General features: G+C 60.9%; 43 protein-coding genes and 1 tRNA gene. 20 read left to right on the plus strand and 24 right to left on the minus strand.

Going from position 1 to position 57,671, the window contains the following annotated elements; all coding sequences use genetic code 11:
* Window positions 1-357: 357 nt before the first annotated feature.
* The 5 genes from mnmE to rpmH all read right to left on the minus strand — a co-directional run bounded on the left by mnmE (window position 358) and on the right by rpmH (window position 4,322).
* Entirely contained in the window at window positions 358-1,728 is a 1,371-nt protein-coding gene (gene mnmE / locus DET50_RS09535; RefSeq protein WP_113862633.1) for a tRNA uridine-5-carboxymethylaminomethyl(34) synthesis GTPase MnmE, read from the minus strand.
* Window positions 1,729-1,797: 69 nt separating this feature from the next.
* Window positions 1,798-3,513, minus strand: coding sequence for a membrane protein insertase YidC (gene yidC / locus DET50_RS09540; protein WP_113862634.1), 1,716 nt, complete (start codon window positions 3,511-3,513; stop codon window positions 1,798-1,800).
* Window positions 3,514-3,517: 4 nt separating this feature from the next.
* A complete protein-coding gene (yidD, locus tag DET50_RS09545; protein ID WP_113862635.1) occupies window positions 3,518-3,766 on the minus strand; it encodes a membrane protein insertion efficiency factor YidD in 249 nt (82 codons plus the stop codon).
* Window positions 3,766-4,173: a ribonuclease P protein component gene (gene rnpA, locus DET50_RS09550; protein WP_113862636.1), complete on the minus strand. Its 408-nt coding sequence runs from the start codon at window positions 4,171-4,173 to the stop codon at window positions 3,766-3,768. Before rnpA ends, yidD begins: the two co-directional genes overlap by 1 nt.
* Before the next feature lie 14 nt (window positions 4,174-4,187).
* A complete protein-coding gene (gene rpmH, locus DET50_RS09555) occupies window positions 4,188-4,322 on the minus strand; it encodes a 50S ribosomal protein L34 (RefSeq protein ID WP_008940054.1) in 135 nt (44 codons plus the stop codon).
* Window positions 4,323-4,969: 647 nt separating this feature from the next.
* Between rpmH and dnaA the strand changes: the two genes are divergently transcribed.
* The 5 genes from dnaA to gyrB all read left to right on the plus strand — a co-directional run bounded on the left by dnaA (window position 4,970) and on the right by gyrB (window position 12,615).
* Window positions 4,970-6,424 (plus strand): chromosomal replication initiator protein DnaA, encoded by a 1,455-nt coding sequence (gene dnaA / locus DET50_RS09560; protein WP_113862637.1) that lies wholly within the window; start codon window positions 4,970-4,972, stop codon window positions 6,422-6,424.
* A gap of 55 nt (window positions 6,425-6,479) precedes the next feature.
* Window positions 6,480-7,583 (plus strand): DNA polymerase III subunit beta, encoded by a 1,104-nt coding sequence (dnaN, locus tag DET50_RS09565; protein ID WP_113862638.1) that lies wholly within the window; start codon window positions 6,480-6,482, stop codon window positions 7,581-7,583.
* A gap of 28 nt (window positions 7,584-7,611) precedes the next feature.
* Complete coding sequence (locus DET50_RS09570) at window positions 7,612-8,883, plus strand: ABC1 kinase family protein (RefSeq protein WP_113862639.1); 1,272 nt, start codon at window positions 7,612-7,614, stop codon at window positions 8,881-8,883.
* 108 nt (window positions 8,884-8,991) lie between these two features.
* Window positions 8,992-10,119 carry a DNA replication/repair protein RecF gene (recF, locus tag DET50_RS09575; protein ID WP_113862640.1) on the plus strand — a complete coding sequence of 376 codons (1,128 nt, stop codon included), beginning with the start codon at window positions 8,992-8,994 and terminating at the stop codon, window positions 10,117-10,119.
* Window positions 10,120-10,200: 81 nt separating this feature from the next.
* Window positions 10,201-12,615: a DNA topoisomerase (ATP-hydrolyzing) subunit B gene (gyrB, locus tag DET50_RS09580; protein WP_113862641.1), complete on the plus strand. Its 2,415-nt coding sequence runs from the start codon at window positions 10,201-10,203 to the stop codon at window positions 12,613-12,615.
* Window positions 12,616-12,708: 93 nt separating this feature from the next.
* Here the strand turns inward: gyrB and DET50_RS09585 are convergent, their stop codons facing one another.
* From DET50_RS09585 to DET50_RS09595, 3 genes are all read right to left on the minus strand, one after another.
* A complete protein-coding gene (locus tag DET50_RS09585) occupies window positions 12,709-13,479 on the minus strand; it encodes a VC0807 family protein (protein WP_113862642.1) in 771 nt (256 codons plus the stop codon).
* A 135-nt stretch (window positions 13,480-13,614) separates the two neighbouring features.
* A complete protein-coding gene (gene gabT, locus DET50_RS09590) occupies window positions 13,615-14,892 on the minus strand; it encodes a 4-aminobutyrate--2-oxoglutarate transaminase (RefSeq protein WP_113862643.1) in 1,278 nt (425 codons plus the stop codon).
* Between the two features lie 83 nt (window positions 14,893-14,975).
* Window positions 14,976-16,709 (minus strand): ABC transporter transmembrane domain-containing protein, encoded by a 1,734-nt coding sequence (locus DET50_RS09595; protein WP_113862745.1) that lies wholly within the window; start codon window positions 16,707-16,709, stop codon window positions 14,976-14,978.
* A gap of 123 nt (window positions 16,710-16,832) precedes the next feature.
* On the opposite strand from DET50_RS09595, the gene DET50_RS09600 reads away from it, so the two are divergent.
* Window positions 16,833-18,623, plus strand: a complete 1,791-nt coding sequence (locus DET50_RS09600; RefSeq protein WP_113862644.1) for an ABCB family ABC transporter ATP-binding protein/permease — start codon at window positions 16,833-16,835, stop codon at window positions 18,621-18,623.
* Here the strand turns inward: DET50_RS09600 and DET50_RS09605 are convergent.
* From DET50_RS09605 to recC, 4 genes are read right to left on the minus strand one after another with little or no spacing between them, the layout of a single operon-like run.
* A complete protein-coding gene (locus DET50_RS09605) occupies window positions 18,617-19,999 on the minus strand; it encodes a sensor domain-containing diguanylate cyclase (RefSeq protein WP_113862645.1) in 1,383 nt (460 codons plus the stop codon). The two genes, DET50_RS09600 and DET50_RS09605, sit on opposite strands and share 7 nt — an antisense overlap.
* Window positions 20,000-20,031: 32 nt before the next feature.
* Window positions 20,032-22,206: an exodeoxyribonuclease V subunit alpha gene (gene recD, locus DET50_RS09610; protein WP_113862646.1), complete on the minus strand. Its 2,175-nt coding sequence runs from the start codon at window positions 22,204-22,206 to the stop codon at window positions 20,032-20,034.
* A complete protein-coding gene (recB, locus tag DET50_RS09615; RefSeq protein ID WP_113862647.1) occupies window positions 22,203-25,934 on the minus strand; it encodes an exodeoxyribonuclease V subunit beta in 3,732 nt (1,243 codons plus the stop codon). The genes recD and recB overlap by 4 nt, the downstream gene beginning before the upstream one ends.
* Window positions 25,931-29,524: an exodeoxyribonuclease V subunit gamma gene (gene recC, locus DET50_RS09620; protein ID WP_113862648.1), complete on the minus strand. Its 3,594-nt coding sequence runs from the start codon at window positions 29,522-29,524 to the stop codon at window positions 25,931-25,933. The genes recB and recC overlap by 4 nt, the downstream gene beginning before the upstream one ends.
* Window positions 29,525-29,738: 214 nt before the next feature.
* On the opposite strand from recC, the gene DET50_RS09625 reads away from it, so the two are divergent.
* The 4 genes from DET50_RS09625 (at window position 29,739) to DET50_RS09640 (ending at window position 34,765) form a co-directional block, all read left to right on the plus strand.
* Window positions 29,739-30,176: a DUF4864 domain-containing protein gene (locus tag DET50_RS09625; RefSeq protein ID WP_113862649.1), complete on the plus strand. Its 438-nt coding sequence runs from the start codon at window positions 29,739-29,741 to the stop codon at window positions 30,174-30,176.
* Between the two features lie 77 nt (window positions 30,177-30,253).
* Window positions 30,254-31,969, plus strand: coding sequence for a VRR-NUC domain-containing protein (locus DET50_RS09630; protein ID WP_113862650.1), 1,716 nt, complete (start codon window positions 30,254-30,256; stop codon window positions 31,967-31,969).
* Window positions 31,966-34,212, plus strand: a complete 2,247-nt coding sequence (locus tag DET50_RS09635; RefSeq protein ID WP_113862651.1) for an ATP-dependent DNA helicase — start codon at window positions 31,966-31,968, stop codon at window positions 34,210-34,212. Before DET50_RS09630 ends, DET50_RS09635 begins: the two co-directional genes overlap by 4 nt.
* A 160-nt stretch (window positions 34,213-34,372) precedes the next feature.
* Window positions 34,373-34,765 carry a globin gene (locus DET50_RS09640; protein WP_113862652.1) on the plus strand — a complete coding sequence of 131 codons (393 nt, stop codon included), beginning with the start codon at window positions 34,373-34,375 and terminating at the stop codon, window positions 34,763-34,765.
* Between the two features lie 10 nt (window positions 34,766-34,775).
* On the opposite strand, the gene DET50_RS09645 is transcribed toward DET50_RS09640, so the two are convergent.
* Window positions 34,776-36,035, minus strand: a complete 1,260-nt coding sequence (locus tag DET50_RS09645) for an NAD(P)/FAD-dependent oxidoreductase (protein ID WP_113862653.1) — start codon at window positions 36,033-36,035, stop codon at window positions 34,776-34,778.
* A 279-nt stretch (window positions 36,036-36,314) separates the two neighbouring features.
* Here DET50_RS09645 and DET50_RS09650 point away from each other — a divergent pair, with 279 nt between their 5' ends.
* The 3 genes from DET50_RS09650 to DET50_RS09660 all read left to right on the plus strand — a co-directional run bounded on the left by DET50_RS09650 (window position 36,315) and on the right by DET50_RS09660 (window position 38,855).
* Window positions 36,315-37,223 carry an MBL fold metallo-hydrolase gene (locus DET50_RS09650; RefSeq protein WP_113862654.1) on the plus strand — a complete coding sequence of 303 codons (909 nt, stop codon included), beginning with the start codon at window positions 36,315-36,317 and terminating at the stop codon, window positions 37,221-37,223.
* A gap of 157 nt (window positions 37,224-37,380) precedes the next feature.
* A complete protein-coding gene (locus DET50_RS09655; RefSeq protein ID WP_113862655.1) occupies window positions 37,381-37,824 on the plus strand; it encodes a DsrE family protein in 444 nt (147 codons plus the stop codon).
* A gap of 68 nt (window positions 37,825-37,892) precedes the next feature.
* Window positions 37,893-38,855 carry an SLAC1 anion channel family protein gene (locus DET50_RS09660; RefSeq protein ID WP_113862656.1) on the plus strand — a complete coding sequence of 321 codons (963 nt, stop codon included), beginning with the start codon at window positions 37,893-37,895 and terminating at the stop codon, window positions 38,853-38,855.
* Between the two features lie 21 nt (window positions 38,856-38,876).
* On the opposite strand, the gene DET50_RS09665 is transcribed toward DET50_RS09660, so the two are convergent.
* The 3 genes from DET50_RS09665 to DET50_RS09675 form a co-directional block, all read right to left on the minus strand.
* The gene (locus DET50_RS09665) at window positions 38,877-39,473 is read right to left on the minus strand and encodes a cytochrome b/b6 domain-containing protein (protein ID WP_113862657.1); all 597 of its coding nucleotides are present in this window, start codon (window positions 39,471-39,473) and stop codon (window positions 38,877-38,879) included.
* Window positions 39,470-41,077 carry a tetrathionate reductase family octaheme c-type cytochrome gene (locus DET50_RS09670; protein ID WP_113862658.1) on the minus strand — a complete coding sequence of 536 codons (1,608 nt, stop codon included), beginning with the start codon at window positions 41,075-41,077 and terminating at the stop codon, window positions 39,470-39,472. Before DET50_RS09670 ends, DET50_RS09665 begins: the two co-directional genes overlap by 4 nt.
* Window positions 41,078-41,190: 113 nt before the next feature.
* Window positions 41,191-41,736, minus strand: a complete 546-nt coding sequence (locus DET50_RS09675) for a rhodanese-like domain-containing protein (protein WP_113862659.1) — start codon at window positions 41,734-41,736, stop codon at window positions 41,191-41,193.
* Between the two features lie 358 nt (window positions 41,737-42,094).
* Between DET50_RS09675 and DET50_RS09680 the strand changes: the two genes are divergently transcribed.
* Together DET50_RS09680 and DET50_RS09685 are read left to right on the plus strand one after the other, a co-directional pair.
* A complete protein-coding gene (locus tag DET50_RS09680; RefSeq protein ID WP_258546100.1) occupies window positions 42,095-43,657 on the plus strand; it encodes a phospholipase D family protein in 1,563 nt (520 codons plus the stop codon).
* A gap of 113 nt (window positions 43,658-43,770) precedes the next feature.
* Entirely contained in the window at window positions 43,771-44,283 is a 513-nt protein-coding gene (locus DET50_RS09685) for a lipocalin family protein (protein WP_113862660.1), read from the plus strand.
* A gap of 160 nt (window positions 44,284-44,443) precedes the next feature.
* Here DET50_RS09685 and DET50_RS09690 read toward each other — a convergent pair.
* The 7 genes from DET50_RS09690 to def all read right to left on the minus strand — a co-directional run bounded on the left by DET50_RS09690 (window position 44,444) and on the right by def (window position 52,095).
* Window positions 44,444-44,520 (minus strand) — tRNA-Pro (locus DET50_RS09690).
* A gap of 102 nt (window positions 44,521-44,622) precedes the next feature.
* Window positions 44,623-46,704 carry a glycine--tRNA ligase subunit beta gene (gene glyS / locus DET50_RS09695; protein WP_113862661.1) on the minus strand — a complete coding sequence of 694 codons (2,082 nt, stop codon included), beginning with the start codon at window positions 46,702-46,704 and terminating at the stop codon, window positions 44,623-44,625.
* A 2-nt stretch (window positions 46,705-46,706) separates the two neighbouring features.
* Entirely contained in the window at window positions 46,707-47,735 is a 1,029-nt protein-coding gene (gene glyQ, locus DET50_RS09700; protein ID WP_091998468.1) for a glycine--tRNA ligase subunit alpha, read from the minus strand.
* Window positions 47,736-47,862: 127 nt separating this feature from the next.
* Window positions 47,863-49,266 carry a Trk system potassium transporter TrkA gene (gene trkA / locus DET50_RS09705; RefSeq protein WP_113862662.1) on the minus strand — a complete coding sequence of 468 codons (1,404 nt, stop codon included), beginning with the start codon at window positions 49,264-49,266 and terminating at the stop codon, window positions 47,863-47,865.
* Entirely contained in the window at window positions 49,263-50,564 is a 1,302-nt protein-coding gene (rsmB, locus tag DET50_RS09710) for a 16S rRNA (cytosine(967)-C(5))-methyltransferase RsmB (RefSeq protein ID WP_113862663.1), read from the minus strand. Before rsmB ends, trkA begins: the two co-directional genes overlap by 4 nt.
* A gap of 1 nt (window position 50,565) precedes the next feature.
* Window positions 50,566-51,501 (minus strand): methionyl-tRNA formyltransferase, encoded by a 936-nt coding sequence (fmt, locus tag DET50_RS09715; RefSeq protein WP_113862747.1) that lies wholly within the window; start codon window positions 51,499-51,501, stop codon window positions 50,566-50,568.
* 90 nt (window positions 51,502-51,591) lie between these two features.
* On the minus strand, window positions 51,592-52,095 hold the full coding sequence (def, locus tag DET50_RS09720) for a peptide deformylase (protein WP_113862664.1): 504 nt from the start codon (window positions 52,093-52,095) through the stop codon (window positions 51,592-51,594).
* 309 nt (window positions 52,096-52,404) lie between these two features.
* Here def and DET50_RS09725 point away from each other — a divergent pair, with 309 nt between their 5' ends.
* The 5 genes from DET50_RS09725 (at window position 52,405) to aroE (ending at window position 57,047) form a co-directional block, all read left to right on the plus strand.
* Entirely contained in the window at window positions 52,405-53,421 is a 1,017-nt protein-coding gene (locus DET50_RS09725; RefSeq protein WP_113862665.1) for a LysM peptidoglycan-binding domain-containing protein, read from the plus strand.
* Window positions 53,422-53,500: 79 nt separating this feature from the next.
* A complete protein-coding gene (dprA, locus tag DET50_RS09730) occupies window positions 53,501-54,679 on the plus strand; it encodes a DNA-processing protein DprA (protein WP_258546101.1) in 1,179 nt (392 codons plus the stop codon).
* Window positions 54,680-54,722: 43 nt separating this feature from the next.
* Window positions 54,723-55,295, plus strand: coding sequence for an L-threonylcarbamoyladenylate synthase type 1 TsaC (tsaC, locus tag DET50_RS09735; protein ID WP_113862666.1), 573 nt, complete (start codon window positions 54,723-54,725; stop codon window positions 55,293-55,295).
* An 8-nt stretch (window positions 55,296-55,303) separates the two neighbouring features.
* Window positions 55,304-56,233: an oxygen-dependent coproporphyrinogen oxidase gene (gene hemF, locus DET50_RS09740; RefSeq protein ID WP_113862667.1), complete on the plus strand. Its 930-nt coding sequence runs from the start codon at window positions 55,304-55,306 to the stop codon at window positions 56,231-56,233.
* Window positions 56,223-57,047: a shikimate dehydrogenase gene (gene aroE, locus DET50_RS09745; protein ID WP_113862668.1), complete on the plus strand. Its 825-nt coding sequence runs from the start codon at window positions 56,223-56,225 to the stop codon at window positions 57,045-57,047. The genes hemF and aroE overlap by 11 nt, the downstream gene beginning before the upstream one ends.
* Window positions 57,048-57,132: 85 nt before the next feature.
* Here the strand turns inward: aroE and DET50_RS09750 are convergent, their stop codons facing one another.
* Window positions 57,133-57,585: an Hsp20/alpha crystallin family protein gene (locus tag DET50_RS09750; RefSeq protein WP_113862669.1), complete on the minus strand. Its 453-nt coding sequence runs from the start codon at window positions 57,583-57,585 to the stop codon at window positions 57,133-57,135.
* Window positions 57,586-57,671 lie beyond the last annotated feature (86 nt).

The following is a 57,671-nucleotide window of genomic DNA, read 5'->3' on the forward strand; positions in this document are numbered from 1 at the left end:
GAACTCAACTACGGAGTCGATCTATCAACCATCTGAGGGTGGTATCAGATTGATGGGGTGAAGGTGCCCCATCAACCATTAAATCCGTATACCCTCCTTTCCTAAATCGCATGGTGCAGAGTGATTCCCTCAGTGGTGTAGTTGGATACATCCCCACTGGCTGAGAGCCAACTATCCGAATCTGCGTATCTACAGCATAGTAGAGGACGTCTGTTAAGGTATTGAGTCAAAGCAATTCTTTGATCAGCGAGTCTCCGCCTGTGAAAGCCAGAGAGAGGAACTGCCGGAAAGGTCATGTCTGGCTATGCGCGTGAGCGATACATCGAAGATTGCTGTGGATAACCCTTTTTTACCACTTCACTTCCCGATGCAGAAGCTGCTGAATATCTTGCCCAGAAGTTCATCCGGGGTCAGGTGCCCGGTGATTTCCCCCAGGGCATCCTGGGCCGCGCGCAGGTCTTCGGCCAGCAGTTCGCCGGCGCCGTAACCTTCCAGCTGGGTCTGGCCCTGCAGCAGCGAATCCCTGGCCCGCTCCAGGGCATCCAGGTGCCGGCGGCGGGCCAGGAAGCCACCCTCGGTGGTGGTAACGAAGCCCATGCACTGCTTCAGATGATCCCGCAATACCTCAAGCCCTTCGGCGGACTTGGCAGCCAGCCGAATGACCGGCGCCGCCTGGTGGGGTTCGGCGGTAATGCCCACCGTTTCCCCGGACAGGTCCACCTTGTTACGGATCACCGTCACCGGCGCATTAGCGGGCAACCGATCGATGAAGTCCGGCCAGATTTCGTGGGGTTCGGTCTTGTCGGTGGTGGTGGCATCCACCATCAGCAGGATCCGGTCGGCCTGGCGGATCTCATCCCAGGCCCGGGCAATGCCGATCTGTTCCACCTCGTCGGGGCTGTCCCGCAAACCGGCGGTATCGATGATATGCAGGGGCATGCCGTCGATGTGGATATGTTCCCGGAGCACGTCCCGGGTGGTGCCTTCGATGGCGGTCACAATGGCGGCTTCCCGGCCCGCCAGGGCGTTGAGCAGGCTGGACTTGCCGGCATTGGGGCGGCCGCCAATGACCACTTTCATGCCGTCGCGCAGAATGGTGCCCTGCTGAGCCTCGGCCAGGATGGTGTGGACCCTTTCGATCAGGGCATTCAGGTCGGTGGCTACCTTGCCGTCGGCCAGGAAGTCGATTTCCTCCTCGGGAAAGTCGATGGCGGCCTCGACATAGATCCGTAAGTGAGTAACCGCTTCCACCAGATCGTCGATCCGGCGGGAGAAGACGCCCTGCATGGAGCGCACTGCACAGCGAGCCGCCTGCTCCGAGCTGCTCTCGATCAGGTCGGCAATGGCCTCAGCCTGGGCCAGATCGAGCTTGTCGTTCAGGAATGCCCGTTCGGAGAATTCACCCGGTCGTGCCAGGCGGGCACCGAGGCCGCAGACTTCCCGGAGCAACAGATCCAGGATGACGGTACCACCGTGGCCCTGGAGCTCGAATACATCCTCACCGGTGAAGGAGTGGGGGTTGGGAAAAAACAACCCGATGCCCTCGTCGATGAGCTGGCCGGAGTTATCCACAAAGGGACCGTAATGGGCGTACCGGGGTTTGGGTTCGAATCCCAGCATACGGTGGGCGATGTCCCGGGCTTTTGGACCGGAGACCCGGACAATGCCGACGCCGGCCTGGCCCGGCGCGGTGGCTATGGCGGCAATGGTGTCTGTGCTCTGCTGCATGGAAATTCCCCGGCTGAAATAACAGAGGCTCCATGAAGGAGCCTCTGTCGGGTCAGGTCAGCACTCTGGTCAGTGCTTCTTGCCTGCCACTTCCGCTTCGATCTTGCGGGTAATGTACCACTGCTGGGCAATGGACAGAATGTTGTTCACCAGCCAGTACAGTACCAGGCCTGCCGGGAACCAGAGGAAGAACACCGTGAACACCAAAGGCATGAGCTTCATGATCTTCGCCTGCATGGGGTCCGGCGGAGTCGGATTCAGGTGCATCTGCAGGAACATGCTGGCGCCCATCAGGATCGGCAGGATGAAGTACGGATCCATCTGCGACAGGTCATTGATCCACAGGAAGAACGGAGCGTGACGCAGCTGCACGCTTTCGAACAGAACCCAGTACAGGGAAATGAACACCGGCATCTGCACCAGGATCGGCAGACAGCCACCGAGCGGGTTGATCTTCTCCCGCTTGTACAGGGCCATCATTTCCTGGGACATACGCTGGCGATCGTCGCCGTAGAGTTCCTTGAGCCGGGTCAGCTGCGGGGCCACCGCGCGCATCTTGGCCATCGACTTGTAACTGGTGGCGGACAGGTGGAAGAACACCGCCTTCACCAGCACTGTCAGGAGAATGATGGACACACCCCAATTGCCGACGAGGGCATGGAACCACTTCAGGATGTAGAACAGTGGCAAGGAGATGAAGAACAACCAGCCAAAGTCGACCGTGCGGTCCAGGTTCGGTGCAATGGTTTCAAGCCGGTCGAGAATTTTTGGTCCGACATAGGCCTTGGCGCCGACTTCTGCTGTTTCTCCCGGAGCCACGGTGGTGGCCGGATAGACAAAGCCCATCACGTGCAGCGGACCACGCTGGGTGGTCTGGAACTGGGCCGGTACATCCCGTTCGGGAATCCAGGCGCTCAGGAAGTAATGCTGCAGGAACGCCAGCCAGCCGTTGGTAACCTGCTGGTTGACACGGTTTTCCTTGAGGTCGTCAAAGTCGAACTTTTCGTAGGGGTCTTCCGGTGAACTCATCACCATGCCCAGGTAGGCACGGATACCCATACTGGCCTGGCTGGTGGGATCAGGTGCCTGGTCACGGACGATCTTGCCGGTGAAGTTGGCCTGCCAGGGCTGTCCGGAATTGTTCTCCACCAGGTAACGAATACCGATTTCATAGCTGTCACGCTCGAACTGGTAGCGCTTGATGATCTTGACCCCGGTATCGGTGGTGTAGGTCAGATCGACGGTCAACTGGTCCTGACCTTCCTGGAGCTGATAGTGATCAGCCGTGGTCTGGTACACGGGAGCGGTGCCGTTTTTCTGGCTGTCCGGGCCGTCACGACCAATCAGCCCGCTTTCCAGCACGTAGGTGCGGGTTTCGGTGTTGGTGAGCAGTGTGAGCGGTTCCTCACTGTTCAGCGTCTTGTCGTAATTGAGGAGTGAGCTGTGGACAAGGTTACCGCTGACCCGATCGATGGTCAGATCGTAAACATCAGTCCGGATGGTGACGAACTGGTTATCAACGCTGGTGGCTTCTGCGCTTGCCGAGATTGTCGTCTGGCCGGATTCGGGTGTGGAAAACTCTTCACTGCCGTCCGAGGTCGCGGTGCCCTGTTCCGGAAGCACCATGCCGTCATCACCATTGCTACCGTTGCCATTGGATGTACTGGCAACCTGAGCAGTTTCAGTCGGTTGCGGTTGCTGGTGATAATCCTCGTTCCAGGCCAGCACCATCAGATAACTGACAATCGCCAGGCCGGCAAACAAAACAATGCGTTGAATATCCATAGGATTACTGTCTGGTCTGGGTGGTTTGAGGGGAATGGTCAGTACCTGGAACAGGATCGTAGCCGCCTTCACTCCAGGGGTGACATCTGCCTAAACGCCGGATTGCCAGCACCGAACCTTTGGCAGCACCGTGCAGGGTAATGGCTTCAACCGCGTATTGCGAGCACGTGGGATAGTGGCGGCAGTGACTCGCCATCAGAGGACTGATTGCGTATTGATAGAAGCGAATGGGCAGAAGCAAGAGCTTGCGCATTACCCCGTTCCTCTACCGGCAGGCCTGGATTCAGCTGCACGGGATGGCGATGACTGATGGTATTTTTTCTTGAGCCGGCGCCAGAGGTCGTTCAGGGAGTCCCGGATGGTCTGGTTATCCAGGTTGGCCAGGCCCTGACGCCCAAGGATCACAATATCTACGCCGGGCAGGTCATTCCGGAGCCTGAACGTCTCCCTGACCTGGCGTTTTACCCGGTTTCTCTGGACGGCCAGCTTGAGGTTCTTTTTGGAAAAAACCAGACCGACCCTGGCATGACCGAGATCATTCGGTGTAGCCAGGATCAGGAAATTTCGGTGCGGAACCTTCAGCTGTACGTCATCGAAGACTTTGCTGTAATCCGCGGGCCGCAGTAGCCGGGCGGACTTTGGAAAACCCAAAGCCTTCATCAGTCGATCAGGTCTTACGCTGACAGGCGCGCGCGACCTTTGGCACGGCGACGGGACAGAACCTTGCGACCATTGGCAGTGGCCATACGGGCACGGAAACCGTGGACGCGCTTACGCTTCAGGACGCTTGGTTGAAACGTTCTTTTCATGGTGACGATCTCACATTTCGTAAGTTTGAAATTCAGTAACTGGCTGGAAAATGTACAGCCAAAACAGGAGCGGCATTCTATGCAAATACCGGTGAGAATTCAATGATTATTGTGTCAGGGACAATACGGGGCCTGTGGGTGCGATAGTGGGGCGATCAGATAACAGAATCAGTAAGTCTTTTATGAATTCTTTTAAGGATTATTTATTACTGTTATTAGGGATCATGATTTCTGTGGAAAAGCCGTATTTTCGTATCAAATTCAATTCCTTCTGTCGTTGACAAGGGTATTGACAAGGTGGCGTGAGCCCTGTGGAGGAAGCAGTGACGAAATGTGGGAAAGTCAACTTTGTCCAAAACGTGCGAGTTATCCCCTGATCGGTCCCGCGCTTTCGCACAGGGTTGCACGCAGGGTGTACACACAGGGCTGTGGGTAACTTTTTTGTAGGAGCTTTACTGTACACAAGCCTGTAGGTAAGTCTCTAAGAATCTGTTTTTGATAATTTTAAATTTCCACAGGCTGTTTATGAGTTCAGTTTTACACTTTTACTGCCAGGTCGCTCGGGTTAGAATCCGTGATCGCCTCTTTACTACCGGAAGCAGTCATTCCGGAGAGAAGAATTTCTGGGTTATCGGGAGCAGACGGTCGTGCCGAACAGTATCTGGCATCAATGTCTTGAAGTACTCCGGGACGAGTTTCCCGCACAACAGTTCAATACCTGGTTGAGACCGCTACAGTCTGATCACAGGGAAGGTCAGCTGGTGCTGTTTGCTCCCAACCGGTTTGTCATGGACTGGGTCAACGAAAAATATCTTCGCCGTATAGAGGAAGTCCTCAAGGATCTGAACGGAGGCCAGGCGCCCCGGGTCAACATGAAGGTGGGGTCGGCTCCTCGAGAGCAGGCACCGGTAAACCGCGCTTCCGACAAACCGGCGGTCAATGGACGGCTGCAGGAAGAAACCGGCAATCAGGTCACGGAAGAGGAAAAGGGTGTCGCTGCGACCGTGGCGGGGCCGGTGAGTGTAAAGCCGAAAACCGACAATGATCGCCGGGAAGTGCAGGTTGAAGGTGACATCAAGCACCAGAGCTTTCTCAACGAGGGCTTCACATTCGAGACCTTCGTGGAAGGCAAATCGAACCAGCTGGCTCGGGCCGCTTCCATGCAGGTCGCCGAAAATCCCGGTGGCGCCTATAACCCGCTCTTTCTGTATGGCGGCGTAGGCCTGGGTAAGACCCACCTGATGCACGCCATCGGTAACGAGATCGTCCGGCGGAATCCCCGGGCCAAGGTGGCCTACCTGCGGTCCGAACGTTTCGTGGCAGATATGGTCAAGGCGTTGCAGCTCAATGCCATCAACGAGTTCAAGCGTTATTACCGGTCGGTGGATGCCCTGCTGATCGACGATATCCAGTTCTTCGCCCGCAAGGAGCGTTCCCAGGAAGAGTTTTTCCACACCTTCAATGCCCTGCTTGAGGGCGGGCAGCAGGTGATCGTGACCTGTGATCGCTTCCCGAAAGAAATCTCCGACATGGAAGAGCGGTTGAAGTCCCGTTTTGGCTGGGGTCTGACCGTGATGGTGGAGCCGCCGGAGCTGGAAACCCGGGTGGCGATCCTGATGAAAAAGGCGGAACAGGCCAACGTCAAGCTCAGTAGCGAAGCGGCCTTTTTTATTGCCCAGAAGATTCGTTCTAACGTGCGAGAGCTCGAAGGGGCGCTGCGTCTGGTGATAGCGAATGCTCACTTCACGGGCTCGGAGATTACTCCGCCGTTTATTCGTGAGAGCCTGAAGGACCTGCTGGCCCTGCATGAAAAGCAGGTCAGTATCGACAATATCCAGCGCACCGTGGCCGAGTACTACAAGATCAAGGTGGCGGACCTGCTGTCCAAGCGCCGGACCCGGACCGTGACCCGGCCCCGGCAGGTTGCCATGTCCCTGGCCAAGGAGCTGACCAACCACAGTCTGCCGGAAATCGGTGATGCGTTTGGCGGTCGGGACCATACGACGGTGCTGCACGCGTGCAAGAAGATCCTGGAACTGCAGGATACAGATCCGGGTATCCGTGAGGATTATCAGAACTTTATGAGATTGCTGACCACCTGATGCCGGGCGTTAGCGACAACATTCACCCTTCCAACACCAAAGAAAGCTGAGTGCCATGAAACTGACGATCAGCCGTGAATCCCTGCTCACCCCGCTGCAAAGCATTGCCGGCGTGGTGGAGAAGAAACAGACAATGCCCGTGCTCTCCAACGTACTGCTGGTGGCCGAGGACAATACACTGACCCTGACCGGGACCAATATGGAGGTTGAACTGGTGGGCCGGGTGACTCCGGTGCATGTGGACCAGTCTGGCCGGATCACGGTGCCCGCCCGGAAACTGTCCGACATCTGTCGCGCCCTGGGTGACGAGTCACCGATCGAGTTGGCCCTGGAGGGAGATCGCCTGCATCTGCGCTCCGGCAACAGTCATTTCACCCTGTCCACGTTGCCGGCGGAGCATTTCCCCAACGTGGAGGATGAGGACGAGAGCTTCCGGCTGGAACTTCCCCAGAAGGAACTCGGCCGGATGCTGGATGCCACCGCCTTTGCCATGGCGCAGCAGGATGTCCGGTATTACCTGAACGGCCTGTTACTGGAAGTGTCGGCGGAGCACGTGCGCACGGTCGCCACCGATGGTCACCGGCTGGCGATGGCCCATGTGGATATGCAAACCGGCTGCCCGGAGTTGCGCCAGGTGATCGTGCCGAGAAAGGGTGTGCTGGAACTGGCCCGTCTGCTGGATGACGTGGAAACGCCGGTGACCCTGGTGATAGGGGATAACCACCTGCGTGCAACGGTCGGTGCCTATACCTTCACCTCCAAGCTGATCGAGGGCAAATTCCCGGATTACAACCGGGTTATCCCCAGGGGCGGTGACAAGGTCGTTCTGGCGGACCGGTCCACTTTGAAGAATACGCTGCAGCGGGCAGGTATTCTTTCCCACGAAAACATCCGGGGCGTCCGGCTGAACCTGGGGCCGAACCAGCTCCAGGTGTTTGCCAACAACCCGGACCAGGAACAGGCCGAAGACGCGCTGCCGGTGGAGTACCAGGGCGAATCACTCCAGATCGGCTTTAATGTAGGCTACCTGGTGGATGTGATGAATGCGCTGGATGACGATCAGGTGAAAATCACCCTGTCCAATCCGAACAGCAGTGCATTGATCGAATCGGAAAGCGACAACCGGTGCCTGTACGTGGTCATGCCGATGCGGCTGTAACCGGGGTGCCGGGTAAGGGAGACACACCATGGGTACCGTGACGAACGGAATCAAAGGCGCATTCAGGATTGGCCAGACCCTGTCGGTGCTTGGCCGCACCGGGGTCAGCTGGGTTCGGGGGGAGCGGCCCCCTGCCCCGCGTCTGCTTCGGCAGACGTTTGAATCGTTGGGTGCCACTTACATCAAGCTGGGCCAGTTCATTGCCAGTTCGCCGACGTTCTTTCCCAAGGAATACGTCGAGGAATTCCAGTACTGCCTGGACAAGACGCCGAGTCTTCCATTCGGGGTGATCAAGAAAATCATCCGTGAGGAACTGGGCCGCCCGATCGAGGAGGTCTTCTCCGAGATTGATCCTGTAGCGCTGGCATCGGCTTCCATTGCCCAGGTTCATGCTGCCCGTCTGGTTACCGGCGAAGATGTGGTGATCAAGGTCCAGAAGCCGGGTGTGGAAAACATCCTGCTCACCGACCTTAACTTCCTCTACCTGTCGGCGCGGATCATCGAGACCCTGGCACCGAAACTGTCCTGGACCTCGATGTCCGGCATTGTGGAAGAAATCCAGCGGACCATGATGGAGGAATGCGACTTCATCAAGGAAGCGAACAACCTGAAGGTGTTCCGAAACTTCTTGCACGATACCCATAATGAAGAGGCAACCTGCCCTCTGGTGTATGAAGATTGCAGTACCCGCCGGATCCTGACCATGGAGCGGTTCTACGGCGTGCCCCTGACCGATCTGGAAAGTATTCGCGGTTATGCACGGGATCCGGAGCACACGCTGATCACCGCCATGAATACCTGGTTTGCCAGCCTGACCCAGTGCGAGTTCTTCCACGCGGACGTTCACGCCGGTAATCTCATGGTGCTGCGGGATGGCCGGGTCGGTTTCATTGATTTCGGGATCGTGGGCCGGATCAAGCCGGACACCTGGCAGGCAGTGAGCGATTTCATCTCGGCGATCATGGTTGGCAACTTTGATGGCATGGCCTCGGCCATGATCCGGATCGGGGTGACTCATCAGACCGTGAAGGTGTCGGATCTGGCAGCGGATCTGCGCCGGCTGTACCAGCAAATGGACAAGATGGTGCCTGACCATGTGCCCTACGAAGCGGATCAGGCCGAAGACGATGTGAACAACATCCTGATGGATATGGTGAAGATCGGTGAGAGCCACGGGCTGCATTTCCCCAGGGAATTTGCCCTGTTGCTGAAGCAGTTCCTGTACTTCGACCGGTATGTTCACATCCTGGCGCCGGAAATGGATGTGTTCATGGATGAACGATTGAACATGTTGCACTGAGCCGGTCGCCATCCCCGGTCAGCTTTTGTACACTAAGGCGGCGCACGGATAATCCGGCGCTGCCTTTTTAATGGCCCAGTTTCGTCCCTCCGGAAAGCCAACCCTTCTATGGCCCTTCTCAGACTCCAGACCGAGCATTTCCGCAATCTGGCGCCGGATCCGGTGTCTTTCTCGCCGTCGTTCAATCTTCTCTATGGTGCCAACGGTAGTGGCAAAACCAGCGTGCTGGAAGCGATCGGCTATCTGGGACTTGGCCGCTCGTTCCGGGTGAGTCGTCACCAGGCAGTGGTTTCCCATGGTCAAAGCCGCTTTACGGTGTTCGGCGGTCTGGACCGGGGCGCGGACGAATTTGTATCCGGTGATGAGGGTAGGCTTGCGCACCGGTTGGGGATTGCCCGGGATGTGAATGCGAAAGAGACGTCGCTCCGGGTCGATGGCGAAAACGTGCGGAGTCTTTCCTCGATGGCGAAGCATCTCCCGGTATCGGTGATTGACCCGGGTGTTTTTGACATTGTGGCGGGGGGCCCCGGAAAACGGCGGCAGTTTCTGGACTGGTTGGTGTTCCACGTGGAACCTTCCTTTGCGTCGGTGTGGCAGCAATGTCAGAGAGTTACATCACAGCGGAATCAGACGCTCAGAAATGGTAGAATGGATGAATCCTTGCTGCGGGTCTGGGATAGCCAGTACGCAGCCCTCAGCGAGCGCCTGAGCGACTCGAGGCAGTCCACCTTCGACCGGTTCAAGGAAGCCTTCGAACTGCTGGTTGAGCAGGTGGACGTGCCCTGGACTCAGGGCTTGAAGATGGAGTTTTTTCCGGGTTGGGACCGGGCGCACGTGCTCACGGAGATTCTGAGGAATCATCGGGAACAGGAACTGAAGATGGGCCACACGCTGTATGGACCCAATCGCGCAGACATCCGCCTCAAGTTTCAGGGGCGGCCGGTTGCCGAAACGTTTTCCCGGGGCCAGCAGAAAACCCTGGTTATTTTAATGAAGATTGCCCAAGGGATGGTGTTGAGCGACATGGGCCGGCAGGTTACGTTTCTGCTCGATGACATCAATGCGGAACTGGACGTTGGTCATCGGGCCATGCTGGCTCGAAAACTCCGGGCTCTTGGGAGTCAGGTATTTATTACATCGATTGAACATCCGGATCCCGAGTCCCTTTGGGGCACTGCCGACACCCCGGATTACAGAATGTTCCACGTGGAACATGGCAAATTGACGGAAGAATAAAACCGGCGATGCCAAACCTGATGATGAAGCCCACGAGGGCCCTCAGGCTAGCACCGGTCATCACCCTTCAGGAGTCACCTAATGAGTGAATCGAACTACAATTCCTCCAGTATCAAAGTCTTGAAAGGACTGGATGCGGTGCGAAAGCGGCCCGGCATGTACATCGGTGACACCGATGATGGCACCGGCCTGCACCACATGGTCTTTGAGTTGGTGGACAACTCCATCGATGAGGCTCTGGCAGGTTACTGCTCCGAAATCGGGGTGATCATTCACCCGGACGAGTCAGTCACCGTCAAGGATAACGGCCGTGGTATCCCGACCGACCTCCATGAGGAGGAAGGGGTGTCCGCCGCCGAGGTGATCATGACCGTTCTGCACGCGGGTGGTAAGTTCGATGACAACAGCTACAAGGTGTCGGGTGGCCTGCACGGCGTAGGCGTATCCGTCGTTAACGCGCTCTCCTCTAACCTGACCCTGACCATCCGCCGGGACGGCAAAGTCTATGAGCAGACCTACACCCACGGTGTGCCGAAAGCCCCATTATCAGTGGTTGGAGATACCGATGCCTCCGGTACGAAGGTCCATTTCATTCCCTCTCCGGAAACCTTTTCGAGCATCCAGTTCCACTACGACATCCTGGCCAAGCGCCTGCGGGAACTCGCCTTCCTGAACAGTGGCGTACGGATTCGGTTGACGGACGAGCGATCTGGCAAGGAAGAAGTCTTTGAATATGAAGGCGGTCTGCGTGCCTTCGTTGAGCACCTGAATTCCACCAAGACCCCCATCAATCGGGTATTCCATTTCAACCGGGAACGTGAGGACGGTATCGCCGTCGAAGTAGCGATGCAGTGGAATGACGCCTTCCAGGAAAACCTCTACTGCTTCACCAACAACATCCCCCAGCGGGATGGTGGTACCCACCTGGCCGGCTTCCGCGCCGCCCTGACCCGCTCACTGAATAACTACATCGAGCATGAAGGCCTGGGCAAGAAGGCCAAGGTGGCGACCTCCGGTGACGATGCCCGGGAAGGTCTGACGGCGATCATTTCGGTGAAGGTTCCGGACCCGAAGTTCTCCTCCCAGACCAAGGACAAGCTGGTGTCTTCGGAAGTGAAAACCGCGGTCGAGCAGGAACTGTACCAGAGTTTCAGTGATTTCCTGCAGGAGCAGCCGAACGAGGCCAAGCTGATCGTCAACAAGATGATCGAGGCGGCCCGTGCCCGGGAAGCGGCCCGTAAGGCCAGGGACATGACCCGGCGCAAGGGCGCCCTGGACATTGCCGGCCTGCCTGGCAAGCTGGCCGACTGCCAGGAAAAAGATCCCGCCCTGTCCGAACTGTTCATTGTGGAGGGTGACTCCGCGGGTGGCAGTGCCAAGCAGGGCCGTGACCGCAAGACCCAGGCGATCCTGCCTCTCAAGGGTAAGATCCTGAACGTGGAAAAAGCACGGTTCGACAAGATGCTGTCCTCCGCGGAAGTAGGCACCCTGATTACCGCCCTCGGTTGTGGTATCGGCCGCGAGGAGTTCAATCCGGACAAGCTCCGATACCACTCCATCATCATCATGACCGATGCCGACGTGGACGGTTCCCATATCCGGACCCTCCTGCTGACCTTCCTGTTCCGGCAGATGCGCGAAATCATCGAGCGTGGCCACGTCTTTATCGCCATGCCACCCCTGTACAAGGTCAAGCGCGGCAAACAGGAACAGTACCTGAAGGACGAGAAGGCCAAGGAAGCTTACCTGACCCAGACTGCACTTGAGGGTGCTCAGCTGTTCGTGAACCCCGATGCGCCGGCCATCAAGGACTCGGCCCTGGAGACCATGGTCAAGGATTACCAGGCGGTGATGGCGATGATTGATCGTCTGTCCCGCGCCTATCCCGCCAAGGTTCTGGAGCAGATGCTGCATAACGTCACGCTCAAGATGGACGACCTGAAGGACGAAGAGGCCGTGGCCCGCTGGGTGGGGCGCCTGGGCGAGGGTCTGAACCTGGATACCCGCACCGGTACCAAGTACACCTTCTCGGTTACCCGGGACGAAGAGCGCGGGCTGTTCCTGCCCAAGGTCACGATCTACGTGCACGGTATTCCCCATGAGCACGTGTTCAGTCACGATTTCTTCGAGTCCTCGTCCTATGCTGCCATTGCGCGCATGGGCGAAACCCTGGAGGGACTGATCGAGGAAGGCGCCTATATCCAGCGTGGCGAGCGCAAGCAGGCGGTGCTGTCGTTCGAAGGTGCCCTGGCCTGGCTGATGAAGGAGGCTCAGCGGGGCCTCAATATCCAGCGCTACAAGGGGCTGGGTGAGATGAACCCGGAGCAGCTGTGGGAAACCACCATGGATCCGGAAACCCGCCGGATGATGAAAGTCACCATCGAGGACGCCATCGCGGCCGACCAGATCTTCACCACCCTGATGGGGGATGATGTGGAGCCGCGTCGTAACTTCATCCAGACCAACGCCCTGGAAGTGACCAACCTGGACGTGTAAGTGCCCTTTAAAAGGCATAAAAAAGGCGGGAAGTGAGAGCTTCCCGCCTTTTTGTTTTAAAGAATTTGTCTTTATTTCCTGAAGCTTTAAAGCCTACTTCCCGGAGGTCTGTTCTCTGGACCTGGCCTTTTCTTTCTCACGCTCTTTCTCCAGCAGGTGCGGCGCCATCACCTCTTCCAGGGTGTACCCGGTCAGTCGGCGGATGGTCCGCCACAGGTACCAGAAGATCAGCATCATCATGACCATGGAAGGAATTGCGATCATCGGATAGCTCACCAGGGTCATGCGGCCGAGCTCCTCGTTGAAGGCCTGGGTGCCGGAGGGACTGGTGACGATCCATTTAGCCAGCACGTAGTTCATGATCGAGGAAAACAGGAAGGTGCCGGCGAAGAAGTAACTGGCTTTCAGCAGCCGGCCCTCGAATTCGCTCTCCTTGCCCTCACGTACCAGACGTTCCTGGATCTTGTCCACATCCAGCACGGTCGGGTTGTAAAGAAGGGTGCGGACCAGCGGATACCGGGTTCGGGTCGACACCAGCACGGCCAGCCCGATGATCGCCGGTACCGCCGCCTCCTTAATGGCCAGCCACTGGGAATTGAGCTCGAGCAGACCGATGCCGCCGGTGAGGCCGACACTAATCAGGCCCAGCAGGGCAATGAAGTTTTTCTTGTGATACCGCACCAGCTCGAACAAACCCCAGCCCAGAGGGAATGCCAGGCCGATAATCAGAGCGTTCACGCTGCCGAGGTGTTCGTCCCCGCTGAACTTCATCAGGATGACCGATGGGATGATGATGCTGACGAGCAGATCAACCCAGGGACGGGGCTTGTGATCGGGAACGGATCGGGGAGTGTCCGGAGTCATTGAATTACCTGGTTGGACAGCCTGCACACACAGGCCGGGTGAATAATCGTGTTCAGGCAGTATACGATGAATCAGGGGGTATTCGAAGGGAGTTGGCCGGGCCACAGAGGCCCGGCCGGCAAATGCCTTTGACGATCAGGCGCCTGCCTCTTTCAGGCTCTCCTCGACAATCGCCAGGCCTTCCTCAAGGATCTTGTCCTCGATGGTGACCGGCATGAGGAAACGCAGGGTATTGCCATACATGCCACAGCTCAGCAGGATCAGGCCCTTCTCCTTGGCCTTCTTGGTGACTGCCGCAGCCAGTTCCGGCATTGGCTTGTGGGAATCCTTGCTTTCCACCAGCTCGATTGCCGCCATGGGACCGAGGTTGCGCACGTTATCCACATGCTCGAACTGCTCCTGCCACTGGGCAAACCGGGCTTTGAGTTTTTCACCCAGACGCTGGCTCTTGCCCAGGATGTCCTCTTCCTTGAATACATCGAACACCGCGAGGGCCGCCGCACACGCCGTCGGGCTGCCGGTGTAGGTACCGCCCAGGGAGTTCGGGCCGGAGGAATCCATGACCTTGTCGGTGCCGACAATCGCGGAGATCGGCATACCGTCTGCCATGGACTTGGCCATGGTCATGATGTCCGGCTCGACACCGCTGTGCTCGATGGCGAACATCTTGCCGGTCCGGCCAAAGCCGCTCTGGACCTCGTCAACGATCATCAGGATGTCGTTGTCGTCGCAGATCTTGCGGACCTTCTCCAGGAAGCTCTTAGGTGCCGGATAGAAACCGCCCTCACCCAGTACCGGTTCGAGCACAATTGCTGCGGTATTCCGGGCCGGGGAATCGGCCTTCATGGTCATGGCCAGGCCCCGCAGCGCCTCGTCCTCGGAGACACCGTGGTAGGGCACCGGATAAGGCGCGCGGTAGACCATACCCGGCATCGGACCAAAGTCGGTCTGGTAGGGCGCGGCCTTGCCGTTCATGGCCATGGTCATGAAGGTACGGCCATGGTAACCGCCGTCGAAACAGATGACGTTGGTCTTGCCGGTGGCAGCCCGGGCGATCTTCACGGCGTTCTCCAGAGCCTCGGCACCGGAGTTGGCGAGCATGACCTTGCCATGGCCGCGCACTGGCACCACTTCGCTCAACTTCTGCGCCAGCTTCACATAGCCCTCGTAGGGCATCACCGTCTGACAGGTGTGCATCAGCTTATCCAGCTGCGCTTTGACGGCTTCGACCACCTTGGGATGACGGTGGCCGATGTTCAGAACGCCGATACCTCCGGCGAAGTCGATCATGCGTTTGCCGTCGGCGTCCCACAGCTCGGCGTTGAGGGCGTGATCGGCAAACTGTTCATTGGGGCTTGCCGCGCCCGCTGCCACGTAACGTTCTTTCAGTGCCTGCAATTCTTGATTGCTCACTTTGCGATCCTCCTGTTCGGGAGTCAGTAGGTTTAACTACCAGTGTAAGGAGTACGGGCGCCGGCCACAAACCGACCACTGTCTCAGCTTTGCTGATCCCGGAACTGGAGACGGGCAAGACGCTGGTACAAGGGACTGGTTTCCATGAGTTTCTGGTGGTTGCCGATCGCCAGTAACCGGCCATCCTCCAGTACCGCAATCCGGTCGGCATCGCGCACCGTGGCCAGCCGGTGGGCGATCACCAGGGTGGTCCGGCCATGGGTCAGTGCCGGCATCGCCTGCTGGATAAGGTGTTCGCTCTCCGCATCCAGGGCGCTGGTGGCCTCGTCCAGCAACAGCACCGGAGCATCGGCCAGCAGCGCCCGGGCCAGGGCCAGACGCTGTTTCTGGCCGCCGGACAGGCCCAGGCCGTTGTCACCGAGCCGGGTGTCATAGCCTTCCGGCAACCTGTGGATAAATTCGTGAGCATGGGCCACGCGGGCTACCTGCTCTACTTCCGCCTGGCTGGCCTCCGGGCGGGCATAGCGGATGTTGTCGGCCACCGAACCGTTGAACAGCGCCGGGTTTTGCGGCACCAGGGCAAAGCAGCGACGCAGATCAGCAAGCTCCAGCGCGGAGCTGTCGATACCATCGATCCGGATGCTGCCTGCCTGTGGTGAATAGAAGTGCAGCAGCAGGTCGAACAGGGTGGATTTTCCGGCGCCCGAGGGGCCCACCAGGGCAAGGGTCTCGCCTGGCTCGATGGTCAGGCAAAGGTCTTCCAGCGCGGGTGTCTCGGGCCGGCTCGGGTAACAGAACCGAAGATGCTCAATCCCGATCCGGCCGCTTACCCGCTCGGGCAGTCTGGTCGTGGACTTGCCCCGCTCACCGAATTCCGGGCGGGTTTGCAGCAGTTCGAACAACCGGGCGGCGGAGCCGGCAGCCCGTTGCAGCTCGCCAATCACCTCGCTGATCGCCCCCGCGGCCACGCCCACCAACAGGCTGTAGAATACGAAGGCGGCCAGTTCCCCGGGGCTGATACGGCCCTCGATGACATCCAGGCCACCAATCCAGATCACGATACCCACGGCGCCCATCACCAGGGAAATCGCCAGGGTGGTCAGCCAGGCCCGCTGCCGGATCCGGGCCCGGGAGATGTCGAATGCCCGCTCCGACACCTCCCCGAAATAGCGGCGATCCTGGGGCTGGTGATTGAATGCCTGGAGTGTCTTGATCTGGGTGAGGCTCTCGCCTACGTAGCTACCGACATCGGCCACCCGGTCCTGACTCAGCCGGGACAGCTGCCGGACCCGGCGACCGAAGAACAGGATCGGCGCGATCACCAGCGGGAAGCCGAGCAGAATGATGCTGGCCAGTTTGGGGTTGGTCACGAACAGGAGAATCAGCCCGCCCACCAGCATCAGGGCGTTGCGCAGGGCGATGGATACCGTTGAGCCGATCACCGATTGCAGCACGGTGGTATCGGCGGTGAACCGGGACTGGATCTCCAGTGCGCGGTTCTGTTCGAAAAAGCCCGGGTGCAGGTCGATCAGGTGGTTGAATACCCGTTTACGGATATCCGCCACCACCCGCTCCCCGATCCAGGACACCAGGTAGAACCGGGCAAAAGAACCGAACGCCAGGCCCAGCACCAGCACAAAGAAAAGGCCGATGGCCCGGGCCAGGTTGGCCGGTGACTCGGTGGCCAGGCCCTGGTCCACCAGGATCCGCAGCCCCTGCCCCAGGCTCAGGGTGATGCCGGCGGTAATGACCAGGGCTACCAGGGCGCCGGCAACGGCATGCCGGTAGGGGCTGATGAACTCGCAGACCAGTTTCAGGGCTTTGCGGTGACGGGTGTTGATAGTCGGCCTCCGGATATCCACAGGAAGTGCTGTACACTTTGCTCGCTGTCCATCATACGGCTGAATCGATCATTTTGCCCTGACCGAAAAGGAAAACCCGTGCGCGCCTACGCCGACAACGACTACCCTGCCGACCACAAACCCGACTGGAAAGTGATAGCCGGGCTCTGGCCCTACCTGACCGAGTTCCGTGGCCGGGTGATTCTGGCGCTGTCGTTGCTGGTGCTGGCGAAGCTCGCCACCGTGGCCACGCCGGTAGCCCTCAAGTACATCGTCGATTACCTGGACCAGAATCGCGGTGCGGACAACATGGTGCTGTGGATACCGGTGGTGCTGGTTGTCGCCTATGGCAGTCTCCGGTTTGGCAGCACCCTGTTCAGTGAACTGCGCGATGCGGTCTTTGCCCGTGTGGCGGAGCGGGCAATGCGACGGGTGTCCCTGCGGGTGTTCCGTCACCTGCACCAGCGGGAACTGGCCTTCCACCTGGACCGGAAGACCGGAGGTCTGGCCCGGGATATCGAGCGGGGTACCAACGGCATCAGTTTCCTGCTGCGCTTCACCCTGTTCAACATCGTCCCCACCCTGCTCGAGATCCTGCTGGTCGCCGGCATCCTGCTGGTGGTGTTCAACGTGAGCTATGTGCTGGCGATCCTGGTCGCGGTGGTGGTCTATGTCGTGTTCTCCATCAAGGTCACCGAATGGCGCACCAGGTTCGTACGGGAGGCCAATGCCCGGGACAACCAGTCCAATTCCAGGGCTGTGGACAGCTTGCTCAACTACGAGACGGTCAAGTATTTCAATAATGAGTGCTATGAGGCGGAGCTGTACGATCGGGACCTGGAGGACTGGGAAGCGGCCCGCCTGAAAAACCGCCTGTCACTGGCCACCCTGAACGGTGGCCAGGCCCTGATCATCGGTGTGGCCCTGATCGTGATCATGGCGATGGCCGTGCGTGAGGTGGCGGCCGGCGAGATCACCCTGGGGGATTTCACCATGATCAACGCCTACCTGATCCAGCTGTTCATTCCCCTGAACGCGCTCGGATTTGTCTACCGGGAGATCCGCCAGGCACTGGTGAACGTCGAGCGCCTGTTCAAGCTGCTCGATGATCGCCCGGTGATTGTGGATAAACCGGATGCCCCGGCCCTGGCTGTGGATAACGGTGAGGTCCGGTTTGACCATGTTCACTTCGGTTACCGGAGCGACCGGCCGATCCTCAGGGATGTGGACTTTGCCATTCCCGCCGGGCATACAGTTGCGGTGGTCGGTGCCAGTGGCGCCGGCAAGTCCACCCTGGCGAGGTTGCTATTCCGGTTCTTCGATGTGGACAGCGGAAGTATCCGGATCGATGGCCAGGATATCCGGGACGTAACCCAGGACAGCCTGCGGGCTGCCATCGGGGTGGTGCCCCAGGATACCGTCCTATTCAATGACACCCTGTACCGGAATCTCGCCTATGGCCGGCCGGAAGCGACTGAAGAGGAAGTGCACCGGGCAGCCCGGATGGCTCACCTGGAGGGGTTTATCCACAGCCTGCCCGAGGGCTATGACACCAAGGTGGGTGAGCGTGGTCTGAAACTGTCGGGGGGCGAGAAGCAGCGGGTGGCTATCGCCCGGGTCATCCTCAAGAACCCGCCGTTGCTGATCCTGGATGAGGCCACGTCGTCACTGGATTCCCTGTCCGAGCAGGCGATCCTCGGGGCCCTGAGGGAGGTCAGCCGGCAAAGGACTACCCTGGTCATTGCCCACCGGCTGTCCACCATCCGCGATGCCGATACCATCCTGGTGATGGACTCCGGCCGGATTGTGGAGAGTGGTCATCATAACGAATTGCTGGCCCGGGACGGACATTACGCCCGACTCTGGCGCCAGCAGCACCAGGATCAGTAGCCGGTGTGACGGTTTGCCGGGGCCAGGCTCCGGTCAAACACCATGACCCGGTTCCGTCCCGCGGCCTTGCCGGCATAAAGGGCGGTATCTGCCCGGAGCATGATTTCTTTGGCGTCGTCGTCCTGCTGGCAGGAGACCGCAATACCGCAGGTGATGGAACCGCGAATACCCTGCTCCGGTCCCTCGAAGGAATGCTCGGAAAGGGTCTGGCGAAGCCGTTCGGCAAGATGGCGGGCGCTGTCCTGATCGCTGTCGGGCAGGAGGATGGCAAATTCCTCGCCACCAATGCGGGCGAAGGTATCACTGGCCCGCAGGCTGTCCTGGACCAGACGGGTGGTCTCCCGTAACACCATGTCTCCGGCGTTATGGCCGAAGCGGTCGTTGACCTGCTTGAACCAGTCGAAATCAAACAGGATGACCGAATAGGATGGCCCGTTGCGGCGATAGCGCTGGTATTCCCGGGACAGCAGCTCCATGAACTGGCGACGGTTGGCGGCCCCGGTCAGCTCGTCGGTGATGGCAATCTGCCGCAACTTTTCCTCCAGTTCCTTCTGGGCGCTGATGTCGAGAATCGCGCCATGCCAGAGGATACTGCCGCTGTCCCGGAATTCCGGTCGGGCCTGGCCGTAAACCCAGCGGACATGGCCGTCCACCACGACCCGGTATTCACAATTCCAGTCCCCACCACTGGCCCGTGAGGCCTCAATGGTGTCGCGCACATGCTGGAGGTCGTCGGGATGAATCTTGTCAAATATCAGGGAGGCATCCTTGCGTACCTGTTCCGGGCTCACTCCATAGATCCGCTCGATCCCCGCGCTGGCATAGGGAAAACTCATGAAGCCATCCGGTTGCATCTCGAACTGGTAAATTACCCCCGGAATCGTCGCCGCCATCTTTTCCAGTCGCTCGATGGTCTCGAGCTGCTCGGCCTGGACTGCCTCGAGCTGTTGCTGATATTGCTTGGCGGCACTGATGTCGATGTGGGTCCCACTGACCCATTCCGGATCGCCCTCGGGGGTCCGGCTCACCAGGCGCCCGTAATCCCGCACCCAGACCCAGTGGCCATCCCGGTGGCGCATGCGAGCTTCGCATTCGTAGTAGTCCGTATCGCCGCGGAAATGGGCTTGCAGGCGCTGCTCGGAGTCCGCCAGATCATCGGGATGGGCAAATTTCAGCCAGGTTTCGATGGAGATCGGCTGCAGTTCTTCCAGCGTGTAACCAATGATCCGGGCCCAGCGCTCGTTGAACACCGTCTCACCGGTCTGGACGTTCCATTCCCAGGTGCCGGCCCGGGTGCCTTCGAGAATGGTCTTGAGCCGGGCGGCCTCATCCTGGCCAAGGTAGGTGCTGTGCTCCGATGGGGGTCTGTCGGTCATTGCAGTGATTGCCTGGAACTTTCGGGGTCTTGTCAGACTATAGTTGAGGAATCGTTCATGTACGACCCAACCGGTTTGCTGGATGCAGCAAGCGCCCGGGCCAGTCCGGAGGCCCGTACCACCTGTTGCCTGGCACTGGCTTTGAACACATTGGCATCACCGGTGATCAGGCTGAACCAGTTCCGGGCCCGTGTGATGCCGGTGTACACCAGCTCCCGGGTCAGCACCGGGCTCATCCGATCCGGCAACACCAGGCAGGCGTGATTGAACTCCGAGCCCTGGGATTTGTGGACGGTCATGGCGTAGACCGTCTCCAGCTGCTGCAGGCGGCTCGGGGAGATCCAGCGGATGCTATCGGTATCATCGCTGCCGGGAAAGGCCACCCGCAACGCTGGCCGGGGTTCGCCGTTCTCGGCCCGGTCCCAGGGCACACTGAAGGTGATGCCGATATCGCCGTTCATGAGGCCGAGATTGTAGTCATTGCCGGTGACCAGAACCGGCCGCCCGGCGTACCAGCCTTCCGCCCGGTGAATCAGTTTTTCCGCCAGCAGGTGCCGGGCAATGCGTTCGTTCAGGCCTTCCACGCCCCATGGACCCTGACGCAGCGCGCACAGCAGCTGGAAGTCACCGAAGGCAGCCAGCACGCGGCGGGCCAGCTCGTCCCAGTCCGCCAACGGGCTGTCCATCCCCAGACTGTGGTTGGCCATCAGTTCCAGGTAATGGCGATAGCCCACGGGGGCTGGAAGTTCCTTACCGTGCAGTACCCTGCCCCGGCCCTCGTTGTGGAATGCCCCGGGACTGCCGGAGATGGCGTGGTGGCAGATGCGCTCCAGCGTCGCTTCCGGATCCGGATTGGCATCGTCGCCGTTGAGCCAGACCACATCATCGAAGTGCGCCCGGCGACAATGTTCGAGCATCGTGGCATCCAGGGTGTTGGTATTGACCGCTTCCGCCAGCTCACGGATACCGCTGCCCTCGGTGAAGCGGTAGCTCTTGCGAAGCATGGCCACCGCCTGGTCGAGCGCCTGCCCCTGTGGATCCAGCAAACCCTCAGGTAGTGGTTGCCCGGTCGCCGATTCCAGCCACTGTGCCGTGTCAGGCCGGTAGTGGGCCTGTCGGGCCCGTTGGCACAGTTCGCCAAGAACGGCGCCGGCATCCACCGAAGCGAGCTGGTCCTTGTCGCCGAGCAGGATCAGCTGGGCGTGGTCCGGCAGGGCCTCGAACACCGAGGCCATCAGGTCGACATCCACCATGGAGGCTTCATCGATTACCAGGATATCCACCAGCAGGAGATTGTCACGGTTATGGCGGAACTTCCGGGTATCCGGGCGACTGCCCAGCAACCGGTGCAGGGTGGTGACCCGGGTCGGGATATCCTCCAGCCGGACCCGCCCTGGAAGTTGGTCCAGCGGCAGACGGCTGACCGCCCCGCCAATGGATTCGTTCAGCCGTGCCGCCGCCTTGCCGGTGGGCGCGGCCAGACGAATGCGGAACTTCTTGCCGGCACGGCTGGGATCCTCACCCGCCACCGCCTGCAAGGCCGCCAGCAGGTTCACCACTGTGGTGGTCTTGCCGGTACCCGGCCCGCCGGTAATTACAGCGAAACGTTTGCGCGCCGCCAGCGCACAGGCCAGTTTCTGGTAGTCCACGTCATCCCCGGACTGGAACAGGGTGTTCAGTGTTTCGGTCAGGGTCCGGGTGGTGCTCGAGCCGGGATCATCGAGCGGGGAGTTCAGGGTCAGGCGGTCGCTGATCCCACGGGCAATCCGTTGTTCGTAACGCCAGAAACGCCGCAGGTAAAGGCGGGTATCGTTCACAACCAGTGGTGTGGTCAGTGAGCCATCACTTACTGCTCGAGTATTGGCCAGCGCAGTCAGGCAGTCTTCAAGTGAGGCCTTTGCCAGGACCTCAGATGGCGAGGGGCATGCCTCCTGGTCCCCCACCGGGAATGCGGCCATGGTGTCTTCCGGTGGCAAGGCCAGGGTGTTGCCGGCGTCCTCCAGCAAACTCACCAGGTCGATACAGACATGCCCACGCCCGACCTGATGCGAGGCCAGGGCCGCCAGCAACAGCAGCAGCGGGTTCGGGCTTTCGCCCTGCTCTACGCACAGTTGCCGGATCAGCCGTGCAAAGGCCACATCCAGGGGGCGGATCCATTCGGTCTCGCGCCATTGCTCCAGCAGTACTTCCAGTTGCTCGAGATTCATGCGGCATCCTCCCCGTGCAAGGCATCACCATCGAACAGGGCGTCGAGCTGTTCGATCAGCGCCCGGGGTGGTTTGTCGGTAAAGGCACCGGCACCGGGGGCGTGGATACCCCGCAGGAACAGGTAGACGGCACCGCCGATGTGTTGGTCGTAGTCGTAACCGGGTAGCCGGGCCTTAAGCAGGCGATGCAGGGCCAGCAGGTAGAGTACGTATTGCAGATCGTAGCGCTTGTCGAGGATGGCCTGGCCCATGGCCTGGTCAGTGTAGGCGCTGTCGTCTTCGCCGAGGGTGTTGGATTTGTAGTCGAGCACGTAGTAGCGGCCCTCGTGTTCAAATACCAGGTCGATGAAGCCCTTGAGCATGCCGTTGAACCGGCGGTTATCCACCTGGACCCGGTCCGCACCCTCCAGGGTATGCTGACGCACCAGGCTGTCCAGGGCACCGGTGGCGACGTTACAACTCTCGAACCAGAATTCCAGTTCCGGTCGCACGGTGCTGAAATCCATCAGGGCGGCGCGAGTGTCCCCGTCGCGGTCCAGGCGCAAGGGTGTCCGGATCAGGCTCAGCAGCCAGTGCTCCAGGGTGTCGGTCCAGTCGGCCCAGCCGCGAATAGTGCAGCGCCGCTCCAGGTATTCCCGCAGCATCGCCGGGTTATCCACAACCTGCGCAAAGCCCTGCTGGCAGCACCATTCCAACAATTCGTGGAGAAAGGTGCCCGGCCCCGCCCCTTTCGGGAACTGGTGGAGGGAATGATCGGCGGGAGCTGTCAGCCTCTCCTCCGCCGCACCCTGGGCCGATTCTTCCAGCAGGTTCTGGGTTTCGGCGTCCTCCACTTCCCCGCTGAACACGATGCCGGTGCCGGCCAGGCCGGTGTATTCGATGGAGGAATAACTGGCAATCCACCAGTCTTCCCGGGCTTCCCGGGTGGCTTCCAGTGCCGGCCCCAACGCTGCCGGTGCCTCCTCGGTATAGCAGGCGGTATCGGCTTCGGGCAGTGTCATGACCTTTATCATGTCCTCGTCCCGGGCCAGCGGACCCAGGCTGTCGGCCAGGGGATACTGTTCACGGCCTTCGCCACCGAGCAGGTAGCCCAGGCCACTCTGGGCCCAGTTGTCGATGGCGGAAACACCGACCCAGGTGGCATACCGGGCCCGGGTCAGGGCCACGTAGAGTTTGCGGATATCCTCGCCCAGCCGTTCCCGGTCGGCCCGGGCGACCGCCTCGGGCTCCGGATCGAACACGGTTACCAGCCGCCCCTGTTCATCGTGGTAGCGGACATAGGCCTGCTTGTCGTTCTGAGCCCGGAATGCGGTCCCGAACGGCAGGAATACCAGCGGGTATTCCAGGCCCTTGGACTTGTGCACGGTAATGACCTTGACCAGGCCGGCGTCGCTTTCCAGGCGCAGGGTGCGGTATTCGTCCTCTTCGTCCGCCGCCCTCAGGATCTGGGCGTAGTGATGCACCAGCGCGTGCTCGCCGTCCAGCTGCAGGCTGTCCTGCTGTAGCAGTTCGGCGATGTGCAGGATATCGGTCAGCCGCCGTTCGCCATCGGGCCGTTGCAGCAGGCGGGCGGGTACCTCGAAGTCCATCAGGAAGCTGCGCAGCATGGGCAGTACGCCCTGGGTCCGCCACTGGTCGTGATAGCCCATGAACCGTTCGATTTCCCGCTCCAGGGCAATCTCGTCGGTCAGCAGGCGATCCAGGGTCTGCCAGGACTGGCCCAGGGTGGGCGTGGCCAGCGCCGCCCGGGTCAGGGCCAGTTGCCGGGGTTCGGCGAAGGCCCGCAGCCAGGTCAGTACCTCGCTGGCCTCGGTGGAGGTCAATACCGAATCCCGGTCAGAGAGGTACACGCTCTTGATCCGGCGCTGACCGAGCGCCTCACGCACCGCTGCTGCCTCGTTGCGGTTGTTGACCAGGATGGCGATGTCCGCAGGCCGGACTGGCTGAAGATCCGCCGGATCATCCGTCAGGGCAAAGCCGGCCCTGCCCTGTTGTCCGAGCGTCAGCAGGCGGGCGACTTCGCTGGCACAGCTTTGTGCCACTTCGACGGTGGCCGTGCCCTTGGCCAGGGGCTTGCGGTTGCCGTTCCGGTCCTCGTCCTCACTGTCGACGGTCCAGAAACTGAGGCTGGGTTGGTCCTCGCCGTCGATCCGCCATTGCCGTTTGGTACCGTTGGCATCGACACCCTGGAACGGCAGTGGCGTGCTGTCGCCCTTGCCGAACAGGAAGGCGCCGTCCCGGCTGTGCTGGTCGGCGTGTTCGAACACCCGGTTCACCGCCGCCACCATGCTGGCGGAGGAGCGGAAGTTGCGGCCCAGGGTCCAGGTACGGTCCCGGGCACCCTCGCGGGCTTCCAGATAGGTGTAGATGTCCGCGCCGCGGAATCCGTAGATGGCCTGTTTGGGGTCCCCTATCATCAGCAGGCAGGTGTCCGGATCGTTGTCCGCAACCCGGTAGATCCGGTTGAAGATCCGGTACTGCACCGGGTCAGTATCCTGGAACTCGTCGATCAGCGCCACCGGGAACTGGCGGCGGATGGTGGCGGCGAGCTGATTGCCCCGGGAACCGTGCAGGGCATCGTCCAGGCGGGTGAGCAGGTCGTCGAAGCCCATTTCCGAGCGTTGCTGCTTTTCCGATTCCAGCCGTTGCGCCACCCAGACGCTGGCGTGCCTGAGAATGTCCGCCCGGGCGCTGGGCTGGTTCTGGCTGAACTGCATCAGTTCATCGATGGCGTCGAACGCGGGATGATGCGGGGCCGGATCCTCGCCCTTGAGGATCTGTTCCAGGCCCTCCGGGGTCTGGTTGCGGAACCCGGCCTTGTCCAGGCCATCCGGAACCGGTTCGTCCGATTCCGCCCAGGCCAGGAGGGTGTCCCAGATCTTGACCATGGCGTTCTTGCTGCCGCCATGCAGGCGCTTGCTCTTGTTCAGTTCGTTGAGCAGGGCAATCACCTCGCCCTGCCACTGGGCCCACGGATACGCTTTCAGTTCCCGGGCGCGGGCCAGGCGTTCGCTGACCACCGAATCGATCACCTGATGGACATCGCCGTCCGGCGTGCCCAGTTCGCTGGCTTCGGGAATCAGGTTGCGAATGGCTCCGCGCAGGGCTTCCGGGGTTTTCCAGTGGCCCAGGGCTTCGTCCATCAGCACCGGAGGCAAGGGGTAGATGAAGGTGCGCCAGTAGTCGCGGACCACATCGTCCAGCAGTTCGCTCTGGTCGGTTTCCAGGGTCAGCTGGAATAGACTGCCGCTGTCGAAGGCGTGTTCGCTGAGCATCCGGTTGCACCAGCCGTGGATGGTGGAGACCGCCGCCTCGTCCATCCATTCCGCCGCCAGCAACAGTTTTTTCCGGCACTCTGGCCAGCTGGCCGGGTCCGGGTAGCTGGTATCCCTCAACTCGTACAGGAGCCGGGTTTCGGCCGGGGGCTCGCTGGCGTCCGCACTGTCGGAAAACACCTCGGCCGCCTGGGTCAGGCGGGTACGGATCCGGTCCCGCAGCTCCTTGGTGGCGGCGTCGGTAAAGGTCACCACCAGCAGGTTGGGCGGCAGCATGCCCTGGGCCAGCGGACTGTCGTCGTTCTGGCCATGGCCCAGTACCAGCCGTACATACAGGATGGCGATGGTGAAGGTCTTGCCGGTACCGGCACTGGCCTCGATCAGGGTGCTGCCGTTCAGGGGCAGGGTCAAAGGGTCGAGGTTCGGATTGCGATTGGTCATCTCGGTACTCATGCATCTCCCTCGATCTGTTCGGCGGCGGACTTGCCCTGCTCTGCCTCCCACAGGGGCACATACAGCTGGTGCAGCAAGGCCTCGAATTCACCGCTGGCGAGTAACGCCTCCGGGCTGTCGAAAGCACCGCGCAGGTAACCGGTGTCCCGTTCCAGGGCCGTGCTGTAAGCCTGTTCGGCATCACTGCGGGCCCGCTCGTCATCGCCCCGGTATTTCTTGCTCTGGTAGTAGCTGGTGATCCAGGCGAAGCCGGCCTCGCAGTGGATTGGCAGGGTGCGGGTGGTGGCTTCCATCCACCGGGCCAGGATGGCTTCCAGATACTGCCTGGCCTGTTCCGGAGCCATGGGTGTGAAACTGAAGGTGCGTTTCTCCTCCCTGGCCAGAATCAGGGTCTCGAAAGGCTGGTCGGTGAGCTGGCCGGCCAGGTGAATCACCCAGTCCCGCATCAGGTTGGCGTAGCGCACTTTCCTGCTGCCACCGGAGCCGGACAACAGGCTGGAGCCGGCCACCACCAGCCGGCACAACTGGCCGTCGCGGCTGGTGCGCAGGTTGTCGATCAGGTCGACCACTTCCACCGAGCCGTTGTCGTTCCGGTACTGGTACTCGAAGTTCAATGGTTCGGAGATGGCCTCCGGCCAGTCGGACAGCGCGGCCCGGTAGCGTTGATGCAGGTCCGGTAACCGTCCGGCCAGTTCCGTGCGTAACCGGTGTTCGGTGACCCCCATGCCCAGGTCGCCGCGTCGGGCCATGCGATCGAGGGTCGCTTCCAGCCGTTCGTGCAGGTCCTCCTCGCTGACGGCCTTGATGACGCCTTCCCGGATCAGTTCGCTGTCCAGACGCCACCGGTCCAGGCCGTTAAGATCAAAGTTCTCGTTATCGGTGTCATCGTCCTCGAGTTCCTCGAAGTGCACCTGAAGCCGTCTCTGATAGAAGGTGTCGATGGGCTTTTTCAGGAAGTTCGAGAGGTCGGTCAACCGGACCGGCTCCTCCGGTTGCTGGTACGGCAGTGGATGTCGCTCCGGTTCCGTCGCCTCGGCTCCGTGGGCACTGCGCCATTCCCGCTCGAAAGTGAACAGGCTTCGGGATTGCAGCACCTCGGCCAGGGGTCGGGGTCGGCTCTCGTGACCGGCTTCCAGGCCGTTGCTCCGGGGAAAATAATCCCGGCTGAAGGGCTGCAGCGGATGCCGGGTCGTCAGGGTTTCGGTGACCGATCCGTCCGGCTCGCCTGGAATGGTCCACAGGCTGTCGAGGTGGTCCTGTAACTGGCCCACCAGAACGGAGGGAGGGCGCTCGGAATCGTCCCTGATGCTGCGGCCCACCCAGCTGATATAGAGCTGTTCCCGGGCTGACAGCAGGGCTTCCAGGAACAGGTAGCGATCATCCTCGCGCCGGGACCGGTCGCCGGGGCGGTAGTCGTTGGCCATCAGGTCGAAGTCCACCGGTGGCCGGGAGCGGGGGTAGTCGCCATCGTTCATGCCCAGCAGGCAGACCTTGCGGAACGGGATCGCCCGCATCGGCATCAGGGTGGCGAAGTTGACCTTGCCAGCGAGGAAGCGCTGGTTCAGTCCGCCTTCGTCCAAGCCCGCCAGCAGCACATCCTTGACGATGTTTAAAGGCAGCGGCCGGGAATCCAGCCCGGCCGCCAGGGCATCCTCCAGCCATTGCTCCAGCTGGCGGCGGAAGCGGTTGAGCAGCAACAGGTCGTTGTCCTCGACCCTGAGGAAAAAGCGCTCGAGCATTTGCGAGAACAGGGTCTCCCAGTCCGCCGGGGTGCGCGGCGTCTGCAGGGCCTGCCAGAGCTCCTCGAGTTGCTCTACGAATTCCGCCAGCCGCCCGGCCAGACTTGCCTGCAGCCCGCCGATTTCACCATAGGGTTCGATGCCGGCCCAGGGCTCGTCCTCGCCCATGCCGTAACCGAGCAACATGGCGCGAAGGCCGGATTGCCAGGTATTGCGTTCCAGCTCCGCCGGCAGCTCCAGGCTTTGCCGGTGCTGCCCGTGCAGGCCCCAGCGGATATTGGCGCCTTCCACCCAGCGCCGGGCCAGGGGAATCTCGCCCTCGTCGATGCCGAAGCGGTCCCGGATGCCGGGTACTTCCAGCAGGCTCAGGATCTCGCTCACGCCGAACCGGCTGCGCGGCAGGGACATCAGGGTTTCCAGGGCAATCAACACCGGCTCGTGATGACGCTGCCCCTGATCGGAGATGGTGAACGGGATGTGGCGTTTCTGTCCGGCCTGGTAGCGGCCGAACACGGCCTGGATATGGGGCGCGTAGACATTGATGTCCGGCACCATGACCATCACGTCCCGGGGGCGCAGGTCGGGATCGGCATTGAAGGCGGCCAGCAGCTGGTCGTGCAGGATTTCCACTTCCCGCTGGGGGCTGTGGGCGTCGTGGAAAACCAGTGAGTGGTCCCGGGCCAGGTCCAGCTGGCGGTTTTCCGCGCGGATGTCCTGCAGCGGCGTCAGGTTGTAGATGTCGTTCTGCAGCTGGTGCAGCAGGGTCGGTGCGCCCGGTTCGCCGTGGGCGGAGAAAATGTCGATCTTCTGGTCCGGAGTTTCGAACCGGTCCCGGTATTCCTCGGGATCGTCGAATTCGTCCAGCAGGCGGATGTAGTCCCGCCCCTGTTTTCCCCAGGCCGCCAGCAACGGGTTGGCGTGCTGATGCAGCTGGTCCGGGTCGGCGATCTTTGACAATTCCGGATGGGCGATGCCCCGTTTGCGTTCGGCCTTGAGCAGTTCCCGGTCGCTGACAATATCGGCCCAGTAGTATTGGCAGGGGGTGTGGACACATAACACCACCTGACTGAACCGGCTGAGTACGTACAGTGCTTCCAGAGCCTGCCGTGGTAGCGAGGAGACCCCGAACACCACGATCCGAGCTGGCAGCCGGGAGCGGTTCGCCGGCGCTGACAGGCGCTGGCCCTCGGCCATGAACCGGGTGTGAATCCGGGACCGGCTGGTGTGGGCATCCGGTCCCACATCTTCCACCAGTTTGCGCCAGAGCAGAGGCTGCCAGAGCGTCTCCGGATCCAGGGGCTTTTCCTCGTTGCGGGCGGTGATCACCACATCCCGGCCCTGCTCCCAGGCACTGAGCCAGTCGGCCCGGAACACCTGGTACTGGTCGAACAGATCCGCCACCTTCTCCGCCAGCTGGAAGTTGCGCAGGTCGGTGTCGGTGCCATCGAGGAAGCGTGCCAGCGGCGTGAAGGCCTGGTCCTGGTCTACCAGGTCCGGCAGCAGCCGGTACAGACGCCAGACTAGCCGGCGCTTGTCGAAGGGCGACTGTTCCGGCACTTCGCCGTCCGGCAGTACCGCCCGGTACGCCTGCCAGATAAACCGCGCCGGAAACAGGAAGTCCATGCCTGCGGCGATACCCAGGCCCCCTTCGGCGCTATCGTCCGAGCGCTTTTCCGCCAGGGCCAGCTTCAGCCACTGGGCAATACCGTTACTCTGGACCAGGAAAGTCTCGCTCTGCAGCGGCGGCAGAGGATTTTCCCGGCACAGGAAGATCACCGCACGGCGCAGGTCTTCCAGGTGGTTGGCATGGATGGCGTGAAAGCCGGGTTGGATGGCGGAGTGGTCGGCCATGGGGCTCCTTGTTGGCGATCGGTTCAATCCTGATGCCACAGGTTACCGTATGTGGCTGGAAAATCAGACGGTCATTATGCCCGGTCAGTGTGACCAATGGCTGCGACAGCTGCCGTCGCGAGAGCTTTACTGGCCGATCATTTTTTAATCATCTGTTCGTGACCCCCAGCGTATGATTCAGGGAGGGCGTGGCGCAAAAGCGGAGGTGAGAAAGATGGCCTGGAATCCTCTTCGGACACGAGTCCGATTACCGTTTTTCCTTCTGATTGTCTTGGTGGTTGTCGCGCTGCCGGGCGTGCCCAGTGCCGAGGAACAGGACGAAGCCATTGAGCAGACCATCCTGCGGCAGATTGAGGCCTTTGCCAACGACGACCAGGAGGCCGCCTGGTCCTTTGCATCCGAGGGTATCAAGCGTCGGTTTGGTGATGCCGATGTGTTCTTCAGCATGGTTCGGGAGGCCTACCCTGCGGTGCACCGGGCCACGACCATCGAATTTGTCGAGCTGGTCCCCCATGGTACGTTCGATATCCAGGTGGTACGACTGACCGGCCCGGACGGACAACTCTGGGATGCCTACTACCGGATGGTGCGCAGTGATGGCGACTGGCGGGTTGCCGGCGTGCAGCTGCAGCCCGCGGACATGGGAATTTAAAGGGCATTTGAGGTCACAGACGAGCGGGCGTACAGTTGCATGACCTGACTGCTTTCCGTGAAGTACCTGCTCGCCCTATGACCACGTTTGATCCTGCCTCTGTGCCGCGTACCGCGGACCTGGATAATCCTCTGTATTACCTGGAAAACATGGAAACCGTGGTGCGCTGGGTGCTGGATCACCATGATGACCTGCTGACCAGATCCGAATTCCGTGTGTTGGAAACCTTCCTCGGTCTTGAGACAGAGGAAAAAGCGCTGTTGACCCGTCTGGTGATGCGCACGGGCGAACTGTTCCGGGCGGACAAACTGGTGTATCCGGAGCTGGATTCACCGGTTTCTGAAATTCTGCACAGCCTGGTGTCGGCCGACTGGCTCGAACCGGAGCCTTTGCTCGACTTCGATGAGCTGTTCCGGCTGTTTACCCTGGCTGAGCTCCGACCGGTCTTCGCCGATACCCTGCAAGAGCTTGGCCACAGCCGCACACTGTCCAAAGCGGCCATGAAAACGGTGTTGTCCGATCAATTTTCCGAGGCACGGACCCTCGACCAATGGTTCGATACCGGTGAGGCCCGGGTGGTTTGTCTGCGACACATGGCGCTGTTCGACCGGATCCGATTGATGTTCTTCGGCAACCTCCGCCAGACCTGGTCCGACTTTGTGCTGGTGGAGCTGGGTTACCAGAGTTACGAGCAAGTCCCGCTGACAGCCGAGTCGAGGGCGTTTTCGCACCGGGAGGAAGTGGATTGCTACCTGGCCATGCAGGCCTGTCGGGACCAGCTTGACGAGGGGGTTCCGGCATCTGAAGTGTGGCCTCAGGTGCCCGAACCGGTGACCAACGCCTGGCTGGCGAGCCGTCGGGACCGGCTGCTGCTGGAATTGGGCCGACAGGCCGAGCGCCAGGGCGACCGGGAGCTGGCGCTGACTGCCTGGGCCGGGAGTCAGCACCGGGAGGCCCGGCTGAAGCAGTTGCGGCTGCTGGAGCGGATGAAACGGTTTGAGGAAGCCTGGCAGATCGCAGGGCTGTGGCAGACCGAAGAATTGAGTGATGCCGAACGCCAGGGCCTGGACCGGATCCTGAAACGGCTGGCCCCGAAGGTGGGCGAGCCCAGACCGGCTCCGGTAACCACACAGCCGATCAACGAATGGCAGGTGTCGCTACCCCGGCCGGCGGTTGGCGCGGTGGAATGGGCCGCAGCGGAACACCTGAACCGACCCGAGGCACCGGTGGCCTATGTCGAAAACACCCTGATCAACGGCCTGTTCGGCCTGCTGTGCTGGCCGGTGATCTTCAAACCGGTGCCCGGTGCTTTTTTCCATCCTTTCCATACCGGCCCCGCCGACCTGACCCGGGAGGATTTCGTGACGCGCCGCCGGTCCGATTTCGAGGCCTGCTTCGTGACGCTGAGCGATGGTGGTTACCGACAGCGCATCCTGGACACTTGGCATGACAAGCAGGGGCGCGCCAATCCGTTTGTCATCTGGCCGGCCCTGTCCAAGGATCTGGTCGAGCTGGCCCTGGAGTGCATCCCGGCGGAGCACCTGGCGGCCATGTTCCGGCGCCTGCTGCTGAATGTGAAGGAGCATCGCAGCGGCTTCCCGGACCTGATCCAGTTCCACCCGCAGCGTTCGGACGATGAATCACGATATGAAATGGTGGAGGTGAAAGGCCCGGGTGACCGGCTGCAGGATCACCAGCGCCGATGGCTGGATTTCTTTGCCCGGGAGGGTATTCCCGCCAGTGTCTGTTACGTTCGTTGGGACGAGGATTCCGGCGTCGGGAGCAGTGAATGAAGGCGGCGGTGCGTACCCTGTGCGAGTTTGCCGCCCGGGCCGGGGACCTGGACTTCCGGTACACCCCGGCACCCTCCTCCGAGGAGGGCATTGCCGGCCACCAGGCCATCCAGTCCCGCCGTGGCTACGGTTACAAAAGCGAGTATTCACTGACCGGTGAATGCTTGGGAATAAGGCTTTCCGGAAGAGCGGATGGTTATGATCCCCATCGTGGCCGGCTGGAGGAAATCAAGACCCATCGGGGCGACCTGGCCCGGGTGCGGGAACACCAGCGGGCGCTGCATCGGGCCCAGTTACGGGCCTACGGTGCGCTGCTGTGCCAACAGGAAGACCTGAAAAAAATCGAGCTGGTGCTGGTGTACTACGACACCGGTCGGGACAAGGAAAGTCTGGTTGCCGAAACCGCCCATGCCGATGAGCTCTGGCAGGAACTTGAGGGCCTGTGCCGGCAATTCCGTGCCTGGGCCGAGCAGGAAGAGCATCACCGGGAACAGCGTAATGCCGCCCTCGCCCGGCTGAACTTTCCCTTTGCCGACTTCCGGCCGCGCCAGCGGCAACTGGCCGAAACCGTCTACAAGAATGCCATGACCGGCGGCACCTTGTTGCTCGAGGCGCCCACCGGCCTGGGCAAGACCCTGGGCACACTGTTTCCGGGCCTGATGGCCATGGCCCGGGCCGACCAGGACCGCCTGTTCTATCTGACCTGCCGCAATACCGCCCGGCAACTGGCTCTGGACGCTGTGGATAAACTCAGGGCTGCCCAGGACGAGTCTGTTGACTGGTCGCTCAGGGTGCTGGAACTGGTGGCAAAGGACGACGCCTGCGAGCACCCGGACAAGGCCTGCCACGGGGACTCCTGCCCGCTGGCGAAGGGGTTCTTCGATCGGCTGCCGGATGCCCGGGCCGAGGCAGCCCAGTCCGGGACACTCACCCGGGCCGAACTGTCGCGTATTGCTGCGGGCCATGATATCTGTCCCTATTTTCTGGCCCAGGAGATGGCCCGCTGGAGTGACGTGGTGATCGGCGACGTCAACCGGATGTTTGACCAGTCCGCCCTGCTCCACGGCCTGGTTCGCCAGAACCAGTGGCAGGTCTCGATCCTGGTGGATGAGGCCCACAACCTGGTGGACCGGGCCCGGGGCATGTACTCGGTAACGCTTGAACAGCAGCGACTGTTGCGGGTAAAGAAAACCGCCCCGAAGGTGCTGAAGAAGGCACTGGACCGCACCGCGCGCGCCTGGCAAACCCTGATCCGGGACCAGGATGTGGACACGGCTGTGCCGGTGTTTCTCGAGACCTTGCCGTCGAGTCTGATCGGCAGCCTGCAGGGGCTGGTCTCCACCCTGACCGATTATCTGGCGGACAACCCGCCGGATCTGGCGCTGCAGGAACTGCTGTTCGAGAGTGTCGGCTTCATGAAGCTGGCGGACAGCTTCGGTGATCACTCCCTGTGTGAATTCCGGCGCTCCGGTCGTGGCCGGGCCACACTCACCATCCAGAACCTGATCCCGGCGGACTTCCTGCGCGAGCGGTTTGCCGCCGCGGGCCCGGTGTTGTTGTTCTCGGCCACCCTGAGCCCCGGCATCTACTACCGGGATCTGCTGGGTCTGCCGGAAACCAGCGCTTTTACCTCCCTGCGCAGTCCGTTCAGCGCCGATCAGCTGCAGGTCCGTTTCACGCCCAGGATCAGCACCCGCCAGGCGCACCGGGAGGCATCGCGGGCGCCGATAGCGGAGATCATTGCCCGTCAGTTCCGGGAGCAGCCGGGTCATTACCTGGCGTTCTTCAGCAGTTTCCAGTACCTCCGTGCGGTCAGCGAAACCCTCGCCCAACAGGCACCGGATATACCCCAGCGTTGCCAGGCGCCGGGCATGAGCCAGGCCGAGCGGGAGGCCTTCCTGGCGGAGTTCCGGCAGCCGGAGCCCGGTGTGGCGTTTGCCGTGCTCGGCGGCGTGTTCAGCGAGGGTATCGATTTGCCGGGCGAGCAACTCATTGGAGCTTTCGTGGCGACCCTGGGGCTGCCGCCGTTCGATCCCTGGCACGAAATACTCAAGGATCGTTTACAGGAACGTTTCGGTACGGGCTATGACTACACCTACCTGATACCGGGCCTTCGGAAAGTCGCCCAGGCCGCCGGCCGGGTGATCCGAACCCCCGAGGATCGGGGCGTGATCTGGCTCATCGACGACCGGTTTACGCGCCCGCAGGTGCGGAACCTGCTCCCCCATTGGTGGTTTGTTTGAGCAAAAACGTTACTTTGTAACATTAATGGCGAGTTTATATACAAAAATCTATGGATGGAGAGTGCTGTAGTTACATTTTGCTATGGAATTGTTCATCCGGACTACTAGAATGCGTGCCTTAATCAGAAGATTGACCATCTGACAAGGACAATGAGCGCAAATGAACAACACGGATCTCGTTTTCCAGAGTTATGGACGTTGCTGCCGCAAGGATGAATTTTTCGTCGATTTCTACGACTTTTTCATGTCCAGCTCGGACACCATCCGCAACCGCTTCCTGAAAACCGACATGGAAGCCCAGCGCCACCTGCTCCGAAACGGCATCATGCAGCTGATCCTGCACGCCCGAGGCATGTCGGACCGCAAGCTGAAAGCCCTGGGTGAGAGCCATAACCGCAACCACTACGACATCAAGCCGGAGTGGTACACGCTGTGGCTGGAGGCCCTGCTGAAAACCGTTCGCCAGCACGACCCAGACTACACGCCAGAGCTGGGCAAGGCCTGGCGTGACGTTCTGAACCCCGGGATAGACCTTATCCGCGGGGCTTACTGAGCATGAGCCCTCACCCCCGGGGTGCGGGCTTCGCCAGCCATTCATGACCCTTCAGCATGCCGTGCCAGTAAAGGCCCGGCAGCTGCTTGGCCTTCAACCACCAGGCCGCACGCGTTGCCTTGGTGCCATCGTTGATCCACTTCGGGAAGCTGGGCTGCAGCTTGCCTCCATAGCCGAACTCCGCCAGCACGATCCGGCCGTTCTCTACCGTCAGCGGGCATGAACCGTAGCCCAGATAGGCCGCCTTCAGAGGTTGGTTGCGTATGGTTGCCAGCAGGTTTTCCGCGACCACCGGCGCCTGTTTGCGTACGGCTGCCGCGGTCTTGGCATTGCCGGTACCACTGGCATCCCCGAGGCCGAAGATATTGGCAAAACGCTTGTGGCGCAGGGTGTCGTCTTCCAGATCCAGCCAGCCGCCCTCATTGGCCAGGGGAGATTCCCGGACAAATTCCGGCGCACGCTGCGGGGGTACCGCGTGTAGCATATCGAAACCGACCTCTTCATCCCGGGTGTTGCCCTCGGAATCGGTCATGCGGAAAGTGGCTTTCCTGGCCGGACCGTTCACAGCCACCAGATTACTCTGGAAATTGACATCGATGCCGTATTTCTTGATGTAGGACTCCAGCGCCGGCACGTAATCGGGAACGCCAAACAACACCGCTCCAGCGTTGTGGAACTGGATATCGATGTCCTTCAGCACGCCCTGCCGGAGCCAGTGATCGGAAGAAAGGTACATGGCTTTCTGGGGGGCGCCGGCGCACTTGATCGGCATGGGTGGCTGGCTGAACAGCGCCCGGCCATGCTTCAGCCGCTGCACGGTTTCCCAGGTGTAGCTGGCCATCCCTTCCCGGTAGTTTGAAGTCACGCCGTTCTGGCCGAGCGTTTCCTCAAGGCCCTCGATGGCGCCCCAGTTCAGTTCGAGGCCGGGAGCAAGTACCAGGGTCTTATAGGTCATCCAGGAGCCGTCCGCGAGCTGGATACGGTTCTGTTCCGGTTCCACGGAGAGAACCTTTTGCTGATACCAGCTGACGAACGAGGGCATGACCTCTTTCATGGGTCTGGAGGTCACTTCGGGGCGAAAGACGCCACCGCCAACCATGGTCCACCCCGGCTGGTAATGATGGGTGGAGGAAGGCTCCACCACCGCTATATCGAGGGAGCGGTCCCGCTTGTGAAGACTTGACGCTACCGATATACCGGCGGCACCGCCACCGACAATCACGACGGTGTGTTTTTTATCGGACTCCCGTGGGACTGAATTCAAACTCATGCCTTGAACCTCTCTGTTTGTCATTGTTAGAGCAACTGCCTGGCCGCAGTTGATATTGATCAAATAGTAGCAAACCTGTGGGTATAACGTTATATCGATTGAATATATCCCACTCATGCTACATGCAGATCAAATTAGTCTTCAGCTATCAAAAAAAGATAATCCGATAGTCTTTGAGAATTTATGGCATGAGCTAAACCTATTTGAAGTGTTAGTAAGGATAGGAATAACCTAATAACAAAAAGGGAAAACGCACTTATCAATTGAAAGGAGGGTTCTATGAAGACCTTCAGATTGTCCGCTTCCCAAGGCTCTGCATCCCCGGACGTTGCGGGGTTTTTCGATCCGCGCACGTTCAGTGTGCAGTATGTGGTCAGCGATCCTGCAAGCCGTCAGTGTGCGATCATCGATCCAGTGCTGGATTACGATGAGAAATCCGGGGCCACCGCCACTCACCATGCCGATCAGTTACTCGACTACGTGCGTGAGCAGCGTTTTGATGTGCAGTGGATTCTTGACACCCATCCCCATGCCGACCACTTTTCGGCAGCCCAGTATCTCAAGGGTAAGACTGGGGCACCCACCGCCATCGGTGGCTACGTGACAGACGTACAGGAGCTCTGGAAGGGCATCTACAACTGGCCCGATTTCCCGGCGGACGGACGCCAGTGGGACCAACTGTTCCGTGCCGGCGATGAATTCGCCATCGGCGAGCTGAAGGGCCGGGTGCTGTTCTCGCCCGGGCATACTCTGGCATCGGTAACTTATGTGATCGGTGACGCCGCCTTCGTCCACGATACCCTGTTCCAGCCGGATTTCGGCACGGCCCGGGCGGATTTTCCGGGGGGCGATGCCCATCAGCTCTGGGATTCGATTCAGGAGATCCTGTCATTGCCGGAAGAGACCCGTTTGTTCACCGGCCACGATTACATGCCTGGTGGCCGGGAACCGCAGTGGCAAAGCACGGTTCGCGAACAGAAGGAGGCGAACAAGCACCTGGCGGGTACCAGTGAAGAGGCCTACGTGGCGTTGAGAAACCAGCGCGACAGCGAATTGCCCATGCCCAAGCTGATCCTGCACGCCCTGCAGGTCAACACTCGTGGAGGGCGATTGCCGGAACCGGAGAGTAACGGCCGCCGATACCTGAAAATTCCCCTGGATGCTTTGGAAGGTGCAGCCTGGGACTGAATCCCAACCGGTTTCACAACCCCTTGCCGGGCCTTCGGGCCCGGCTTTTTTGTGCCTGGTTTATAGCCGAAAGTGACTTTGTCACTGAGTGATCGGGATCTGCCGCTTATAGTTAAAATGCGAAATCATCGTAGAACCCGTCAAGGAGGCAATAGCCATGATCAGAAAACTCAAGGTACTGGGCCTGACAGCCCTGCTCGTCTGTGTGCCGTTTGTTGCGCAGGCTGACAATCACAAGAAAACCGTTGATGAGGTCCTGGTGATTCTCTCCAGCGACTCGCTGCAGACCCAGGGCATGGCCATGGTGCTGTCCAATACCATGGCGGAGCAAGGCGCGAAGGTGAATGTCCTGCTGTGTGACAAGGCCGGCGATCTGGCTCTTAAATCTTACGAGGCCGAGCCCCTGAAGCCGAAAAACGTGACTCCGGGCCAGATGCTGCGCGGCTTGTTGAAGAACGGCGGCAGTGCCAAGGTGTGTGCCCTGTACCTGCCCAACAGCGAGAACACCAAGGATGACCTGATCGAAGGTGTCGGCGTCGCGATGCCACCGGAGATGTCTGGCCAGATGCTGAATCCCGCGATGCGCACGTTCACTTTCTGAGCCATGAAACGGTGCGTCGGCGCAGTATGCCGGCGCATCCTTCACAGAACAGGGAGACCAGAGACGTAATGACCGAGATCCAGCCTTCTCGCTTGCAGAATTTCCCGATTTCCTGGTTTGCCGTGGTCATGGGGATGACCGGGTTCACCATTGCCTGGCACCGGGCCGAAGTTCTTTTTGCCTTGCCGCTGAAGACCAGCCCGTTACTGCTTGGCCTGACCATCATTATCTTTCTTGTTCTGGCAGGGTTCTACCTGGCCAAGACGGTCAAGTACCCGGATAGTGTCAAAGCCGAATTCGGTCACCCGGTAAAGCTCAACTTCTTCCCCACCATATCCATCGGCCTGATGCTTTTGAGCATTGCAGTGCTACCCTACAGTGACAAGGTCTCCCTTGTATGTTGGGTGGTCGGCGCGCTCCTGCACCTGGCGTTCACCCTCTATGTGTTGTCTGTCTGGTTGCACCACACCCACTTTGAGATTGCCCACATCAATCCGGCCTGGTTCATACCGATTGTCGGCAACATCGTGGTACCCATTGCCGGGGTTCAGCACGCTTCACCCGAGATTTCCTGGTTCTTCTACAGTATTGGTCTGGTGTTCTGGGTGGTGCTGTTGACCATTATTTTCTACCGGATGTTCTTCCATAACCCGCTCCCGGCAAAGCTGCTGCCCACGCTGTTTATCCTGATTGCACCGCCGGCGGTCGGGTTCATTTCCTGGCTCCAGCTGACCGGCGAGGTGGATGCCTTTGCCCGGATCCTTTACTACAGCGCTATCTTCCTGACCCTGATGCTGATGACCCAGGTCCGGCGTTTCCTGCGGCTGGAATTTTTCCTGTCGTGGTGGGCATATTCGTTCCCGATGGCAGCCATTACCATTGCCACCTTTGCCATGTATCACCAACTTGAGCTGGCGTTCTTCAAGGGGCTGGGTGTGGTATTGCTGGCTCTGTTGACAGGGCTGATTGTGGTACTGGCGGGCAAGACCGCCCAGGCCGTCAGGCGCCGGGCGGTCTGTATCGAGGACTGAAGTATTGCCGGTCTACGGGGATTACTGGTCAAGATCCTCGTAGCCGGTCACCATCGGTTTGATGTGGCTGGTCAGGGTGTGGCCCATGGTGGTCATGTAAACGTGGGCAATGATGAACACCAGCATGGCGAAGGCCGCTCCGGTGTGTACCAGCGCCACCCACTCCAGTTCCAGGGCACCGGCGAGGGTTGCCGGCCAGTCGTTATAGAACAGGTAGAGCAGCCCGGTCACCCAGATCACCGGTGAGATCACCACCTTGAAGAACAGGTAAGCCAGCCGTTGCAACGGGTTATGCTTTGCCCTGGTGGTCTTGCGGTAGGGGTGCTCGGCATCGGTGAAAGTACCAATCAGGTAATAGTGGATGACGGCAAACAGGCCGTTCTTCGTGGGTATGTACTGGCGCCATTCACCGGTGGTGAAGTGCCAGAAGATGGCAAACAGCCAGAGCACGATCAGGGCCCAGGCGGCCAGGGTGTGGATCCGGGCGGCGTCGCCGAACCCCAGCCAGGAATGGCTGCCGTGGATCTCGAACCCGGTGATCAGCAGGGTGAAGATCAGCAATGCCTGGCACCAGTGCCAGAAGCGCTCGAAGCGTTTATAGATCATTACCCGGCTCATGAGTGCCCCCTCCCCTTGAAGATCATCCGTGCGATGGCGTGGAGAATCACGCCCAGCAGGGTCAGCGCGACGGCCAGCCAGCCAAGCCGGTCAAGCCAGATGTTGCTGTCATGCCCGGGCATGTAGATGCCCCCGACCCCGGCCAGCCGGCTCTCGGCCGCGTGGCAGGAGCCACAGTCCAGCGCCTGCTCCGCCGGCGGCACCATGTGGGCAATGGGCCAGTACATCCGGGTTTCGACAAAGTCGAACTGGCCACTGAACGGCATTCCGGACATCTCGCTACCCGCCTCCAGGGCTTTCTGCCAGTTGAAGTTGCTCCACAGGGAGGTGTCATCCGCCCCAAAGACATGGGTGACCAGCAGGGTGCCCAGCTCGGTATCGTAAGGCTGTTTGCCGCGCATCAGCTTGAACGGCCAGATCCGGGAATCCGGGTCGTCCGGGCCACCGTCAATGCGGTTGATATTGATGGGCGGGTTGGACAGATCCAGTTTTTCGTCGATCAGGGTGTACTCAACGGTACCGTCGAACCAGGCATAATGCGGCACCACGTCCTCGCCGTGGCGGAAGTTGCCTTTCTCGCTCAGGTAACTGACGTGGCCGTTCTCGTCGTATTCGGTGATGGGGTTACCATCCTCATCCAGCTTGCCGGCCGTGGACCAGTCCCACCACATCTTGGTGGGGACGCCGCCCCGGGCGAATTCCGGCACATGGCAGGTCTGGCAGGCCAGGGTATCCACATGGTCGTTGAGTTTCTGCTGCTCGTGCGGGCTGGCACCATGACAGGACTCGCAGGTGGTTCGGGTCATGTCGGTGTGGCCCGGGACGTCAATGCCGAGGGTATCCTTGGCTTCAACCTGGTAACGGCTGCCGGATACGTTGTGGCCCCAGGTGGAGTGACAATCAGAACAGGCGAAATCGAGACCTTCAGGGGACATGTGAACGTCCAGTGCCTTGGGCGGATTCACCAGGGATGAGTCCAGATCACCGTGCTTGACGCCATCACCGCCACCGCCATAGAAATGGCAGCTGCCGCAAGTGGCCCGGCCGGAGGGACCGACATTCTGGGCAATATTGGTCAGATCGGGCGGCTGCACCAAGTTGCCACTGCCTTTCGGCCATTCCCGGGATACGTAGGTGGGGTGCCCGGCCAGGGTCGGAAACTTCCAGTAGTCGCCGGTGGTGTCGTGGCAGACCAGGCAATCCACCGCCGAGTCTGCCTGGGGAGGTGGCTGGTTCATGTCTTCCCAGCCATAGCCGACGTGGCAGGAGGTGCAGCGGGCCTCGTTGGTCACCGGCATTCCACAGAAACTGTTGATCACCTTGCTCTTGCCCAGTTGCTGGCCGGTTTCCTGGTGGTCGTAGAGCCAGGTCCAATGGGTGGTGTCCTTCACCTGGTCGGCCGCCTCGGTGTGGCAGCCCAGGCATGCTTCGGTGACTTCTGTGGCGTCTTCAAAGGGGCCTTTGAGCGCTTCGAACTTGCTGTGGTCCGCGGTGGGGGGTGATCGTTCCGCTCCCTGGGCTACAGAAATAACTGCCAGAGCCAGCACGGCCAGAAAAGCTTTGGCTATGCCCGGCCTGAAATAGACACATCCTGTTGTTACCATGATTCCCTCCACGCTCGGGGTCTCCCCGGTACAGCATAGTCCATTCTCAGAACAGGGCAGGCCAGAGCCCGGGCTCTGGCCATTGGTGCCCTATCCAGGGTCTGACGTTATGATCAGGGACGATAGATCTTGTCCGGATTGATATCCATGGACCAGGGCAGACCGGAATTCTGCCAGCCGTTCACCACCCGAAATCCCTTCATCTTGCCTTCTTTGGCGCTGCTGCCCTGGAAGCCGTGGTCAATGTATTTCACATTGGTGAAGCCCCGCTCCAGCAGGTACTCGGCGCTGGGCTTGCCACGGGAGGAGCCGGAGCGACACATGGTGATGATCAGGGCATCCCGGTCCAGCCCCTTGGCTTCGAGCGCCTTGTCGACATCCGCGACGAAGTCCGGATTGGTATCCATGGCGAACCTGGCTTTCTCTTCATTGAAGCGGGAGCGGTCCACCAGTTTGAATGGAATGTTGGCATCCACCGTATCGGTGAAACCGATGAACATGATCTCGACGGGGTCCCGGACATCAATGAACAGGATCTCATCGCCCTGTTCCTGAGTCATTTTAAAGGTTTCCTCGGGGGTAACAGACAGCGCTTCTTCTGCCTGCGCCTGGAATGCCAGACCAAAAGTGATGAGCAGTGACAATAACAGGGTTTTCATGGAGGCCTCTCCCAGGAGCGGTATCGCTCATTTCGGATTTGCGAAGACAGGTACAGCCCGGATACGGATACTGAAATCCTAGACCAGATGTCAGAACCCGTCCGGGGTTCTAACAAGAACAGAAACGAAAGTTGATGCCGGTCAACGGCTGTGACGATCCGAAACCGGTAGCCTTTCGATTCACGGCCGAGTCAGATTACCCGCGAGATTTCCTTATATCAATACGAGTATAACGTTATTCCATTAAGGTTTTATGGCAGGGATGTCTAGCCGTTTTGTTTCCGAAACCCGGGAGAGCGCATATATTGTCCACAGGAGACAGAGTTTTCCCTGAAAGGCCCATGTGGTGAGGCTATTTTTGTTACATAACCTGGCAGAGCACCGTCGGCAAATCTTTACAGGATTGGCCATCCTTCTGCTATCGGGTTGTGCTCTGCCACCACTGGCGGACCGGCCTGACAGCCGATCCATTCCCCAGTCCCAGACCCGGGAAACGGTTCTGGGCCAGGCCATTACCCCAAAAACTGACGCCCATCCCGGCGAGAGTGGCGTTGTCCTGCTACCGGATCCCTTCGATGCCTTCGCCGTGCGTGCGCTGCTGGCCGAGGCGGCCGAAACCAGTCTCGATGTCCAGTACTACATCTGGCGTCCGGACACCACCGGCACCCTGATGCTGTACACCCTTTATCGGGCGGCGGAACGAGGGGTCAGGGTGCGGTTGTTGCTGGATGACAATGGCATCGCCGGCATGGACGACATCCTGGCGGCCTTGAGTCAGCACCCCAGCATCGAGATTCGCCTGTTCAACCCGTTTGTGGTCCGTAATCCCAAGTGGCTGGGTTATTTCACGGATTTTCGGCGTCTGAATTACCGGATGCACAACAAGTCCTTCACCGCGGACAACCAGGCTACGATCATTGGTGGCCGGAACATCGCCGACGAGTACTTCGGTGCCGGCCAGGGCACCCTGTTTGCGGATCTGGATGTCCTGGCCATCGGCCCGGCGGTGGATGAGGTTTCCCGGGATTTCGACCGCTATTGGGACAGTAGCGCCGCCTGGCCGGCGCAGCGGATCCTCGGCGAACCCGAATCCGATGCGGTTGCCGCTCTTGGCAACCTGTTCAGCGGTGCCGAGAACAGTGATGCCGCTTCCGTGTATGTTCACGCGCTGGAGGATTCCGGATTCCTGAGGAAGCTGTTGGCCGGGGAACTGACTTTCAGCTGGGCACCAGTCGTCATGGTCAGCGATGATCCTGCCAAAGTCATGGGCCGCAATGTTAAGGAGGATCTGCTCAGTCGCCAGCTGGCCCGGGCACTGGAGAACCCGGAACGAAGCATTACCCTGGTCTCACCGTACTTCATCCCCCGGGATGCCGGAGTGGAACTGTTCCGGAAGCTGGAAGAGCGGGGTGTGGAGGTGCGGGTACTGACCAACTCCCTGGAAGCCAACGATGTAGCCCTGGTTCATGCCGCCTACAGCAAGTACCGCAAGCCCCTGCTGCGGTCGGGTGTGGAGCTATGGGAGATGCGCCGGCTCGACAACGATCCCCCGCGGGAGCAGGACCTGCAATCCGGCATGGTGGGCAGTTCGGCGTCCAGTCTGCATGCCAAGACCTTCGCGGTTGATGGTGAGACCCTGTTCGTGGGCTCGTTCAATTTCGATCCCCGCTCTATCCATCTCAATACCGAACTGGGATTTGTGATCGAGAGCCCGGAACTGGCCCGGGCGCTGGAACGCGAGTTTGATCAACAGGTCCGATTCACCGCGTATCGAGTAGTACTGGATGAGGACGGCGAACTGCGCTGGCTGGAACAACAGGAACACCGGATGGTGACCTACAGCCATGAACCGGGAACCGGGCCGTTGAAGCGGATGCTGGTGTTTTTCTGGTCGCTGATGCCGATCGAATCCCTGCTGTAATGTGACCGGCCTGATTCCGAAGCCTGGCCCTGGTGGCGGCCATTTTGATGGCGTGTTTTTCGCTGCGGCTCTGGTATGGTTCCGCAGACATCCGTCGGTTTGAGGAGAACCCCATGAAAGCCCTGCCCGTGATTGCTGCCACCCTGCTGCTACTGGCTGGCTGCACCGGCCTGCCCGAAGGCATTGAACCGGTCACCGGCTTCGACAAAGACCGCTACCTGGGCACCTGGTACGAGATCGCCCGCCTGGACCACTCCTTCGAGGAAGGCCTGAGCAAGGTGACCGCCGAGTACACCCTGAATGAGGACGGCAGCATCAAAGTCATCAACCGGGGTTACAACGCCGAAGAAGGAGAGTGGGAACAAGCCGAAGGCCGCGCCGTGTTTGTGGGCGACAGCGATGTGGGCCACCTGAAAGTGTCCTTCTTCGGGCCCTTTTACGGCTCTTACGTGGTGTTCTGGCTGGATGAGGACTACTCCACGGCTTACCTGACCGGTTACAACCGGGATTACCTGTGGTTGATGTCCCGGACACCGGAGGTGAGTGACGAGGTGCTGGAGGCGTTCAAATCCCGGGCTGAGGCAGAGGGGTTTGAGCTTGGGGAGTTGATTTTGGTGGAGCAGTAAGTATTTGCATCACTGGTCAATCGCCTCATTCATCAAAATAACCCCTTTGATCTCAAGCAGATTTATAGAGGATACCGAAATTCATGGGCTTCAGGTGCAATAACCTGACACGGAAACGGTGTTACGAATTATAAAAAGGAGATACAGAAAGGCGGGAAAGTGGTCGGCGTGGCAGGATTCGAACCTGCGACCCCTTCGTCCCGAACGAAGTGCGCTACCAAGCTGCGCCACACGCCGAACAACGGCCGGTATTATACGGATTAAACGAGTTTTGGCTACCCCTCGGGCGGGGAATTTTCGTCCGTATAACTGCGGAGACCGGCCGTATTACCCTCCCTGTTACCCGGCGGTGGGCAACAGGGAGATGTCCGCCACCCGCAGGAACAGGTTGCGCAAGCGGTTGAGCAGGGCCAGGCGGTTGTTGCGGATCGACTCGTCCTCGGCCATGACCATGACCTCGTCGAAGAAGGTATCCACCGGCTCCCGCAGGCTGGCCAGGGAGCTCAGGGCACTGGCGTAGTCGCCCTGCTCGAACAATGGCAGGACTTTTTGGGCCTGCTCTTCCACCTGCGCCGCCAGGGTCTTTTCCTCGGCGTCCTGCAACAGGCTGTCGTCCACGGTTTCGCCGATGCCGTCGCCACCCTGCTTGGTCAGGATGTTGGACACCCGCTTGTTGGCGCCCGCCAGCGCCTGGGCTTCCGGTAGCTGACGGAAGGCTTCCACAGCCTTCACCCGGCGGTCGAAGTCCAGCGGCCTGGTGGGTCGGCGGGCGTGCACGGCCAGGTAAACCTCGGCGCCGATGCCCTGCTCTTCGTAATGGGCGCGGAAGCGCTCGAGCATATAGTCCACCACGGTGCTGGCGGTATCCTGCTCGGTCAGCACGGTGAAGTTCTGCTCTGCCCATTCGCAGACGGTCTGCAAATCCAGCGGCAGCTCGCGTTCGATGATGATGCGCAGCACGCCCAGAGCGGCGCGGCGCAGCCCGAACGGATCGCGGGTGCCTGAGGGCGGCTGATTGATGCCGAAGAGGCCGACCAGGGAATCGATTCGGTCGGCAATGGCGACGGCACAGCCGGTCAGGGTGCCGGGCAGGTCATCGCCGGCAAAGCGCGGCATGTACTGCTCGTTCAGCGCCTTCGCGACCTCCTCGTGCTCGCCATCGTTGGCGGCATAGTACTGGCCCATGATGCCCTGCAGGTCGGTGAACTCCAGCACCATTTCGGTGACCAGGTCAGTCTTGGCCAGCATGGCCGCCCGCTCGGCCAAGGCCGGATCACTGTTGATCGCCTCGGCGATCTTCTTCGCCAGGGCGGCGACCCGCACGGACTTGTCGTAGATGCTGCCCAGCTTCTCCTGGAACACAATCGGCTTGAGGGACTCGATGCGGTCTTCCAGCCGGGTCTTGCGATCGGTGTCGTAGAAGAAGGCGGCGTCGGCCAGGCGCGGGCGGATCACTTTTTCGTTACCGGAGATGACCTGGCTAGGGTCCTTGCTTTCCAGGTTGGCCACGGTAATGAACAGCGGCAGCATCTTGCCGTCCTTGTCCACCACGTGGAAATACTTCTGGTGCTCCTTCATCGAGGAGATCAGGGCTTCCGCCGGAACCTCGAGGAAGCGCTCCTCGAACCGGCCCATCAGCGGCACCGGCCACTCGTTCAGGGCGGTAACCTCGTCCAGCAGGTCCTCGTCGATGACCGCCTTGCCGCCGGCTTCCTTCTCGGCCAGGGCAGCAACACCGGCACGGATATGCTCCCGGCGCTCGGCGAAGTCCGCCAGCACGTAGCCTTCCTGCTTGAGTACCACCTCGTAGTCATTCGGAGTGGGTACGATCAGCGGCTTCGGGCAATGGAACCGGTGGCCGCGGGTGGTGTTGCCCGGCTTCAGGCCCATGATCGGGGTGTCGATTACCTTGTTGCCGAACAGGAGGACCAGCCAGTGCACCGGGCGGACAAACTCGGTGCGGTGGGCGCCCCAGCGCATGCGCTTGGGAATCGGCAGGGCGGCCAGGGACTGTTCCACCAGTTCCGGCATCAGTTCCACGGTCGGCCGGCCCTTCTCCACAGTGCGATAGACCACCCAGGCACCCTTGTCGGTTTCCATGGTGTCGAGCTGGTCCGGGGTGATGCCCAGGGAGGTGGCGAACCCGGTCAGTGCCCGGGTCGGGTTGCCGGAGTCGTCGAAGGCGGCTTTAACCGCCGGGCCACGCTTCTCTACCGGCTTGTCCGGCTGGGCGTCGGCCAGGTCGCGGACCCGGACAGCCAGTCGGCGGGGCGCGGCAAAGGCTTCGACCTTGGCGAATTCGATGCCGGCGTCTTCGAGGCCCTTGGCGATACCCTGGGTAAAGGCATCAGACAGTGGTTTGAGGGCCTTGGGGGGCAGTTCTTCGGTGCCCAGTTCAACCAGAAAATCCTGTGTAGCCATGGTTATGCGTTCCCCTGTTCCTGCTGTGCCTTCTTCGCTTTCTTGCCTTTCTTCTTGCCGTTGGCCTTGGCCTCAGCGGCTTCTGCCGCAGACAGCACTTCCTGTTTCAGGGCCTCGGGGGCCAGCGGGAAGCCGAGCTTGCGGCGGCTGTCGAAGTAGGCCTGGGCCACGGCACGGGCTAGGGTACGTACGCGCAGGATGAAACGCTGACGTTCGGTCACGGAGATGGCGTGGCGCGCATCCAGCAGGTTGAAGGTATGGGAGGCTTTCAGCACCTGTTCATAGGCCGGCAGCGGCAGGCCGGCCTCGATCAGCCGGGCACTCTCGCGCTCGTGGACGTCGAAGCTGTGGAACAAAAACTCGGTATCCGCCTGCTCGAAGTTGTAGGTGGACATCTCCACTTCCTGCTGGTGGAACACATCACCGTAAGTGACGACGCCATCCGGGCCTTCGGTCCACACCAGGTCATAGACGCTGTCCACGCCCTGCAGGTACATGGCGATCCGCTCCAGGCCGTAGGTCAGCTCGCCGGTCACCGGATAGCACTCCAGGCCGCCCACCTGCTGGAAGTAGGTGAACTGGGTTACCTCCATGCCGTTGAGCCAGATTTCCCAGCCCAGACCCCAGGCGCCGAGGGTCGGGGATTCCCAGTTATCCTCGACGAAGCGGATGTCGTGGACCAGCGGGTCCAGGCCCAGGGCCCGCAGGGAATCCAGGTAAAGCTCCTGGATGTTGTCCGGGGACGGCTTCAGGACCACCTGGAATTGGTAGTAGTGTTGCAGACGGTTGGGGTTTTCCCCGTAACGGCCGTCGGTGGGGCGACGGCTGGGCTGAACGTAGGCCGCATTCCAGGTCTCCGGACCGATCGCCCGCAGGAAGGTGGCCGGGTGAAACGTACCGGCGCCCACTTCCATATCCAGGGGCTGGAGAACCACGCAGCCGTGCTGCGCCCAGAAATTCTGCAGAGCCAGGATCAGACCCTGGAAGGTCTTGATATCCGGCGCGGAGTTGTTCGTTGCCTTGTCTGTCACGACGTTTGCCTGCTGATTCAGTCTGTGTGTGGCGCCCCGATCATCCTCCGGGGCACTCCGAAAAAAGGCGCATTATACGCTTGCCAATGCGGTATTTCTAAGAGGTCTTCACTGCGTTGATTTTGAACTAGAAGAAGGTCAGGCCGACCTGGAAAAGTTTCTCCACATCCCTGATCTTGGTCTTGTCCACCAGGAACAGGATCACGTGGTCGTCCGGCTGCACACGGAGGTGGTCGTGGGCGATCAGGACCTCGTTGTGGCGGACGATGGCACCGATGGTGGTGCCTTCCGGCAGGGAGATCTCGTCCAGCCGTTTGCCCACCACCTTCGAGGACCGGTGATCACCGTGGGCGATGGCCTCGATGGCTTCGGCCGCGCCGCGCCGCAGTGAGTGAACGTTTACTACGTCACCCCGACGAACGTGGGTGAGCAAGCTGCCGATGGTGGTCTGTTGCGGCGAGATGGCGACATCGATATCCCCGCCCTGGATCAGGTCCACGTAATCGGGGTTGTTGATCAGGGTCAGCACCTTGCGGGCGCCGAGTCGTTTGGCCAGCAGGGAGGCCATGATGTTGGCCTCGTCATCGTTGGTCACCGCGCAGAAAACATCGGTGTTCTCGATGTTCTCTTCCAGCAGAATGTCCTTGTTGGCGGCATCCCCTTCCAGCACCACGGTCTTGCGCAGGTTCTCGGACAGCATCACGCAGCGTTCGTGGTCCCGCTCCAGCAGCTTGACCTGGTAGCGCCCCTCCAGGGTGCTGGCCAGGCGCTGGCCGATGTTGCCACCACCGCAAATGAAGATCTTTTTATAAGGCTTCTCCAGGGGCTGCAATTCGCTCATCACCGAGCGAATGTGGTCGGCGCCGGCGATGAAGAACACCTCATCACCGTCTTCGATCACGGTGTCGCCCTGGGGCATGATCGCCCGGTCCTTGCGGAAGATGGCGGCTACCCGGGTATCGATCTTGGGCATGTGGGTTCGCAGGTAGGACAGCTCGTGCCCCACCAGTGGCCCGCCCTCGGTGGCCTGGATCGCCACCAGCCGCGCCAGACCCTTGGAGAACTCCAGTACCTGCAGGGCACCCGGGTATTCGATCAGCCGGGTGATGTGCTTGGTCACCAAGTGCTCGGGGCTGATCAGGACGTCGATGGGAAAACCGCGCAGGCTGTCCAGGTCCTTGGCTTTGTCCCGCTGGTAGAACAGCTCAGGCTTGGCCAGGTAGGCGTTGGCCCGGACCCGGCAGATGGTGGTCGGGGTCTTGTACAGCAGTTTGGTGACCTGGCAGGCAACCATGTTGGTCTCGTCGCTGTTGGTCACGGCGATCACCATGTCGCCGTCTTCGGCACCGGCCTGGCGGAGTACCGTCGGGTAGGAGGCCTTGCCCTGGACCGTCCGGATGTCCAGGCGATCCTGGAGTTCCCGCAGCCGGACGCTGTCACTGTCGACCACGGTGATGTCGTTGGCTTCGTTGGCGAGGTTTTCGGCCAGGGTTCCGCCCACCTGGCCGGCGCCGAGAATCAGGATCTTCATGGTTCGGGTTTCTCCAGTACCGCGTAAAAGAAGCCATCGTGGCTGTCAGGGTCCGGCAGCAACTGGCGACCGGCGCCGGTGTCCCGGCCCCAGGCCACATCCGGCTCGATCAGGCCGGCGTCCGGCTGCTGTTTCCTGAACCGTTGGATTATACGGTGGTTTTCCTGGGGGAACACGGAACAGGTCGCATACACAAGGCGGCCACCGGGTTTGAGGATAGACCACATGGCCTTGAGCAGCCCCATCTGGATGCCCGCCAGGGGAGTGATGTCCGATTCCCGCCGCAGCAGTTTGATGTCCGGATGCCGGCGGATCACGCCGGTGGCGCTGCAGGGCACATCCAGCAGAATGCGGTCGAATTCGGCGCCATCCCACCAGCTGTCGATATCCGCCGCATCCGCCTGTTTCAGGGTGGCGGTGAGGTCGAGGCGGTCCAGGTTTTCCTGTACCCGGGGCAGGCGTTCGGCGGATTCGTCAATGGCAACCGCCTCGGATAGTTCCCCGCAGGCTTCCAGGATTGCGCAGGTCTTGCCGCCTGGGGCCGCGCAGGCATCCAGGACCCGCTGGCCGGGGGCAAGATCCAGCAGGGTGGTACACAGCTGGGCGGCTTCGTCCTGGACGCTGGCGGCGCCGTCGGCGAACCAGGGCAAGCGGTCCACCGGCACCGGCCGGGCCAGCTGGATAGCGTGGGGTGCGAACCGCGTCGCTGTGGCCTCGATGCCCGCCTCGTCCAGCAGGCCCAGGTAGTGTTCGCGGCTGAAACGCAGGGCATTGACCCGTAGGGTCATGGGAGCCTGGGTGTTGTTGGCTTCCAGGATCCGTTGCCAGTCCTGCGGCCAGTTATGGCGCAGCTTGTCCACCATCCACTGGGGGTGGCTGAAGCGTTCGGCGTCGTCGTTCGGCTCGGGGGCACCTTCGCGCTCGGCGGCGCGCAGTAGCCCGTTGACCAGTCCGGTCAGGTGCGGCTTGTCCAGGGCCCGGCAGGCTTCCACCGATTCATTGAGCACGGCGTAGGTGGCCTGTTCGCTGAACCGGAGCTGGAACAGGGCGACCAGCATCAGGTGGTGGACGATGCGGTCCGGTTTGCGCAGCGGTTTTTTCAGCCGGCCCTGTAGTTCACCATCGAGCCGGTGGAACCAGCGGCAGGTGCCGTAACACAGTGCCTGCAGTTCCGCCCGTTCGCCTTCCCCGACCCGGTTCAGGGCCGGTGGCAGGCACTGGGACAGGGACTGGCCCTGCTCGACCGCCAGCAGGACGCTGGCCGCCACCGACCGCATGGGTTGTTGGCCGGAGCCCATATCAGTTCAGCTCCTGGCCGGGCAGCAACAGCTGCTTGCCGCCGTTGATCAGGTCGTTGACGCTCTGGGCGCGGGCTCCGGGCAGCTGCAGGCGGGTGATACGCAGGGTGCCTGCACCGCAGGCCACGTCGATGCCTTCCCGTTCCCGACGGATCACGGTGCCCGGGGTTCCGGTGGAGGCATCGGTGAGAGCGCGGGCCTCGTGAATGCGGATGCGCTGGTCGTCAAGGTCGGTGTAGGTGCCCGGCCAGGGGTTGAAAGCGCGCACCAGCCGTTCGATGTCGGTGGCGGTCTGGTGCCAGTCGATATGGCCTTCCTCCTTGGACAGCTTGTGGGCGTAGCAGGCCAGGTCGTCGTTCTGGGCTTCCCCGGACAATTCACCTTTCTCCAGCAGGGCCACTGCCTGGACGATGGCCTCCCCGCCCAGGGTTGCCAGCCGGTCATGGAGACTGCCGCCGGTGTCGTCATCCTGGATGGGGGTGATGGTTTTCAGCAGCATGGCGCCGGTATCGAGGCCTTCGTCCATCTGCATGATGGTGATGCCGGTTTCCCGGTCGCCGGCGGCAATGGCCCGCTGGATCGGGGCGGCACCGCGCCAGCGTGGCAGCAGTGAGGCGTGGATATTCAGGCAGCCGTGGGCCGGGATTTCCAGCACGGTCTTGGGCAGGATCAGGCCGTAGGCGGCAACAATCATCACATCCGGGTTCAGCATCGCCAGTTCCTGGCGGGCTTCCGGGCTGCGGAAATTCTCGGGCTGGAACACCGGCAGGTCCGCTTCGAGGGCCACTTTTTTGACCGGGCTGGGCATCAGCTTGCGGCCGCGCCCGGCGGGTCGGTCCGGCTGTGAGTAGACGCCGACGATGTCGTGGTGGGTGGCCAGAAGGGCCGTCAGGGCGGTAGCGGCAAAATCCGGCGTGCCGGCAAATACGATTCGCACTGTGGTGTCGTCTCTGTTCCGTTGAATACGAAAAGACCGGGTCATCGCCCGGTCCGTCACTGCCTGTCTGTTCTGGTGGCCTGAAACAGATCAGGCACTCTTGCGATGAAGCTTTTCCAGTTTCTTCTTGATCCGGTTCCGCTTCAGGGCGCTGAGATAGTCCACGAACAGCTTGCCGTTGAGGTGGTCCATCTCGTGCTGGATACAGACCGCCAGCAGACCTTGCGCCTCAATCTCGAAGGGCTCGCCGTTACGGTCCAATGCCCGGATCAGGCAGTGTTCGATGCGTTCCACGTCCTCGTAGAAACCGGGGACGGAGAGACAGCCTTCCTGCATGGCTTCGTAGTCACCATCCAGGACTTCCACCTGGGGGTTGATGAATACCCGCGGCTCGCTCTTGTCCTCGGACAGGTCCATCACGATGATCTGTTTGTGAACATTGACCTGGGTTGCCGCCAGACCGATTCCGGGCGCATCGTACATGGTCTCGAACATGTCGTCGATCAGCTTGCGGATGTCGTCTGTGACTTCGTCCACCGGCTTGGCGATGGTGCGCAGACGGGGATCCGGGTATTCGAGGATTTCTAGTATCATAACGCTCGCGTTTCTGGTCCGTATGTCCGGCAGTTCAGGCAATCTGCCCGGCTACCGTTTGAGTTTTGTAATCCTGTGAAGGAAGTCTCGATATTATCCCCCAATTCCACGATTGAGTACAAACTGATCAGTTAATAGTTAAAATCTTTCACAGGCAGAATAGAATTCACTGGAAGAACAAAAGATAACATCACAATTTCCGAGACTTCTTCTATAGTATCAGGAATAACAACGTAATAAGCTGCAGATACTCCGGCTGCATCCCAACAGAATGCAAAGACTCAAGGCACGCGATCAAGGACTTACACAATGAGGAAACTGCTGTACGCTCTGGCAGCCACTGCGCTGCTGTTCACTTCCTGGGCCCAGGCTCAACCGGAACTGCGGTCCGACCACCCCGAGCGTTACACTGTCGTGAAGGGGGACACCCTCTGGGACATTTCGGCGCGCTTTCTGAACAATCCCTGGTACTGGCCGGAAATCTGGCACGTTAACCCCCAGGTTGCCAACCCGCACCTCATCTACCCCGGTGATCGCCTCGCCCTGGTCTACATCGACGGCAAGCCGCGGATCACCAAGGTGGCTTCCAACGGCGTGGTGAAGCTCTCGCCCCAGGTCCGTTCCGAGCCGATTGATACCCCGATCCCGGCCATTCCGCTGGATGCCATCAGCAGCTTCCTGACCGATACCCGTATCGTGACCCCGGAAGAGCTCGAGGGTGCGCCCTACGTCCTTGAAGGCGAAGACGGCCGTATCATCACCGGTGCCGGTGACCGGGTCTATGCACGGGGCGACAAGCCGGCCGACAAGGTGGGTATCTTCCGACGGACCAAGGAATTCCGCGATCCGGATACCGGCGAGTTCCTGGGTCTGGAAGCCCGCAGCATCGGTGCCGGCAACATCACTGCCGAGAACGGGGATGTGTTGACCCTGCGGCTGACCAAGTCCAACCAGGAAATCCGCATCGGGGATCGCCTGCTGACCAGCGTCGATCGCCCGATTGCCACCAGTTTTGTGCCCAGCTCGCCGGATGAAACCGTCGAGGGTGAGATGATTGCCGTCGATGGCGGTGTCAGCCAGATCGGTCAGTACGACGTGGTGGCGATCAACCGCGGTGAACGGGATGGCCTCGAGCCCGGCAATGTCATGGCGGTGCTCAAGAGCGGCAACCTGGTACGGGATCCGGTCACCGGTGAGACCATCGAGCTGCCCTCCGAGCGTGCCGGGCTACTGATGGTGTTCCAGGCCTACGAGAAGATGAGCTACGGATTGGTCCTGCAGGCTACCCGCCCGCTGTCCGTGGGTGACAAGGTCACCAACCCCTGATCGGACAGAAGCTTCCAGCTGCAAGTTGAATGGCCGGGCGGGATTGCCCGGCCATTGTTGTTTTCAAGGATGAAGAATCATGAACGAAATGCTTTCCGGCGCGGGTTCCCGCGACCGATTCTGCCAGGCGCTTGAACATCCCGCTGCGCCCTGGCTCCTGCTGGCAACCCTGCCCCGGTTCGGTATCCGGCGGCGTGAGGCCGCGATGGCCGCAACCGAACAACTGACCGATCTGTTGGCCATGAATGCCGCCACCCTGAAAGCAGTGGGTCTGCATCCGGAAACCGTTACCGGAATCCGCGCCTGGCAGGATAAAGACGCCAGCCACCCTGCCCTGATGGAAATCGCGGAGGCCCTCATTGCTTGCGGCCAACACGGCATCCACATCGTTGCCTGGCCCGATGCCGACTATCCCGAAGCACTGCGCCACATCCATGACGCGCCCCTGGTACTCTATACCCTGGGCGATCCCGCCCTGCTCGGCCGGGACCAGATTGGCATTGTCGGAAGTCGTCATGCCACCCGCCCGGGCCTGGACCATGCCCGCCGGTTCGCGGCGGAACTCAGTCGCCGGGAACTGGTGGTCACCAGTGGCCTCGCCCTGGGTGTGGACGGTGCCGCCCACGCCGGGGCCCTGGATGCCGGCTTTCCCACCATCGCGGTTATCGGTTGCGGGCTGGACCAGATCTATCCCCGCCAGCACCAGAGACTGGGCCAGCGGGTGATCGAACAGGGCGTGCTGGTGTCGGAATATCCCCCGGGGACGCCGGCCCGTGCTGCCCATTTCCCCCAACGCAACCGGATCATCAGCGGGTTGTCCCGGGGCGTACTGGTGGTGGAGGCGGGTCTCAAGAGCGGCTCGCTGATCACTGCCAGGCTGGCGCTGGAGCAGGGGCGCGAGGTGTTTGCCATTCCCGGTTCCGTCCACAGTCCGGTGGCCCGCGGCTGTCACCACCTGATCAAGCAGGGCGCCCGTCTGGTGGAAACCGTGGACGATGTGCTGGAAGAGCTGGGCGCCTGGTGGTCCCCACAAGCCGGGGCAGCGGATCCCGGCGGGCAGCCGGGGGCGCCGGATCTGCCGCGTCTGGGGCAACGGGAAATCGCGGTACTTGAGGCATTAGGGTATGATCCGGTTTCAACCGATGCACTGGGTTCGGCAACCGGATTGGCCGCAGACCAGCTGATGCAGTCTCTGTTGCTGCTGGAGCTGGAAGGGCTGGCCAGTTCAGCGCCAGGCGGCTACCTGCGAATCGCCTGAGCCCGGTGCCCTGTTTCACCCCGTTCTGAACAGATGATTCTCAATGCCCGTGTCCAAATCACTGACTGACTGGCAACGCCTTCGCGCCCGCCGCACCCTGCTCGGGGGCGGTGTCATCGCCTACCCGACCGAAGCGGTCTGGGGCCTGGGGTGTGATCCCTGGGATGTCCTGGCGGTAGAGCGAATCCTGGAACTGAAACAGCGCCCCATGGAAAAGGGCATGATCCTGGTGGCCGCTTCGGTTGAGCAGGTGCGTTTCCTGCTCGACCCGTTGCCGGCGAACCTCCAGGAAACCGCCGTGAGCCACTGGCCGGGGCCTGTGACCTGCCTGCTGCCGGATGTGAACGAACAGATTCCGGAGTGGGTCCGGGGCCGCCACAGCTCCATTGCGGTGCGGGTCAGCGACCATCCGGTGGTCCGTTCCCTGTGCGAGGCGGCCGGTATGCCGCTGGTCTCCACCTCCTGCAATCCCGCCGGGCGCCAGCCGGCCCGACATTCCTGGCAGGTCCGCCGCTACTTTGGTGACCAGCTGGACTGGATCGTGCCCGGTGAACTCGGTGGCAATCGTAAACCCAGCCGCATTATTGATATCGTCACCGGCCAGCAGCTTCGATAGGAGAGCCCATGTCACAACAACCCGACAGTCAGGCCGTCAAGGAATACCTGCTCGGCCTGCAGGAAAACATCTGCCGTCGCCTGGAGGCGGTGGACGGTGAGGCCTCGTTCATCCGGGATTCCTGGGACCGTCCTGAAGGCGGCGGGGGCATCAGCCGGGTCATCAGTGAGGGCCGGGTGTTCGAAAAAGGCGGCGTGAACTTCTCCCATGTCATGGGAGACACCATGCCCGCCTCCGCCACAGCTTACCGGCCCCATCTGGCGGGCGCCCCCTGGCAGGCCATGGGTGTTTCCCTGGTGATTCACCCGAACAACCCCTACGTGCCCACCTCCCACGCCAATGTCCGGTTCTTCATTGCCACGCCCAAGGACGGTGAGCCGGTGTACTGGTTCGGTGGCGGATACGACCTGACGCCCTACTACGGGTTTGACGAGGACTGCGTGCACTGGCACCAGACCGCGAAAGCGGCCTGCGAGCCCTTCGGCGAGGACACCTACCGCCGCTTCAAGGACTGGTGTGACGATTATTTCTACCTCAAGCATCGGGCCGAGCCCAGGGGCGTCGGCGGTCTGTTCTTCGACGATCACAATACCGGTGATTTCGAAAAGGACTTCGCCCTGATGCAATCGGTGGGCGACAGCTATATTGAAGCTTATGAACCGATCGTACGGAAACGGATGGGCATGGATTACGGTGAACGCGAGCGCAACTTCCAGCTGTATCGCCGCGGCCGTTATGTCGAGTTCAACCTGGTGTATGACCGGGGGACCCTGTTCGGGCTGCAGTCCGGCGGCCGGACCGAGTCGATCCTGATGTCCCTGCCACCGCTGGTGCGCTGGGACTATAACCGGGTGCCGGAGCCGGGGACCGAGGAAGCTCGGCTGACCGAGTATTTTCTCACGGGCCGGGACTGGCTGGGAGAGAACCATGACCAATGATCTGTACGCGGTGATCGGGCATCCGATCAGCCACAGCAAATCCCCACGGATTCACAGCCTGTTTGCCCAGCAGACCGGCGAGCCGGTGGAATATACCGCCATCCAGGCGCCGCTCGAGGACTTCGCCGGTACCGTCCGGCAATTCTTCGAGCGGGGCGGCAAAGGCGTCAATGTCACGGTCCCGTTCAAGGAACAGGCCTGGCAGTTGGCGGACCAACGGACCGGGCGGGCGGAGAAGGCCGGCGCCGCCAATACCCTGTACTACGATAACGGCCAACTGGTGGCGGATAACACCGATGGCTGCGGTATCGTCCGGGATCTGGTCAACAACCACGGTGTTACCCTCAAGGGCGCCCGGATTCTGTTGCTTGGCGCCGGCGGTGCCGTACGCGGCGTCATCGGACCGCTGCTGGCGGAACAGCCGGCGGAACTGGTGATCGCCAACCGCACCGTAACCAAAGCCGAGGCTCTGGTGGATCTGTTTGCCAACGATGCCGGCGACACCCGCCTCAGCGCCTGCGGCTTCGGAGAGCCCGACCAGCCCTTCGATGTGATTATCAACGGCACCAGCGCCAGCCTGCAGGGGGACCTCCCGGCCCTGTCACCGAAGGTCATCGGCGCGAAGACGGTGGTGTACGACATGATGTATTCGCTGAAGACCACCACGTTCAATCAATGGGCGCTGGATCAGGGTGCAACCCGGGTGTTTGATGGCCTCGGCATGCTGGTGGAGCAGGCCGCCGAGTCGTTCCGGGTCTGGCGTGGTGTGCGCCCGGAGACCGCCTCGGTGGTCGAGGAATTGCGCACCGACTGAGCCGGGCGGGGTAAAAAGAAAGGCAGTAGCCGGGGCGTAAGCCCGGCGCCTGCCCGGAGAAGGGTCAGTGTGAAGCGAAGCGGACTTACTCCACGTTCACTTCGATGGCTTTCGGCTCCTTCGGTTCGGCCTTGTTGATGATCAGGGTCAGCAGACCATCCTTGAAGCTGGCCTTGACGCTGTTCTCGTCCACATTGTCCGGCAGGGTGAAGCGGCGCATGAAGCTGCCATAGAACCGCTCGATGCGGTGCATCTTTTTGTCCTCGGTCTCCTCTTCCTGTTTGCGCTCACCCTTGATGGTCAGGACACCGTCATCCACGGTCACCTTCACATCGTCCTTGGACATGCCCGGCAATTCGGCCTCGACGGTAAAGGCCTGGTCGGTTTCCTTGATATCCACCGCCGGAGCCCAGTCACTGCGACTGAACAGGTCTTTGCCTTCCCGTTCGCCCGCCCGGGTCAGCCCGAACATCCGGTTGTAGCGGTTCATCAGGTCCTCGAATTCATTGATCGGGTTCCAGCGTGTCAGGTTGCTCATGGTCATTCCTCCTTGGTACGAAAACGAATCTGAAAATGTGTTATCAGCTTCGCTCGCGGAACAGCTCCCTGCCGGCGGCGCCAACC

The organism is Marinobacter pelagius (assembly GCF_003315345.1).
Classification (GTDB): Bacteria; Pseudomonadota; Gammaproteobacteria; order Pseudomonadales; family Oleiphilaceae; genus Marinobacter; species Marinobacter pelagius_A.

Excerpts from the sequence above, each read along its gene's own strand:
- mnmE (WP_113862633.1), bottom strand. The coding sequence starts at position 1,728 with ATGCAGCAGAGCACAGACACCATTGCCGCCATAGCCACCGCGCCGGGC.
- yidC (WP_113862634.1), bottom strand. The coding sequence starts at position 3,513 with ATGGATATTCAACGCATTGTTTTGTTTGCCGGCCTGGCGATTGTCAGT.
- yidD (WP_113862635.1), bottom strand. The coding sequence starts at position 3,766 with ATGCGCAAGCTCTTGCTTCTGCCCATTCGCTTCTATCAATACGCAATC.
- rnpA (WP_113862636.1), bottom strand. The coding sequence starts at position 4,173 with ATGAAGGCTTTGGGTTTTCCAAAGTCCGCCCGGCTACTGCGGCCCGCG.
- rpmH (WP_008940054.1), bottom strand. The coding sequence starts at position 4,322 with ATGAAAAGAACGTTTCAACCAAGCGTCCTGAAGCGTAAGCGCGTCCAC.
- dnaN (WP_113862638.1), top strand. The coding sequence starts at position 6,480 with ATGAAACTGACGATCAGCCGTGAATCCCTGCTCACCCCGCTGCAAAGC.
- DET50_RS09570 (WP_113862639.1), top strand. The coding sequence starts at position 7,612 with ATGGGTACCGTGACGAACGGAATCAAAGGCGCATTCAGGATTGGCCAG.
- recF (WP_113862640.1), top strand. The coding sequence starts at position 8,992 with ATGGCCCTTCTCAGACTCCAGACCGAGCATTTCCGCAATCTGGCGCCG.
- gyrB (WP_113862641.1), top strand. The coding sequence starts at position 10,201 with ATGAGTGAATCGAACTACAATTCCTCCAGTATCAAAGTCTTGAAAGGA.
- DET50_RS09585 (WP_113862642.1), bottom strand. The coding sequence starts at position 13,479 with ATGACTCCGGACACTCCCCGATCCGTTCCCGATCACAAGCCCCGTCCC.
- DET50_RS09605 (WP_113862645.1), bottom strand. The coding sequence starts at position 19,999 with ATGACCGACAGACCCCCATCGGAGCACAGCACCTACCTTGGCCAGGAT.
- recD (WP_113862646.1), bottom strand. The coding sequence starts at position 22,206 with ATGAATCTCGAGCAACTGGAAGTACTGCTGGAGCAATGGCGCGAGACC.
- recB (WP_113862647.1), bottom strand. The coding sequence starts at position 25,934 with ATGAGTACCGAGATGACCAATCGCAATCCGAACCTCGACCCTTTGACC.
- recC (WP_113862648.1), bottom strand. The coding sequence starts at position 29,524 with ATGGCCGACCACTCCGCCATCCAACCCGGCTTTCACGCCATCCATGCC.
- DET50_RS09625 (WP_113862649.1), top strand. The coding sequence starts at position 29,739 with ATGGCCTGGAATCCTCTTCGGACACGAGTCCGATTACCGTTTTTCCTT.
- DET50_RS09630 (WP_113862650.1), top strand. The coding sequence starts at position 30,254 with ATGACCACGTTTGATCCTGCCTCTGTGCCGCGTACCGCGGACCTGGAT.
- DET50_RS09635 (WP_113862651.1), top strand. The coding sequence starts at position 31,966 with ATGAAGGCGGCGGTGCGTACCCTGTGCGAGTTTGCCGCCCGGGCCGGG.
- DET50_RS09640 (WP_113862652.1), top strand. The coding sequence starts at position 34,373 with ATGAACAACACGGATCTCGTTTTCCAGAGTTATGGACGTTGCTGCCGC.
- DET50_RS09645 (WP_113862653.1), bottom strand. The coding sequence starts at position 36,035 with ATGAGTTTGAATTCAGTCCCACGGGAGTCCGATAAAAAACACACCGTC.
- DET50_RS09650 (WP_113862654.1), top strand. The coding sequence starts at position 36,315 with ATGAAGACCTTCAGATTGTCCGCTTCCCAAGGCTCTGCATCCCCGGAC.
- DET50_RS09655 (WP_113862655.1), top strand. The coding sequence starts at position 37,381 with ATGATCAGAAAACTCAAGGTACTGGGCCTGACAGCCCTGCTCGTCTGT.
- DET50_RS09660 (WP_113862656.1), top strand. The coding sequence starts at position 37,893 with ATGACCGAGATCCAGCCTTCTCGCTTGCAGAATTTCCCGATTTCCTGG.
- DET50_RS09665 (WP_113862657.1), bottom strand. The coding sequence starts at position 39,473 with ATGAGCCGGGTAATGATCTATAAACGCTTCGAGCGCTTCTGGCACTGG.
- DET50_RS09670 (WP_113862658.1), bottom strand. The coding sequence starts at position 41,077 with ATGGTAACAACAGGATGTGTCTATTTCAGGCCGGGCATAGCCAAAGCT.
- DET50_RS09675 (WP_113862659.1), bottom strand. The coding sequence starts at position 41,736 with ATGAAAACCCTGTTATTGTCACTGCTCATCACTTTTGGTCTGGCATTC.
- DET50_RS09685 (WP_113862660.1), top strand. The coding sequence starts at position 43,771 with ATGAAAGCCCTGCCCGTGATTGCTGCCACCCTGCTGCTACTGGCTGGC.
- glyS (WP_113862661.1), bottom strand. The coding sequence starts at position 46,704 with ATGGCTACACAGGATTTTCTGGTTGAACTGGGCACCGAAGAACTGCCC.
- trkA (WP_113862662.1), bottom strand. The coding sequence starts at position 49,266 with ATGAAGATCCTGATTCTCGGCGCCGGCCAGGTGGGCGGAACCCTGGCC.
- rsmB (WP_113862663.1), bottom strand. The coding sequence starts at position 50,564 with ATGGGCTCCGGCCAACAACCCATGCGGTCGGTGGCGGCCAGCGTCCTG.
- def (WP_113862664.1), bottom strand. The coding sequence starts at position 52,095 with ATGATACTAGAAATCCTCGAATACCCGGATCCCCGTCTGCGCACCATC.
- DET50_RS09725 (WP_113862665.1), top strand. The coding sequence starts at position 52,405 with ATGAGGAAACTGCTGTACGCTCTGGCAGCCACTGCGCTGCTGTTCACT.
- dprA (WP_258546101.1), top strand. The coding sequence starts at position 53,501 with ATGAACGAAATGCTTTCCGGCGCGGGTTCCCGCGACCGATTCTGCCAG.
- tsaC (WP_113862666.1), top strand. The coding sequence starts at position 54,723 with ATGCCCGTGTCCAAATCACTGACTGACTGGCAACGCCTTCGCGCCCGC.
- hemF (WP_113862667.1), top strand. The coding sequence starts at position 55,304 with ATGTCACAACAACCCGACAGTCAGGCCGTCAAGGAATACCTGCTCGGC.
- aroE (WP_113862668.1), top strand. The coding sequence starts at position 56,223 with ATGACCAATGATCTGTACGCGGTGATCGGGCATCCGATCAGCCACAGC.
- DET50_RS09750 (WP_113862669.1), bottom strand. The coding sequence starts at position 57,585 with ATGAGCAACCTGACACGCTGGAACCCGATCAATGAATTCGAGGACCTG.